76 protein-coding genes and 1 pseudogene (1 of these 77 running past the window's edge) are annotated in these 50,750 nt (G+C 60.3%); 21 read left to right on the plus strand and 56 right to left on the minus strand.

Annotated elements, in window-relative coordinates; translation table 11 throughout:
- From APH28_RS00805 to APH28_RS00960, 32 genes and pseudogenes are all read right to left on the minus strand, one after another.
- The coding region (locus APH28_RS00805) for a thiamine pyrophosphate-binding protein (protein WP_256248246.1) at window positions 1-681 on the minus strand (681 nt) is incomplete at its 3' end.
- 99 nt (window positions 682-780) lie between these two features.
- Window positions 781-1,173: a Rid family detoxifying hydrolase gene (locus APH28_RS00810; RefSeq protein ID WP_060507151.1), complete on the minus strand. Its 393-nt coding sequence runs from the start codon at window positions 1,171-1,173 to the stop codon at window positions 781-783.
- Window positions 1,174-1,189: 16 nt separating this feature from the next.
- Entirely contained in the window at window positions 1,190-1,744 is a 555-nt protein-coding gene (locus APH28_RS00815; protein ID WP_060507152.1) for a pyridoxamine 5'-phosphate oxidase family protein, read from the minus strand.
- A 52-nt stretch (window positions 1,745-1,796) separates the two neighbouring features.
- Window positions 1,797-2,501, minus strand: a complete 705-nt coding sequence (locus APH28_RS00820; protein WP_060507153.1) for an SDR family oxidoreductase — start codon at window positions 2,499-2,501, stop codon at window positions 1,797-1,799.
- Between the two features lie 319 nt (window positions 2,502-2,820).
- Window positions 2,821-3,978 (minus strand): annotated as a pseudogene (locus tag APH28_RS00825) (nitrogen regulation protein NR(II)).
- Between the two features lie 871 nt (window positions 3,979-4,849).
- Window positions 4,850-5,083 (minus strand): hypothetical protein, encoded by a 234-nt coding sequence (locus tag APH28_RS00830; protein ID WP_256248250.1) that lies wholly within the window; start codon window positions 5,081-5,083, stop codon window positions 4,850-4,852.
- Window positions 5,080-5,373 (minus strand): hypothetical protein, encoded by a 294-nt coding sequence (locus APH28_RS00835; RefSeq protein WP_060507155.1) that lies wholly within the window; start codon window positions 5,371-5,373, stop codon window positions 5,080-5,082. The genes APH28_RS00830 and APH28_RS00835 overlap by 4 nt, the downstream gene beginning before the upstream one ends.
- A 75-nt stretch (window positions 5,374-5,448) precedes the next feature.
- Window positions 5,449-5,673, minus strand: a complete 225-nt coding sequence (locus tag APH28_RS00840; protein WP_060507156.1) for a hypothetical protein — start codon at window positions 5,671-5,673, stop codon at window positions 5,449-5,451.
- A 12-nt stretch (window positions 5,674-5,685) separates the two neighbouring features.
- The gene (locus APH28_RS00845; RefSeq protein ID WP_060507157.1) at window positions 5,686-6,183 is read right to left on the minus strand and encodes a DUF2514 domain-containing protein; all 498 of its coding nucleotides are present in this window, start codon (window positions 6,181-6,183) and stop codon (window positions 5,686-5,688) included.
- Entirely contained in the window at window positions 6,180-6,623 is a 444-nt protein-coding gene (locus tag APH28_RS00850; RefSeq protein WP_060507158.1) for a structural protein P5, read from the minus strand. Before APH28_RS00850 ends, APH28_RS00845 begins: the two co-directional genes overlap by 4 nt.
- A 57-nt stretch (window positions 6,624-6,680) precedes the next feature.
- Window positions 6,681-6,959, minus strand: a complete 279-nt coding sequence (locus APH28_RS00855; protein ID WP_060507159.1) for a tail fiber assembly protein — start codon at window positions 6,957-6,959, stop codon at window positions 6,681-6,683.
- Complete coding sequence (locus APH28_RS00860; RefSeq protein ID WP_060507160.1) at window positions 6,956-7,285, minus strand: hypothetical protein; 330 nt, start codon at window positions 7,283-7,285, stop codon at window positions 6,956-6,958. The genes APH28_RS00855 and APH28_RS00860 overlap by 4 nt, the downstream gene beginning before the upstream one ends.
- Window positions 7,282-8,307, minus strand: coding sequence for a pyocin knob domain-containing protein (locus APH28_RS00865; protein ID WP_060507161.1), 1,026 nt, complete (start codon window positions 8,305-8,307; stop codon window positions 7,282-7,284). Before APH28_RS00865 ends, APH28_RS00860 begins: the two co-directional genes overlap by 4 nt.
- Before the next feature lie 12 nt (window positions 8,308-8,319).
- Complete coding sequence (locus APH28_RS00870; protein WP_156340849.1) at window positions 8,320-8,991, minus strand: hypothetical protein; 672 nt, start codon at window positions 8,989-8,991, stop codon at window positions 8,320-8,322.
- A 38-nt stretch (window positions 8,992-9,029) separates the two neighbouring features.
- Window positions 9,030-9,314 carry a hypothetical protein gene (locus APH28_RS00875; RefSeq protein ID WP_060507163.1) on the minus strand — a complete coding sequence of 95 codons (285 nt, stop codon included), beginning with the start codon at window positions 9,312-9,314 and terminating at the stop codon, window positions 9,030-9,032.
- On the minus strand, window positions 9,311-13,033 hold the full coding sequence (locus tag APH28_RS00880) for a phage tail protein (protein WP_060507164.1): 3,723 nt from the start codon (window positions 13,031-13,033) through the stop codon (window positions 9,311-9,313). Before APH28_RS00880 ends, APH28_RS00875 begins: the two co-directional genes overlap by 4 nt.
- 56 nt (window positions 13,034-13,089) lie before the next feature.
- Window positions 13,090-13,710: a tail assembly protein gene (locus tag APH28_RS00885; protein WP_060507165.1), complete on the minus strand. Its 621-nt coding sequence runs from the start codon at window positions 13,708-13,710 to the stop codon at window positions 13,090-13,092.
- Window positions 13,711-13,769: 59 nt separating this feature from the next.
- Window positions 13,770-14,159: a hypothetical protein gene (locus tag APH28_RS00890; protein WP_060507166.1), complete on the minus strand. Its 390-nt coding sequence runs from the start codon at window positions 14,157-14,159 to the stop codon at window positions 13,770-13,772.
- A gap of 29 nt (window positions 14,160-14,188) precedes the next feature.
- Window positions 14,189-14,944, minus strand: coding sequence for a C40 family peptidase (locus APH28_RS00895; RefSeq protein WP_060507167.1), 756 nt, complete (start codon window positions 14,942-14,944; stop codon window positions 14,189-14,191).
- Between the two features lie 2 nt (window positions 14,945-14,946).
- Window positions 14,947-15,696, minus strand: a complete 750-nt coding sequence (locus APH28_RS00900) for a phage minor tail protein L (RefSeq protein ID WP_060507168.1) — start codon at window positions 15,694-15,696, stop codon at window positions 14,947-14,949.
- Window positions 15,697-15,705: 9 nt separating this feature from the next.
- Window positions 15,706-16,044 carry a phage tail protein gene (locus tag APH28_RS00905; protein WP_060507169.1) on the minus strand — a complete coding sequence of 113 codons (339 nt, stop codon included), beginning with the start codon at window positions 16,042-16,044 and terminating at the stop codon, window positions 15,706-15,708.
- Window positions 16,044-19,502, minus strand: coding sequence for a phage tail tape measure protein (locus tag APH28_RS00910; RefSeq protein WP_060507170.1), 3,459 nt, complete (start codon window positions 19,500-19,502; stop codon window positions 16,044-16,046). The genes APH28_RS00905 and APH28_RS00910 overlap by 1 nt, the downstream gene beginning before the upstream one ends.
- A 3-nt stretch (window positions 19,503-19,505) precedes the next feature.
- A complete protein-coding gene (locus tag APH28_RS00915) occupies window positions 19,506-19,772 on the minus strand; it encodes a DUF1799 domain-containing protein (RefSeq protein WP_256248255.1) in 267 nt (88 codons plus the stop codon).
- 47 nt (window positions 19,773-19,819) lie between these two features.
- The gene (locus APH28_RS00920; RefSeq protein ID WP_060507171.1) at window positions 19,820-20,203 is read right to left on the minus strand and encodes a phage tail assembly chaperone; all 384 of its coding nucleotides are present in this window, start codon (window positions 20,201-20,203) and stop codon (window positions 19,820-19,822) included.
- 9 nt (window positions 20,204-20,212) lie between these two features.
- Window positions 20,213-20,872 (minus strand): phage tail protein, encoded by a 660-nt coding sequence (locus tag APH28_RS00925; RefSeq protein WP_060507172.1) that lies wholly within the window; start codon window positions 20,870-20,872, stop codon window positions 20,213-20,215.
- A gap of 39 nt (window positions 20,873-20,911) precedes the next feature.
- Complete coding sequence (locus APH28_RS00930) at window positions 20,912-21,340, minus strand: phage tail terminator-like protein (RefSeq protein ID WP_060507173.1); 429 nt, start codon at window positions 21,338-21,340, stop codon at window positions 20,912-20,914.
- Window positions 21,337-22,011 (minus strand): hypothetical protein, encoded by a 675-nt coding sequence (locus APH28_RS00935; protein WP_060507174.1) that lies wholly within the window; start codon window positions 22,009-22,011, stop codon window positions 21,337-21,339. Before APH28_RS00935 ends, APH28_RS00930 begins: the two co-directional genes overlap by 4 nt.
- A 2-nt stretch (window positions 22,012-22,013) precedes the next feature.
- The gene (locus tag APH28_RS00940) at window positions 22,014-22,406 is read right to left on the minus strand and encodes a hypothetical protein (protein ID WP_060507175.1); all 393 of its coding nucleotides are present in this window, start codon (window positions 22,404-22,406) and stop codon (window positions 22,014-22,016) included.
- A gap of 3 nt (window positions 22,407-22,409) precedes the next feature.
- Window positions 22,410-22,787 (minus strand): hypothetical protein, encoded by a 378-nt coding sequence (locus tag APH28_RS00945; RefSeq protein ID WP_060507176.1) that lies wholly within the window; start codon window positions 22,785-22,787, stop codon window positions 22,410-22,412.
- 3 nt (window positions 22,788-22,790) lie between these two features.
- Window positions 22,791-23,228 carry a hypothetical protein gene (locus APH28_RS00950; protein ID WP_060507177.1) on the minus strand — a complete coding sequence of 146 codons (438 nt, stop codon included), beginning with the start codon at window positions 23,226-23,228 and terminating at the stop codon, window positions 22,791-22,793.
- Between the two features lie 47 nt (window positions 23,229-23,275).
- Complete coding sequence (locus APH28_RS00955; protein WP_060507178.1) at window positions 23,276-24,253, minus strand: major capsid protein; 978 nt, start codon at window positions 24,251-24,253, stop codon at window positions 23,276-23,278.
- Between the two features lie 3 nt (window positions 24,254-24,256).
- Window positions 24,257-25,030 (minus strand): hypothetical protein, encoded by a 774-nt coding sequence (locus APH28_RS00960; protein WP_060507179.1) that lies wholly within the window; start codon window positions 25,028-25,030, stop codon window positions 24,257-24,259.
- 131 nt (window positions 25,031-25,161) lie between these two features.
- On the opposite strand from APH28_RS00960, the gene APH28_RS00965 reads away from it, so the two are divergent.
- Window positions 25,162-25,680, plus strand: a complete 519-nt coding sequence (locus APH28_RS00965; RefSeq protein WP_060507180.1) for a hypothetical protein — start codon at window positions 25,162-25,164, stop codon at window positions 25,678-25,680.
- A 2-nt stretch (window positions 25,681-25,682) separates the two neighbouring features.
- On the opposite strand, the gene APH28_RS00970 is transcribed toward APH28_RS00965, so the two are convergent.
- From APH28_RS00970 to APH28_RS00990, 5 genes are read right to left on the minus strand one after another with little or no spacing between them, the layout of a single operon-like run.
- The gene (locus APH28_RS00970) at window positions 25,683-26,774 is read right to left on the minus strand and encodes a minor capsid protein (RefSeq protein ID WP_082432231.1); all 1,092 of its coding nucleotides are present in this window, start codon (window positions 26,772-26,774) and stop codon (window positions 25,683-25,685) included.
- Complete coding sequence (locus APH28_RS00975) at window positions 26,701-28,152, minus strand: DUF4055 domain-containing protein (RefSeq protein WP_060507182.1); 1,452 nt, start codon at window positions 28,150-28,152, stop codon at window positions 26,701-26,703. Before APH28_RS00975 ends, APH28_RS00970 begins: the two co-directional genes overlap by 74 nt.
- The gene (locus APH28_RS00980) at window positions 28,152-29,480 is read right to left on the minus strand and encodes a terminase (RefSeq protein WP_060507183.1); all 1,329 of its coding nucleotides are present in this window, start codon (window positions 29,478-29,480) and stop codon (window positions 28,152-28,154) included. The genes APH28_RS00975 and APH28_RS00980 overlap by 1 nt, the downstream gene beginning before the upstream one ends.
- Window positions 29,455-29,931 (minus strand): DUF2280 domain-containing protein, encoded by a 477-nt coding sequence (locus APH28_RS00985; protein ID WP_060507184.1) that lies wholly within the window; start codon window positions 29,929-29,931, stop codon window positions 29,455-29,457. Before APH28_RS00985 ends, APH28_RS00980 begins: the two co-directional genes overlap by 26 nt.
- A 31-nt stretch (window positions 29,932-29,962) precedes the next feature.
- Window positions 29,963-30,571, minus strand: a complete 609-nt coding sequence (locus APH28_RS00990) for a putative metallopeptidase (RefSeq protein ID WP_060507185.1) — start codon at window positions 30,569-30,571, stop codon at window positions 29,963-29,965.
- Window positions 30,572-30,679: 108 nt separating this feature from the next.
- Here APH28_RS00990 and APH28_RS00995 point away from each other — a divergent pair, with 108 nt between their 5' ends.
- Window positions 30,680-30,958 carry a hypothetical protein gene (locus tag APH28_RS00995; RefSeq protein WP_060507186.1) on the plus strand — a complete coding sequence of 93 codons (279 nt, stop codon included), beginning with the start codon at window positions 30,680-30,682 and terminating at the stop codon, window positions 30,956-30,958.
- A gap of 3 nt (window positions 30,959-30,961) precedes the next feature.
- Here APH28_RS00995 and APH28_RS01000 read toward each other — a convergent pair whose 3' ends face one another.
- Window positions 30,962-31,279 carry a hypothetical protein gene (locus APH28_RS01000; RefSeq protein ID WP_060507187.1) on the minus strand — a complete coding sequence of 106 codons (318 nt, stop codon included), beginning with the start codon at window positions 31,277-31,279 and terminating at the stop codon, window positions 30,962-30,964.
- Window positions 31,279-31,650 (minus strand): hypothetical protein, encoded by a 372-nt coding sequence (locus APH28_RS01005; RefSeq protein ID WP_060507188.1) that lies wholly within the window; start codon window positions 31,648-31,650, stop codon window positions 31,279-31,281. The genes APH28_RS01000 and APH28_RS01005 overlap by 1 nt, the downstream gene beginning before the upstream one ends.
- 99 nt (window positions 31,651-31,749) lie before the next feature.
- On the opposite strand from APH28_RS01005, the gene APH28_RS01010 reads away from it, so the two are divergent.
- Window positions 31,750-31,929 (plus strand): type II toxin-antitoxin system HicA family toxin, encoded by a 180-nt coding sequence (locus APH28_RS01010; RefSeq protein WP_060507189.1) that lies wholly within the window; start codon window positions 31,750-31,752, stop codon window positions 31,927-31,929.
- A gap of 49 nt (window positions 31,930-31,978) precedes the next feature.
- Entirely contained in the window at window positions 31,979-32,407 is a 429-nt protein-coding gene (locus APH28_RS01015; RefSeq protein WP_060507190.1) for a type II toxin-antitoxin system HicB family antitoxin, read from the plus strand.
- 99 nt (window positions 32,408-32,506) lie between these two features.
- Here the strand turns inward: APH28_RS01015 and APH28_RS01020 are convergent, their stop codons facing one another.
- The 15 genes from APH28_RS01020 to APH28_RS01085 all read right to left on the minus strand — a co-directional run bounded on the left by APH28_RS01020 (window position 32,507) and on the right by APH28_RS01085 (window position 39,311).
- Window positions 32,507-33,016 carry an acyloxyacyl hydrolase gene (locus APH28_RS01020; RefSeq protein ID WP_060507191.1) on the minus strand — a complete coding sequence of 170 codons (510 nt, stop codon included), beginning with the start codon at window positions 33,014-33,016 and terminating at the stop codon, window positions 32,507-32,509.
- A gap of 235 nt (window positions 33,017-33,251) precedes the next feature.
- A complete protein-coding gene (locus APH28_RS01025; RefSeq protein ID WP_060507192.1) occupies window positions 33,252-33,941 on the minus strand; it encodes a hypothetical protein in 690 nt (229 codons plus the stop codon).
- Complete coding sequence (locus APH28_RS29040; RefSeq protein ID WP_256248256.1) at window positions 33,938-34,060, minus strand: hypothetical protein; 123 nt, start codon at window positions 34,058-34,060, stop codon at window positions 33,938-33,940. Before APH28_RS29040 ends, APH28_RS01025 begins: the two co-directional genes overlap by 4 nt.
- Window positions 34,057-34,419, minus strand: coding sequence for an endodeoxyribonuclease RusA (locus APH28_RS01030; protein ID WP_060507193.1), 363 nt, complete (start codon window positions 34,417-34,419; stop codon window positions 34,057-34,059). The genes APH28_RS29040 and APH28_RS01030 overlap by 4 nt, the downstream gene beginning before the upstream one ends.
- Window positions 34,416-34,718, minus strand: a complete 303-nt coding sequence (locus tag APH28_RS01035; protein WP_060507194.1) for a nuclease domain-containing protein — start codon at window positions 34,716-34,718, stop codon at window positions 34,416-34,418. Before APH28_RS01035 ends, APH28_RS01030 begins: the two co-directional genes overlap by 4 nt.
- Window positions 34,718-35,116, minus strand: coding sequence for a recombination protein NinB (locus tag APH28_RS01040; RefSeq protein ID WP_060507195.1), 399 nt, complete (start codon window positions 35,114-35,116; stop codon window positions 34,718-34,720). Before APH28_RS01040 ends, APH28_RS01035 begins: the two co-directional genes overlap by 1 nt.
- Before the next feature lie 169 nt (window positions 35,117-35,285).
- Entirely contained in the window at window positions 35,286-36,011 is a 726-nt protein-coding gene (locus tag APH28_RS01045; protein WP_060507196.1) for a replication protein P, read from the minus strand.
- Window positions 36,008-36,760 carry a helix-turn-helix domain-containing protein gene (locus APH28_RS28965; protein ID WP_218186513.1) on the minus strand — a complete coding sequence of 251 codons (753 nt, stop codon included), beginning with the start codon at window positions 36,758-36,760 and terminating at the stop codon, window positions 36,008-36,010. The genes APH28_RS01045 and APH28_RS28965 overlap by 4 nt, the downstream gene beginning before the upstream one ends.
- Entirely contained in the window at window positions 36,757-37,212 is a 456-nt protein-coding gene (locus APH28_RS01055; protein ID WP_060507197.1) for a hypothetical protein, read from the minus strand. The genes APH28_RS28965 and APH28_RS01055 overlap by 4 nt, the downstream gene beginning before the upstream one ends.
- Window positions 37,209-37,937: a Rha family transcriptional regulator gene (locus tag APH28_RS01060; protein ID WP_082432232.1), complete on the minus strand. Its 729-nt coding sequence runs from the start codon at window positions 37,935-37,937 to the stop codon at window positions 37,209-37,211. The genes APH28_RS01055 and APH28_RS01060 overlap by 4 nt, the downstream gene beginning before the upstream one ends.
- Window positions 37,938-38,139: 202 nt before the next feature.
- Window positions 38,140-38,352, minus strand: a complete 213-nt coding sequence (locus tag APH28_RS01065; RefSeq protein ID WP_060507199.1) for a hypothetical protein — start codon at window positions 38,350-38,352, stop codon at window positions 38,140-38,142.
- 20 nt (window positions 38,353-38,372) lie between these two features.
- A complete protein-coding gene (locus tag APH28_RS01070) occupies window positions 38,373-38,579 on the minus strand; it encodes a hypothetical protein (RefSeq protein ID WP_027907143.1) in 207 nt (68 codons plus the stop codon).
- 64 nt (window positions 38,580-38,643) lie between these two features.
- Window positions 38,644-38,856 (minus strand): hypothetical protein, encoded by a 213-nt coding sequence (locus APH28_RS01075; RefSeq protein WP_060507200.1) that lies wholly within the window; start codon window positions 38,854-38,856, stop codon window positions 38,644-38,646.
- 18 nt (window positions 38,857-38,874) lie between these two features.
- The gene (locus tag APH28_RS01080) at window positions 38,875-39,084 is read right to left on the minus strand and encodes a hypothetical protein (RefSeq protein ID WP_014859732.1); all 210 of its coding nucleotides are present in this window, start codon (window positions 39,082-39,084) and stop codon (window positions 38,875-38,877) included.
- A gap of 29 nt (window positions 39,085-39,113) precedes the next feature.
- Entirely contained in the window at window positions 39,114-39,311 is a 198-nt protein-coding gene (locus APH28_RS01085) for a Cro/CI family transcriptional regulator (protein WP_060507201.1), read from the minus strand.
- A 287-nt stretch (window positions 39,312-39,598) separates the two neighbouring features.
- Here APH28_RS01085 and APH28_RS01090 point away from each other — a divergent pair, with 287 nt between their 5' ends.
- The 14 genes from APH28_RS01090 to APH28_RS01150 all read left to right on the plus strand — a co-directional run bounded on the left by APH28_RS01090 (window position 39,599) and on the right by APH28_RS01150 (window position 48,141).
- Window positions 39,599-40,231 (plus strand): S24 family peptidase, encoded by a 633-nt coding sequence (locus tag APH28_RS01090; protein ID WP_060507357.1) that lies wholly within the window; start codon window positions 39,599-39,601, stop codon window positions 40,229-40,231.
- 42 nt (window positions 40,232-40,273) lie between these two features.
- Complete coding sequence (locus APH28_RS01095) at window positions 40,274-41,275, plus strand: hypothetical protein (RefSeq protein WP_060507202.1); 1,002 nt, start codon at window positions 40,274-40,276, stop codon at window positions 41,273-41,275.
- A gap of 109 nt (window positions 41,276-41,384) precedes the next feature.
- Window positions 41,385-41,810, plus strand: a complete 426-nt coding sequence (locus APH28_RS01100; protein WP_060507203.1) for a hypothetical protein — start codon at window positions 41,385-41,387, stop codon at window positions 41,808-41,810.
- A gap of 472 nt (window positions 41,811-42,282) precedes the next feature.
- Window positions 42,283-42,522: a hypothetical protein gene (locus APH28_RS01105; RefSeq protein ID WP_060507204.1), complete on the plus strand. Its 240-nt coding sequence runs from the start codon at window positions 42,283-42,285 to the stop codon at window positions 42,520-42,522.
- A 111-nt stretch (window positions 42,523-42,633) separates the two neighbouring features.
- Complete coding sequence (locus APH28_RS01110) at window positions 42,634-42,945, plus strand: hypothetical protein (RefSeq protein WP_060507205.1); 312 nt, start codon at window positions 42,634-42,636, stop codon at window positions 42,943-42,945.
- 305 nt (window positions 42,946-43,250) lie between these two features.
- Window positions 43,251-43,670 (plus strand): hypothetical protein, encoded by a 420-nt coding sequence (locus APH28_RS01115; RefSeq protein WP_060507206.1) that lies wholly within the window; start codon window positions 43,251-43,253, stop codon window positions 43,668-43,670.
- Complete coding sequence (locus APH28_RS01120) at window positions 43,667-43,858, plus strand: hypothetical protein (protein WP_060507207.1); 192 nt, start codon at window positions 43,667-43,669, stop codon at window positions 43,856-43,858. Before APH28_RS01115 ends, APH28_RS01120 begins: the two co-directional genes overlap by 4 nt.
- The gene (locus APH28_RS28800) at window positions 43,855-44,028 is read left to right on the plus strand and encodes a hypothetical protein (RefSeq protein ID WP_177334205.1); all 174 of its coding nucleotides are present in this window, start codon (window positions 43,855-43,857) and stop codon (window positions 44,026-44,028) included. The genes APH28_RS01120 and APH28_RS28800 overlap by 4 nt, the downstream gene beginning before the upstream one ends.
- A gap of 286 nt (window positions 44,029-44,314) precedes the next feature.
- Complete coding sequence (locus tag APH28_RS01125) at window positions 44,315-45,436, plus strand: hypothetical protein (protein ID WP_060507208.1); 1,122 nt, start codon at window positions 44,315-44,317, stop codon at window positions 45,434-45,436.
- 7 nt (window positions 45,437-45,443) lie between these two features.
- The gene (locus APH28_RS01130; protein WP_060507209.1) at window positions 45,444-46,220 is read left to right on the plus strand and encodes an ERF family protein; all 777 of its coding nucleotides are present in this window, start codon (window positions 45,444-45,446) and stop codon (window positions 46,218-46,220) included.
- Window positions 46,204-46,821: a lambda exonuclease family protein gene (locus APH28_RS01135; RefSeq protein ID WP_060507210.1), complete on the plus strand. Its 618-nt coding sequence runs from the start codon at window positions 46,204-46,206 to the stop codon at window positions 46,819-46,821. Before APH28_RS01130 ends, APH28_RS01135 begins: the two co-directional genes overlap by 17 nt.
- A 14-nt stretch (window positions 46,822-46,835) precedes the next feature.
- The gene (gene ssb / locus APH28_RS01140; RefSeq protein ID WP_060507211.1) at window positions 46,836-47,324 is read left to right on the plus strand and encodes a single-stranded DNA-binding protein; all 489 of its coding nucleotides are present in this window, start codon (window positions 46,836-46,838) and stop codon (window positions 47,322-47,324) included.
- Between the two features lie 2 nt (window positions 47,325-47,326).
- Window positions 47,327-47,521: a hypothetical protein gene (locus APH28_RS01145; protein WP_060507212.1), complete on the plus strand. Its 195-nt coding sequence runs from the start codon at window positions 47,327-47,329 to the stop codon at window positions 47,519-47,521.
- 41 nt (window positions 47,522-47,562) lie between these two features.
- Window positions 47,563-48,141 (plus strand): hypothetical protein, encoded by a 579-nt coding sequence (locus tag APH28_RS01150; protein ID WP_156340850.1) that lies wholly within the window; start codon window positions 47,563-47,565, stop codon window positions 48,139-48,141.
- A gap of 12 nt (window positions 48,142-48,153) precedes the next feature.
- On the opposite strand, the gene APH28_RS01155 is transcribed toward APH28_RS01150, so the two are convergent.
- Complete coding sequence (locus APH28_RS01155) at window positions 48,154-48,591, minus strand: hypothetical protein (protein WP_060507213.1); 438 nt, start codon at window positions 48,589-48,591, stop codon at window positions 48,154-48,156.
- Window positions 48,592-48,906: 315 nt separating this feature from the next.
- Here APH28_RS01155 and APH28_RS01160 point away from each other — a divergent pair, with 315 nt between their 5' ends.
- Window positions 48,907-49,326 carry a hypothetical protein gene (locus APH28_RS01160; RefSeq protein WP_156340851.1) on the plus strand — a complete coding sequence of 140 codons (420 nt, stop codon included), beginning with the start codon at window positions 48,907-48,909 and terminating at the stop codon, window positions 49,324-49,326.
- A 25-nt stretch (window positions 49,327-49,351) separates the two neighbouring features.
- Here APH28_RS01160 and APH28_RS28970 read toward each other — a convergent pair whose 3' ends face one another.
- Window positions 49,352-49,762 (minus strand): hypothetical protein, encoded by a 411-nt coding sequence (locus APH28_RS28970; protein WP_156340852.1) that lies wholly within the window; start codon window positions 49,760-49,762, stop codon window positions 49,352-49,354.
- Between the two features lie 133 nt (window positions 49,763-49,895).
- Here APH28_RS28970 and APH28_RS01165 point away from each other — a divergent pair, with 133 nt between their 5' ends.
- Both APH28_RS01165 and APH28_RS01170 read left to right on the plus strand, forming a co-directional pair.
- Window positions 49,896-50,195 carry a hypothetical protein gene (locus tag APH28_RS01165; RefSeq protein WP_060507215.1) on the plus strand — a complete coding sequence of 100 codons (300 nt, stop codon included), beginning with the start codon at window positions 49,896-49,898 and terminating at the stop codon, window positions 50,193-50,195.
- A 19-nt stretch (window positions 50,196-50,214) separates the two neighbouring features.
- Window positions 50,215-50,750, plus strand: the 5' portion of a protein-coding gene (locus APH28_RS01170; protein WP_060507216.1) for a hypothetical protein. 229 nt of this gene lie beyond the right edge of the window; the window shows 536 of its 765 coding nt (coding positions 1-536); it begins with the start codon at window positions 50,215-50,217; the stop codon falls past the right edge of the window.

Here is a 50,750-nt window from a genome sequence, read left to right on the forward strand (position 1 = left end):
TGGGATACCGGTCTTGTCGATCAGCTGCTTGAGGACCTTGGCGGTCATCTTGCGGTTGGCGCCGGCGCCGATCACCAGGATAGGGCTGCGGGCCTTCTGCAGCTTCTCAACGGCCGCTTTGATCGCCTTGTGCTCGGCTAACGGTCGACGGTGGAGGCTCTGAGGGATCGGTAACGCATCGGTTTGCTCGGCGGCGATGTCTTCCGGCAGTTCCAGGTGTACGGCGCCCGGCTTCTCTTCTTCAGCCAGGCGGAAGGCTTCGCGCATGCGGGCTGGAATGTTGTCGGCCGAGGCGAACTGGTGGGTGTACTTGGTGATGGGGGCCATCATGCCGCACACGTCGATGATCTGGAACCGACCCTGCTTGGACTTCTTGATCGGCTTCTGGCCGGTGATCATCATCATCGGCATGCCGCCCAAGTAGGCGTACGCACTGGCTGTCACCAGATTGGTTGCGCCAGGGCCAAGGGTTGACAGGCTGACGCCAGTCTTGCCAGTTAGGCGCCCATAGGTGGCTGCCATGAAACCTGCGGATTGCTCGTGACGGGTCAGTACCAACTTGATCCTGGATTTACGCAGGGACTCGAGCAGATCGAGATTTTCCTCGCCGGGAATGCCGAACACGTACTCGACACCTTCACTTTCCAAACATTGCACAACGAGATCAGCTGCCTTGGCCATCTATTTGCCCTGCCACTATCGAGAGTGAGCCACGCGGGCAAAGGATGAGACTTCTGCCCGGTGCTGAATGAGTTTTATGATAAAGAGAAAACGCTTGGGTTATTCGGCCATCCGAGGAAGTACTAAGGTGGCGTCAATGGCAACCAAGGCATTCAACGCAAGCGCCGACACGCCGACCGTGGCGCGTGCCGGGTAAGGCGCTGCAAAGTAACGGCTCATGATTTCGTTCACGACACCAAAGTGCGAGAGCTCCGTGAGGTAGATAGTGAGTTTTCCTACGTCGACAAAACTACCGCCTGCGGCGTGTGCGACGGCCTGGAGGTTCTCGAGTACCTGAATGGTTTGGGCTTCGATCCCTTGCGGCAATTCCATCTTTTCGGGGTGAAGTGCGATTTGCCCGGTCAGGAAAACCAGATCACCCATGCGGACGGCTTGCGAATACGGGCCGATAGCTTTCGGCGCCTGATCACTGTGGATAGCGATTCTGCTCATCAAATTTGATCCTGTCTTAGGGGGCGATCCAACCCGCCTGCCAATGCTCGTCTTGCAAAATGAAGCGGGCCCGCTGGTGGATATCTTGGGAAAGGTCGAGCCACTCGATTTTTCTCAAGTGGACAGCCACCAATGCGAAATTGTCAAAACCCTCCAGGTGCTTTTCATAGGCTGCGGAAGGTGAAGGTATCGCCTCGCCTGGCAGGCGACCATGGCGAAAAAGCGCCTGAGTGCTGCCTCGTGCCTGCTCCCAATGCTGGGCAAGGTGCGAAACATCCGACACAGCTTCAGCCAGGCCTTCGATTCGAAGCTGCAGCTTGCCAGTCGGATCGACGGAGGTCATAGCGACTCTGGGTTCGCCACGTATCTCTGCGAGCTTCGCCGACCGCTTGTCCGCATAAAAGATGATCGTCCTCGTCGACTCATCGGCATGGCGCAAGATAACCGTGCTTACCTTGGGTTGCCCTTCAGTATTGACGGTGGCCAGTTGCATCAAGCGAAATGGATTTGGCGTACTGCCAACCGGTATGGATAAATCCGACCAGACCTTGGCCAATATCAGATCAAGCATGGCGACCGCCTAGATGAGAAAGGGCCGCGTTCCGTGTGCGGCCCGGAGGTACTCAGACGCTGCGGGTAACGCCGCCGTCGACCTTGATGTTCTGGCCGGTAATGTAGGCAGCCCCGTCACTCGCCAGGAAGGCGATGGTGGCGGCAATTTCTTCACTGGTGCCATAGCGTTTGAGCGGCACACCTTCCCGGCGTTGCTCGGTAGCAGGAAGACTGTCGATCCAGCCCGGCAACACGTTATTGATGCGAATGTTGTCAGCAGCGTACTTGTCAGCAAAGATTTTGCTGAACGAAGCCAGGCCAGCACGGAAAACCGCCGATGTCGGGAAGAGTTCGCTTGGCTCGAACACCCATGCAGTAGAAATGTTGATGATTGCACCGCCGTTCTGGCGCTGCATGTACGGCGTCACCAGTCGCGTAGGGCGAATGACGTTGAGCAGGTAAGTCTCCATCCCCTGGTGCCAGTCTTCGTCGCTGATCTCTAGGATCGGTGCCCGCGGGCCATGGCCGGCGCTGTTGACCAACACATCGATACGGCCCCATTTCTGAATGACGGCGTCGACTAGGCGCTGCAGGTCATCGTTTGACTGGTTACTACCGGTTACGCCAATACCGCCGAGCTCTTGCGCCAGAGCCTCCCCTTTGCCAGAGGAAGAAAGAATACCGACCTTGAAGCCGTCAGCAGCCAGTCTGCGTGCAGCTGCCGCTCCCATACCGCTACCACCGGCCGTAACGATTGCTACTTTTTCTACTGACATACATCCTCCTGAGTGAAGTGTGCATAGGTTGTTGTGAAATAAGACTAGCGCAGCTCGGTTTTTCTCAGAGAGACAGCAAGCCTTTTCAATGACAGTAGAAAATCTATCGACCAGCAGTTTCGAGGTGAAGCGTGTTGATGGCTCGTGACCGCAAACTGGCGATCGGCATTGCACTCAGAATGACGATTGAATCTGCACTGGGCGAAGTGATGGTGAACTAAGCCCGCTTCTCGGACTGTAGTAGGGCTGCGGTTGTCCGCTTTGGGTCGTTAGCTGACGTGCTGTGGCATTCTCCATGCTGCCTCAAAACTTATGAACTTCAGTCATTTGGTTTAGGGAGCTGCGTTTGAATAGCCGGAAGGTACAGCTTCATACACGTACCACTGCCAAGACTACTGTGTACTCGAATTGCTCCCCCGCTCTGCTTAGCGAATCCGTAAGCTTGGCTAAGACCAAGACCGGTACCTTTGTCGAAAGGCTTGGTGGTGAAGAAAGGTTCGAAAAGTCTAGGCAGATGCTTTGGGTCAATGCCCACACCCGTGTCTTCGACCTCAAAACATACGAATTTGCCGTTCAGCTCCTCCACCTCATCAGTAAATTCAACCGCTTTCGCTGTTATGCGTATCTGACCATGATCTGCGATAGCGTCACGTGCGTTGAAAACCAGATTAAGAAGTACCATCTGAAATTGTGAGGCATCAACTGTGATCCAGGGCAGATCTGGCTCGCAGTGATCATCAAGTAGGATGCGAGAGGGTAATGCATACGTGAGTAAACCCAACGTGGACGCAAGAAGAACAACTGGATCTTGAGGTGAAGCGTCCAATTTCTGATTGCGGGCAAAACTGAGGAGTCGATGCGTCAGTTCCGTGCCTCGCTGTCCCGCATCTAGAATCAGGCCGAGCATTCGCTTTATTCGAGCCGGGTCTTGGCTGGCCATCGCCAAGTTCGCTGAGTTGATGATGATGGAAAGCACATTGTTGAAGTCATGGGCCAGCCCCCCTGTGAGCTGGCCAAGCGCTTCCAGTTTTTGAGCATGGAAAAGCTGTGCTCGGATTGAGTCGAGCTGCAACGCAGACTCTCGGCGATCAGTTATGTCCCGAGTCACTTTAGCCAGGCCGATGATCTGTCCCTGTTCATCGCGAATAGCATCCAGGGCTGCCAAAGCCCAGAACTGCGTACCGTCCTTTCTTAACCGCCATCCTTCATTCTGCGCAACGCGCTATTGCAGGGCTCTTTTCACCAATTGATCCGGCAACCCTTCAGCTCGGTCCTGCGGGGTAAAGAAAATGGAAAAATGCTGACCAATCACCTCAGTAGCGCGATAGCCTTTGATCCTCTCAGCCCCCGCGTTCCAAGACACGACATGACCGGTGGGGTCGAGCATGTAGATGGCGTAATCCACTACCGATTGCACTAGCTGTTCATAACGGCTTGCCGGCATGGATGGTTTTTGGGTTTCTGTTTTAGGATTCATACAACCTCATGCGGTATCCCGTAAGCCCCTTACAGGGTAGCCAGCTACCTGTGCTGACTCTAGCGGATTACTGACAATCTACACAGATACCGGTTCGATCATCGCTGCAGTATCGCTCAAACGCCCTCTAAACTTGTACAAAATATTTTTCACGTATAGTTTTTAACGGCCTATGATTAGCTTTTGAATTTTAGACTGGGAGAAAACAACACAGATAAAGATTTTTAATGTCAAGGAACTGAAAATCATTATCAGTCGTGACAACGGCTTGGAAAATAGACTTCAGGTGCCTATATGAAAAATAGTTTCTTACCTGTATCAGGTTCTCACAAACCAAGTCTGCGAGAGGCATTAGAGGCGATTAGGGCACACAGCGATGCGAGGTCAGGAATGGCCCCTAGCGAAGAAATAAAGCGATTACGAGAACTTGCCGATCGGTTATATACAGTCGTAATAGAAAGCTACTGTGGTTATCAAAGCCCAGAGCAGCTTAAATTAAATATCCATCAACGCAATGGCGATAGTTAGTGACGCTATTGGCCAGAGCGTAAAATAGATGGGCAAAAGTATAGATATAGCTTTACCTTGAAGTTGACAGATCGATTCGCTGCCCCAACGCTCTAAGTCCGCAATGGGTCGAAAGCAGTCGTTCGAGGGGGCGCGAGTTCGAGTCATCCAGCAGCTGCCGGCAGAGCGTAGGTTTTGCTTAACGATTTTTAATACCGTCGTATAAGCACCCAATCCATGCGGCATCAGGGGCAAATTTGATTTCTAAACAAAGACGAAACGGCACGGCTACAACCCGCATACTGCAAGGGCCGCCGTTTCGGTTTTGGAATTGATTTTCGCCCTCCTTCGGCCTTCTGCCGACTTACATTCCCTCCCCGACTAACACCTCGCCCAGCGCCTCATGCTCGAGCGCCCATAGCCGGGCCGCCTCGGCAAATTCCAGCATCTCGGCCAGCCCCTCGTCGTCCACCTGGTTGCGGCGATGAGCGGAAAAAGCCATCTCGCAAAGAACCGCAGCGCGCCCATCCGGATCGCTCATCAAAGCGCTTTGGTCATTCAATTCAGCCAGCCAGGCCAGAGGTAGCCCGTCCATCATTCTTTTCTACACCACCAGGACTGCGCGTACCGCACGCCGTCAATGTCCTCGACCCCGTTGATGTTCATTCCAAGCTGGGCCATGCCGTTGACCTTGGCGTCGTGCAGCCGAGGGACGATGTCGGGTCCTCGCGTTGGATTGAACACCCAGGCCTGCGTGGCCACCCTGCCAAGCGGCTCGCTGTGGTGGTCGCCGATGTGGATACCGGCGCGCAGGGACTGGTTCTTCCTGAGTTGATCGGAGGGAACGGCCAGGCCATTCACGCGGCGGCGGACGAGAAGGAAATACATGGGGCACCAATACTGTATATCGATACAGTATCGTATAACCCAGATCGCACCTCCGGCAATAACCGGCCGGCGGCATCAGTGAAGAGGTGGGAGTTTCTGGCCGCGGGCTTTGGCCACCACACGCAGCTGGTAATCGCACACCACTTGGAATAGCGACTCGGCTAGCAGGTGCAGTCGCTCGATTTCTTCAGCGGGTTTCCCTTCATCCTGCGCCTGGTGATAAGCCCGCATGGCGTCCAGGGCCTCTTTCAACAGGGGCTCTCCCGCCTCAATCATCCCGATAAAGGTGCGCTTCTCCATTACCCGCTCCGATCAGTTGATCAGCGCATTATAGGACCTCTCGCACAGCTGGCCCGCTATTCGGGCTCGGTCATACGCTTTTGCCAGCTCTCCCGCTCGTGCATCAGCCCGTGCGAACAGGTCGGAGAGCACCATGGCGGCGCGGGTGGCTGCCTGGCCTCGGGCGACAGCGGCGGTATCCGTGCCGGGGCAACTGACGGCGGCGGCGAAATTGGCGGCTTCCCCGCGCACCCGCTGACCAGCAGGATCAGCGCCAGCGACACCAGCATCAGCAATCGTTCTTTCTTCGTGGGCACGGGTTCTTGCCTCCTCTTGCGCCTGGGCGCGTCGTTGTTCTTCTTGGCGGGCGCCGCGCTCACCGATCACCTCGGCCAGGCGGTCGCCACTATCACGTTCGGCTGAAGCCTGGGCGGCCTCTGCCCGTTCCACTGCCCTGCCGTGCTGGTACACGCCCCAGTAGGACGCGAGCAGAACCAGCAGGATCAACGATCTGATTGCCCACGACTTCATGCCAATGCCCTCCGCACACCTTCATCGATGATCGCCGGCGCGTACGGGTTGCCGCCGTTCTCGTGGATGATGATGCTGACCACCATCCCCTTGAGCGTGGCCGGGTCCTTTATGTTGATCGGGTCGGTGGTGCGCACGCCAATTCGCTTGGCTACGGCCGAGGCGTAGGCTTGGGTATCGTTCTCGTTGCTCGGCGCCCAGCGGCTGATGGTCTCCAGCACCGTGTCGATGCCCTTCCCGCCCACACCGGGCATGCCGTCCTTGCCTCGGTAGTTGATCAGCAGCTTGCCCAGGGCACGAATGCCGTTCTCTGGCGTGTCGAAGATGGCGAAGCGGCCACCAGATTCCTTGCCGATCTGGCCCTGCCAGTCGTTGCGAGGGTTGAAATCGATGTTGCCGGGGTTGCGGTTGCGCACGCCCCGGGGCTGGGATTGAGTCATGAGCTTTCTCCAGGCAAAAAAATACCGCCAGGCGGCGGTCGGTGGATTCGGTGTGGATCAGGCCGGCGGAGCGGGCCAGTCGATATCAGTGGGGTAGCCTTGCTGCTCGGGCAGGCGGTTCAGCGCAACGCGGTACCGCTTCCATTCCTTCAGCAGGGCTGTCTCGTCATCGGTTGCCTCGTCAAGGTCCAATGCATCCTGCAGCGGCGCGATTGCAGCATCAGCCTGGGCGCGAAGCCGGGCGACCTCGGCCTGCACCTGAGCCAAATGGACGGCTTCCGTTTGGGCGGCCTTCATCTCGGCGGTGATCACCATACTCCAGTCGATATTACTCATTGCTGCACCTCCGGCTCTGCCTTGAGTTCGACATCATAGGCCGGCAGGTCGACGATGCCGTTGGCTATCACCGTCGCCTGCGAGGGGAAGCGGGTTGCTTCCGGGGCATTGGCGCCGTGGGGCAGTCTGACAGTCAACGATAATTCGCCATCGACGCGCTCGACATCACCCGGGAACCAGTCGGAAAGAATGGCTTCGCGCGGCAACGTGGCGCCCTCCGGCAACGGTGTAAAGTCAAAAGGTGCTCCGTTGATAACGACGACATCGCCATCTACCTCAAGAGTCAGCCGTTCTTCCATACGGACCGGCGAAAAGCTGATGATCATTCGAACCATCTCCCAAAGGCTATGTAATTGAATTGCACGGGGAAAGAGGTCGCATTCCTGTATGCGTAACTGTTCAGGCTCCAACTGGCAGCACTGACAATTGCGTAGGGGCCGTTCTGCAGAGTGGCGCCGACATCAGCCTGCGAGCCCGTCCCGACCGCAGCAAGAGGACAGAACACCACGCGAGGGGTGCTCGAAAACGGCGAAGCGAATGTCCCGGTAACGCCCACCGCGGTTGACAAAGCCTGAGCCGGTAGCTGCACATAGCCCTCACATATCTGCGTGCCGTCAGAGAACTTCGTATAGCGCCCGTTGGTATTCGCCCCCTTCTCGTTGTAGTTCAGGACCCACGATTCCCAGGTCGTTCCGTTCCACCACCGCGACGCGGTAAGACCATTCCTTGCGATCGATTGGAGCGCATACGACGCGCCGCCAACAACAGTGAGTACTGCCCGCCCCTGCGCCCAGGTCGGGGGCAGGTTTGTCAACCCGCTAGCTGGGGTGACATAGCTGCCGGGGGCAAGATAGCTGTTAAGGTTGGTCTCTGTGGCAACCAGGTTTCGGCCCAGCCCGAAGTCGCCGACTTTTAGGACACGGCCTGCTGTATCGTCGTAGTTGCTGGTTGTCAGCACGCCAGAGGCAGCGGTGCCGACGTCGAGGGTGGATAGCCCTGGACGCCACGCCCCCCAACCACTGACGTTGGCGTTGTAAGAGCGCCAGGCAGGTTTGCCGGTGATCACATCGCGGGCTTCCTGCAGGATGAATCCGTTCGGGTGAGTGGTCACTTGGACCAACGGGTAGGTTATTCCCGGGGGGATGTTAGCCGCCGAGCCCGACAGCGCCGCGTACCACCCAGGTGCCACGGCATCGTTGAGATTCGTCACTGTCCGATTGACCGGGCCGGTAATGGCCCAATCATCCATGGACTTGAAGTTTGCGTTGATACGGCTGAATGCCGTGCGCGCATCGTCGCCATCCTGGCCGCTGGGAGGCGTGCCAAGTCTGATTTGATCAAGAGCCATCCGGCCTCCTGCTTATGGGATCAACATTGAACTGACGTCAACAAGAAACATCTGTTGTCGGTAGAAGAAGGCCACCGGGAAGATATTGGAATTTACCGGTGTACTTGAATAGATCGGGTTTTCCATTAACGATAATGAAGAGCCATTCACGCGAACGCACTTGCCGTCGATCACCTGAAAATACTGATTTCCTCCGTTCGGTCCGCCACCTTCAATGACGTCGTAGCCGTACACCCGCGACAGCTGCCCCTGCACCACCGCAAATTGATTACCTGATGCGGTGAAGTTGAAAGGCCCTGTGCCGTTCAAGTCCTGATCGAAAAACTGCAGATAGCGCAGATACTTCCTCCGAGCGTCGAACGTGATATTGCCGGCAGCGTCATAAAGGATCAGGCTGAAGTCGTTAGCGGGCTCAATTGGTCGATCGAAAATCCAATATTCAAAGCTGAACGTTCCAACTTGAGCCGGATACCGGCTAAATGCACGAAACGTCCAGGTAACAGTAGTCCCTGATCGGGAAGTTGACAGCAAAACGGTGTCTACGGTCGACGTCCTGAACGCAATGACTGGCGTCTCGCAGTTTGCTCGACTGATGGTGAAGTCGTAGGTGAGAATCCCCCCTGCCGAGAACGTCACCCGCTGGGAGTGACGAAGGGAGTAGTTGAAATAGTCATCGCTGATCATCACCGATGATCCTTCCGCATTTACAAACTCAGCGAAACTCATAGGCGTATTCCGTAGACCACCTGCGCAGCCGCCCGCTGACCAGCTCCAAGGGCTTCCCACGCCCAGCTAAGCGTGGTCCCACTGATAGTGAGCTTGGGGGCGCGGAACGACTGGGCGCATTCGGTAACAGCTGCAAACGGTGTGCCGCCGGAAAAAGCCGGTACCGCGATAGCGCTCGGCTCCGTACCGGTATTCACCGTCCCCAGCACACGGGTGATCTTGGTCTCTGGACTGATCTCAAGATTTCCAGCCTCGTCCCAGATATACAAACCGATTGTCATGGTTGCCCCAACAAAATTCGGCGTCTGCCGTTGGTGTCGTAGAAAGCGAGCGAATTCTGGGAAATATTCAACCGGCCTTGGCCGGAGACCACCCCGTTGATCTCAACTTGGCTTGTGACGAAGTTGATCCTGATACCGCTCTGCCCTGGAACGTAGTTCGCGCTTTTCAACTCTCCGGTGATGATCAGGTTGATGATGTCGGCCTGGTTGATGATCGCGCTGTTCATGAACACCTGGCCGTTGTTGATCGCGAACACCGATTTCGGCGTGCCGCCTGGCTGGTTCATCACCGCGAACAGATCGGCGAGGAACAAGACCATGCTCTGCATGCCGCTTGGCGTGTTCTCGACGCCAATGCCCATGCCGGCGCTGTAGTAGCGCCCGTTCACGTCCACCCCGACCTTGATGTTGCGGGTGGCATGGACCTCGTTGCCGAGCCCCACGACTGCCGAAGAGGTGTCCTGAACCAGAGCCTTGGTGCCATTCAGATCAGCGGTGAGCGTCCCAACTTGCTGAGCTCGCGCACCGGCCTCGTCTACCACCGCCTGAGATACACTCTGGATCTCGCTCTCTGCCTCCCCGACCCGGGCTGTCAAAGTGTCAGTGGTGCTGGCGAGTGCAGAAACATTATCCGTGAGCGTTTCCACGCTGCGCACGACTCGCGCTAGGTTGTTGTCCACCTGAGCCTTCACTTCAGTCACCTGCTTGGCGATTGCCATGTCAGCCTGGGCGAACGCTGAGTAGATCGAGAACGCACCGGCATAAGCGCCCTGCTCGCCGGCTCGCCAGCTGGTCGCGCCAGCCATCCGTGGTGCAACAGCAGCCTCGACGCCAAGAATCCGGCTCGCCATCGCGGTCAGCTCGCCGTTGATTTCCTCAACGCTGGTTTCAACGCCATCCACACGCACCGCCAACGCAGACACCAGGTCACCCAGGGACGCATAGTCGCCCAGGTATTCCCAATAGGCTGCGTCGGTGACCGGGGTGCCGGCCGGAACATCCACCTTCGCCCGATACAGCTTGCCGTCGTGCTTGACGAGGGTGCCGGAGAGGTATGGCTTGCCTGACGCCCAGTCCTCCGCCCCGGCCAGATCAGCCAGTTGTGCGGACAGCGAATCGATCTGGTTCTGCAGCGCCTGGTCGCCAGCTTTGAACCGCTCGTTCACAGAGCCCAGGCCGTCGCCACTGATCTTTTCGATTTCTTTGAGCAGATCCTGGCCCAATTGGGTCTCGGTGATCTTGCCGGTGATGTAGTCGAGGATCTCTGAAGCATCGGCGCTGGATTGGCCGTACACCCAGTCCGTCCATGGACCCACGTTTCCGGTGCGGTCGACCAGTCGGCCACGGAAGTACCTGACAACGCCAGCTGCCATGCCGCTGTGAAGGTAGCTGAGGGTCGGGTATGCCTGCTGGCCCAAGCCTTCAGGGTTCTCTCCGCTGAACGTGGACGACATCTGCAACTCGGTGTAGGCCGTGTCCTCCGCGCCTGGTGGGAAGCCCCACTCCAGGCGAATGCCAAAGACCTCCGACTTGGTGCGCAGGTAAGCCAGCGCCGGTGGCGTGCCTTCCTTGCCCTTCAGCTCTGTGAGCGTCGAATCACGCCAGATCGAGGTGATGTCGAAGGAGCTGACTGCCCGCACGCGGGCCAGATAGGAGCCAGCGTAAATACCCACCACGTCCACCGAAGTGGTGCCGGGGCGCTGCAGGCGTATCCAGTTGCCGTTGTCCTTGCGCCACTCCACGTCATAGGCCACCGCGCCCTGCACTGCCGGCCAGGCAATGGTCATGGTGCTGACCGCGATCCCCTGGTCTACGGCGTAGGCCGAGGTCAGCGAAACACTGGCCGGCGGTGGCACAACGGTAATAGGGATGACGCTGATCGGGCGCTCGTCCAGCTTGGCGCCCGTGTCGATCGCCGCGAACTTGCTCGGGTTGAACTCCAGGGCGGTGATCTCATACTCGCCTTCCTGGGTTCGCACCGTTTTCAGCACCCGGAAGAGCTGTACCGCCAGGTCATCGTAGTCGATTGCCCACTGCAGCTCAGGCTCTGGCTGCACGCCGTAGGCAACGGTCACCGTGACGGCTCGGCCGCTGACCGACTCCACCGTGCGCGCCTGGGCTGTGCCGTTCGGCAGATTCAGGATCAGGCGGTCACCGGATTTGATCGGCGTGTCACGGTCCAGTGTCACGACGCGGCCTGCGGCAGCCGAGATACGTCCGCCATTGGGCCTGCCGGCCACCAGTTCATCCGCCACGGGGATGACGTAGCCAGGCAAGGGGATACGGCCCTCCATACCGGTCTTGAAGGTGACGGTTCGGTCCTGGCTGTTGCTCAGCAGCGCCCATTTCCCGCGGCGCTGGGCCTCGGATGCTCGGGTGCAGCCGATGGCCGAGATTTCCACCGGGCGGTCTCGGTATCGGCGCTGCAGCGCCAGGTCGGTCACCGGAATCACGTCGGTGTCGTAGTTGTTGGCCGGGTTGTCGTAGCTGACCAGAGCGCGACTGTAGTGGGTGTTCCGCTCAGCGCCGCCATACACGAAGTCGCCGTCAATGACGTTGGCTCGGGTGAAGACGTAGTCGATGTCCTGGGCGCGCGGCATATCCGCCTGCATGAACAGCGAACCGTGCGCCCAATACACCATGCCCCGGTAGATGGCGGCCAAGTCACGTAGCAGCGTCCAGGCCTCGGCCCGGCCCTGCAGGTTCATGTCGCACAGGTAACGCGGCTCCTGCCCGCCGACACCATCCGGCACCAGCTGGTCGCAGTACTGCGCGATGCGGTACATCTCCCACTTGTCGACCATCCACGACTTGATGCGCTTACCCAAGCCAAAACGGTCCTCGACACATAGGCCGTAGGTCACGAACGCCGGGTTGTTAGTCCAGGCGTGCTTGAACGTGCCATCCCACACGCCGGTATAGGTGCGCGTCTCCGGGTCGTAGTTGCTGGGCACCGGCCAACGCTTTGCCTTGCAATCGACGGTCACCGCGGGGATGTTCTGGAACTGCTGGGCGTCGAACTCGATGTAAAGAAGCGCGGTATTCGGGTACCTCAATTTTTCGTCGATGACTTCGGTGTAGCCAGCGATAGTCATTGTGTCGCCGACGGTACCGCTATTGGCGTTTGGGGTAATGCGACGAACTCGCAGCATCCAGCCGGAAGTGGCCGGGGGCAGGTTCACGCGGACGGAGCGCTGGTAGCCATTGGTTGTTTTGCCATCTACGGCGCCACTGTGGGCCTCCACGTAGGCCCCCCCGTCGGTTGCGATGTCGATGGCGTACTCGATGCGGTAACCATTGGTATTCCCACTGCTATCCTGCTTGACCAGGCGAGGCCAGGACATGCGGACGCGCACCGCCGAGAGTTGCGTATTGCTCAGAGACCTTGTGAAAGGGTTATCGCTGCGCAGCTCGACGTTTACTGCGGTTTCGCTCTCCACGGACGGGATGCCCTGAATGTAGTCCTGTTCAACGGTGCCACGACGCCACTCCCACTTCACCCCTGGAAAGTTGATGTTGCCGCTGGCGTCCATGATCGGCGTATTGTCGAGGTAGATGTCCCGGTCAGTTGGCGTGCCATCGAATTCACCTTCTCCAACCGCCAACAGGATCTTCGCGATGTTCGTCGACTGAAGGCTGTCGGGGGCCTCTACCGGCGTCTTCGGCTTGCTCTCGCCCCCTTTAGCTCCGGTGATTCCCGAGTGATCTGATGGGCCCATACTTTCCTCCGGGCAACAAAAAACCGCCCGGAGGCGGCCTGTTTTCTGAATTGGCTTCAGGCCTTATCTTGCGCTTCGATAGATGCGGAGATAATCGCCCCACCCCAGCGGCGTTTACCGATACAGATCGGGACGGGATTGCCGCTTGCGGTAGTGTTCCTGGCACCGCCAAAGGCATAGGACGGCTTGTTTTCAGCCGCAGCGCTTAGTGACAGGCCTTGGGCCTGGGGACTGAGTAGTTGAATCACGCCTCCCACCGCCATCGAGATGCCAACAGCGCCAGCTATACCCCAGGCGCCGCCCGCACCGATGGCACCAAGGCCTGCCGGCGCAAATATCGCTACAGCTGCGATTAGCGCCACCCCAAGGACGGTCTGAAGAATTCCGCCTCGCTTACTACCCCGAACCACCGGAATTAAGCGAACCTCCCGGGCACCTGCGCGCCCGAAGTCCTCTGGCCCTACATTCTTGCGGTTTCGGAAGATCGCAAAACAAAGGCCCATGCCGTCTAGACGTTTAATCTCTTCTTCAAAGCCAGGGAGTGTGGCCTTTAGCGCTTTGAAGACTTCCCAAGTATCTCCGTTTTCGAGTTGGCGGCGATGGGTCCGGCCAAACCTCCTGGCAAGAGATCCGGATAACTTGATTTCAGTCATTGGTAAGTAGTTGATTGCACTCATTAGCGGGTCCCGTAGAAATGCAAAAACCCGCCGAAGCGGGTTTTCTCAAATCGAAGTCATTAAAACGCTGTTGGATAAACCCCAAAGCCGGAGATACGCCTACGAATAGATTCGCCCTTTGCAAGGGTGACCTCCGCCTCGTAGATCCCACTGCCGCCACATATTCCAACGGGCTCGACGGCAATGATGTGCTTCCCGGCACGTACCCCGAATCGCGCAACCTCGGCGGCATAGAAATCCGCTGCCGCTTTGCCGTCGATGTGGAACCTCAACTTGCAACCGGAGCCTTGCAGGCCAGAATCACGGGTCACAACTAGCTGAGACTCGCCCTCAGCCTGGAATGAATAGATCCGATCAGCAGGCACTGGCTTTGCTTTTTCTGCAGAAATCGGTGAAGTTGCACAACCTGCCAGCAAGGCCAGCCCAAACGCACCGAACAGAATTCGCATGTCACCCCTCCCTGAAAACAGGGAATGTATCACTTGGCGCCGCGGTGACGCAGCACCAGCCGCGTTCGGTCGAGCCATGGCCCGCCGAACACGACGATTTCTGAGGGCCGCCCCAGCAGGTGGTGCAGCATGAACGGGCCAGGCCCGAAGACCTCCGCCGCTTCCTCCGGCAGCCGAGCGTCAGCGCCCAGATAGATGCCGGCGTGGTTAGGGTGAGCGGTGCGGCCGACGGCCATGACGATCATGTCGCCGCGCTGTGGCTGGCTGACCTGGTCGAAGCCGGCTGCCTCATAGGCCTGCTCGTAGAGGCTCGGTCCGTCGGCCTGCTCCCACCATCCCTCCTCCCGGCTATAGGCCGGGAAGGCGAGGCCCCATTCCCGCTGGTACCAGTCCGCGCAGACCTGCCAGCAGTCCCAAGCGCCGTGCACGAATGGCCGCCCGAGGAGCAGAGCGTGACCGGTGGGCGTGACGATGCGCAGGTCACCCTCCGGCCACGACAGGATGTACCAAGGCAGCCCGGTGGCCTCGCACATGGCCAGGTCACGGGGGGACGGCCTGCTGGTGGCATCTGGATGCGAGTGCACGATGCCGATCACCTCGCCCTGGTCTTCAGCCGCGGCGTACTGCTCCGGCGAGATGCGAAATTCCTCTGTAGCGTCGGTAGCTGTGTTCTCACACGGGAAGTACCGCTGGGCCCGCCCCACGGAGATGAGCAGCCCGCAGCACTCCCGCGGGTATTCCGCCGCAGCGTGCGCTTGCACGGCGTCCAAGATGTGTTTGCGCATGGTCAGCTCCGTGCGATGAGGGAAACAGCCGGGAAGCCGCCAAAGGGCAGCTGGTTGCCCTGGCCGAAGCGAACGGTACAGCCTGAGTCGAGACAGCCATTGCACTGGTCTTTGGCCGGGTCGTCAGTGGGATTCCCGTCTAAGTCGAAGTAAGGGCCGGTGTAGCCGCAGTTGGGGCCACGGTAGCCCGCAGTCATTGCCCAGTGGCATAGCTGGGTCATCTGCCGGCCGATCGTCTCTCCGCCCACGTCGCCAGGGCTGGCCAGCTCCCAAGAAACCGTGGTGCCGTTCTCGGAAACCTTCTGGTCGATGTACCAGACCTCGATCGCTTCCTCGGTCGGGTCGGCCTCTGGGTTGCCTGCCGGAAAATTCACCGCATCCAGGTACCGCGCCATCGTGTGGCGCATGGTCAGCTTGAACTCGAGTAGGTTATCGAAGGCCAGGCACAGGGCCGTGATCCGGCCGTTGACGTTGCCTACGGTCAGGGTGGGCCGAACCGCCGTGCCATCCGAGTTCGCTTCGATGCCATCGATCTGCATCGGCCAGGCGCCATATTCGTTGCCCTGCCACCAGATCGACTTGGCTGGCAGCTGATCAGCATCGACGCCGGCTGCGGCCAGCTCCTCTGGCGTGTGGGGAATTGCATGCCCGTGGAACCGCAGAATATCGGCGCCGAAATCTGAGCCATCCAGCTCAAACAGCAGAACTTCGTTGCCTGGCTCCAGGCTCTGAATGTCCTTGATTAGTGACATGCGACTTCCTTACGGGTGGAATGCCCGTGCAAAGGTTGCGGAGACCTTGAAACGGCCGCCGCCGACAGGTGTGGGCTTCGGGTCGGCGCAGGTAAACAGCCCCAGATCACCGAGCGGCGTGGACCACAGAAAGGCCTTGGCGCCGCCGTGCCGGTCAAAGAACTCCATGATCTTTCGGACCTGGGCCTTCGTGCCGATGACGGTGATCGGGTAACTTTCTTCCCTGTTGTTGGGGCCATCACCCACCGTTTGCCGGTAACCACCACCGAAGCGCGACTCGCGAACCCGGTAGGTGATCTCCGGGGTTTCGCCGCGCTGGGTGGGCCAGCTGAATTTCTCGATGGCCATCAGCGCCTCCCTTGTGAATTTCGGTAGCTCACTCCGCCTGGGCGCCAAGAATCAGCGACAGCCTTTTCTGCAGCGATCTGCAGCTGCTTTTGCATGTTCTGCTGAAGCAGTGCTTGGTCGAGTTGCATACCCTCATTGCTACGGTCATCCATCACCAGGCTGACCGGTGCCGATAGGCTGATAGCAGTGCCAGCTCCCCCGCCGATGGCTCTGACACCCAGCTGACCGCCAGCCGTGCGAGTCAGCGGCATTACCGCCTCGTCTCCGGCCTCCCCCATCACCCCCAACTTGCCGCCGGCTATGCCGAAGGCTGTCGGGGTGCTCACGATGGAGTTTGTGAAAGCACCGCCATTGGCGAACAACTGCACGCCGTTCGACCATGCCCCACCCAGAGCTTGAGGGAAGTAGGTGCTGCCGTAGCCGGCCTGCGAAGCGCCAAGGTTGGACGACACCGCGCCTGCAGACCCAGCCTCCATACCGTTACCGGTGCCTCCACCGAAGTAGGCGGAGGCCGCAGTGGCACCCCAGCTCACCAAGCTACCCAGTAGGCCAGATGCAGCCTGCTGTGTTGCGATGCGAGCCATATCGGCCAGCACCGACTTGGTGAAGTCGGCAAACGAAAACTTGCCCGTCATGGCGAAGTTCACGACCGCATCCTCCATCGAGCTGAAGGCGTTCGTGAACAGGGATCGCGTCTGCCCGGCTACATCCCTGGCCTGCTCCAGGTAGTTCTGGAAGGCCGACGACGCACCTTTGCGCCAGTCTCCCTGCGCGGCCGTCATCTGGTCGTAGTTGGCGATGGTGGTTTCCTGCAGGTCCTTCTCAGTCTTGCTCAGGGCCTCCAGCTTCTGGTTGTACTCGTCGAGGCTCATACCGCGGGAGCCGTCGCCGTACTGGTTGGCCAGGTCCAGTCGCTGCTGGTTCATCCGGTCGGTGATGCCGTTTTGCCGATCCTGCAGGCCGCGCTGGCGATCACCAAGCCCAAGGCCATCGGCGGAGCGCTGGCCCTGCAACCTCAGCGCCAGGACCTGCTGGTCAAGGGCATCAGTGTAGGTCTGCACTGCCCTGGCCTGCTTGGCCAGCCGGCCCTGCTCGTTGGTCGCCAGCACCGCCAATTCTGTGTCGGCGTCCTTCTGGGCCTTGACCATGGCGGCACGGGCATCGGCGATCTTCTGGTCCAGCTGGATGCGCTGCTGGGCGCTGGTGGTGCTCTTGCCTTTTGCCTCCTCCAGAGCCTTGATCTCGGCCTCGTAGGCGAAAGTGACGTCGCCCTTCTGCTGCTCGATGATCGCCGCGCGCTGGGAAGCGTAGGACTCTTGGGAGATCAGCCCGGCCGTCTGTGCCGCGTCCAGCTCCTTCTGGTGGTTCTTGTACTCAGCCAGGATGGCGCTCAGCGCGTTCTTCTGGTCGTTGAAGCCGGTGAGGTCGACCGACTTGGTAGGCCCGGCAGCATCCTTGAACTGCTTAGCGATGTCGGCCTGTACCCGGGCGATGTTCTCGGGCTTCAAGCGCTCGTCGTTCGGGCTGACCTTGCGGATCGCGTCCAGCGACCGGTTGTACTCCTTCAGGGCGTCTGCCCGCTTCTCGGCGTTGGTTCTGGCCGACTTCTCCAGCGCATCGATTTTGCCGATTGCAACGACAGCTGCCTGTTGCTGCTGGACATCCAGCTCTCGGGCCCTGGCAATCGCCTGCTGCGTATCTCGCTGCTGGATCAACCCCTTCAGCTCAAGGCTGGCGTTGGTGAGCTTCTTCTGGGCGTCGGTGTCGTCAGCGTCGGCATTCACAGCGCTCTGCGCTGCGGCTACCTGGCGCTGCATGTCAACGATCCGGCTCGTGATGTCCTGATCCCGACCAACGTCATTGAGCGCGTCGACCGTGGCAGCCACCTCGCCCTTCAAAGACTTCCACCCGCGCTCCCACAGCGACAGGTTCTCGGTCACCTCTTTGCTGCGGGACTTGATCGTGTCGACGTAAGTGTCGGTGAGGAGCTTTGTGGCCCCGATGGTGTCGCCCTGCTCCTTCAAGGCAACGATCTGCGAGTAGGTCGCAGCGGTGAGGAAGTTATATTGCTCGTTGAGATCCTTGGCTGCAGCCACCGGGTCCTTGCCGATCGTCAAGAACTCGGCCACGGTCTCCTCGACCGCCTTGCCAGTCGCTGAGCGCCATTCCAGGGCCGCCTCGGTGATCTCGATGAAGCTGTCAGAGGCGATCTTCCCGCTACCGGCCAACTGGGTAAGCACCTCCGCCGCGGCGCCAGTGGTGCCGACGGTCGCCGCGACTTGCCGCGCCATTCCCGACATCTGGTCTGCCGTCGTGCCGGCGGCGTTGCCAGTCTTGATCAGCTCCTTTTGGAAGCCGACAGCTTCCTCGCTGCCCGAGTAGTACGCATAGCCGAGCACGGCCATTGCAGCAGCCGCGGCAGTGAACGGGTTCACCAAGCCAAGGACGTACCCTCCGAGCGCCTGAGCTGCAGGACCAATGCCTCCGAACATGTCCTTCAATTGCCCGCCCTGCTGAAGGGCAACCATCATGATCGGCTGGCCGGCCACTATGGAAGTAAAGATATCGGTGAACTGGGCCGGCACGCCACGCAGCGCTGCAGCCGTGGCCTTGGCCGTCATTCCCGTCTTGTTCAGCGCAACATCTGCGCCGCCCAGAGCCGTGCGCGCCTGGTCGATCTTCGTCTGGTACTCGCCGAATGTCTCCGCATCGAGCGCGCTGCTGGTTCGGAAGCTCTTAAGCCTCTGCTCCATCTGGTCCAAGCGGCTCATGGCCGCGACGGTCGGGTCGATCTTGCCCAGCAGCTCCTCGAGCGCCTGGCCTTCTTCCCGATGCGCTCCGGCAGCCTTCTTCGCCGCCTCCGCCTGGCGCTCTTCCGTAGCGATGAGGGCCTGAGCCCGGCTGTTGATGGATGCCTGACGGCTGGCACTGTCCGATAGAACGGCGTTCGCCTGGGCGGTGACCTCGGCGCTCTGCTCGGTCGCCCGGTTGAGCGACTGCACGTACTGGCTGGCCTCGAGCGAGGCCTTGGCCACAGCCTGAATTCTGGCTTGCTGCTCGTCGGCGGATTCGGCGGCGCGCCGGCCAGCCTGGGCGCCGGCATCCGTGGCGCTGGTGAGCGCTTCCTGCACCTTACCCGCCTGCGCGGCCTCGGTCCGAAACGCCCCCATGTTCGCTGCGGCGCTGCTGAACGCCGTGGAGGCGCTGGTAACAGCGCGCCCCACCGTGGCCATCTGCTGCGCCAGCTCGGTCTGCTTGGCGTTGAGCGCCTGCAGCTCCTGAACAATCTGCCGGGTGTCACCCTGCAGGCTGCCCAGGGCAGTCTCCCAGGCGCGCCCGGTCCGTCCGGCCGAATCCTCACTGCGCTTGCCGGCGTCCGTCAACTTATCGAGGTTGTCCTTGGCCTCGACGGCATCACCGGAGTCGATCTGAAGACCGAGAGAGGCAATGGTGGTCATGATCTACTCCATCGATTCGGCCATGACGGCCAAGGCCTCAACCTCCATGACGCGGAGATCGGGAAAAATGTCGGTTAGGTCGCGGCGATTGATGCCGAGCATTGAGGCAGTTGCGGGGATGGCGGTGTAGTCCAGGCCGGACGGGCCGCCCGAAGCCACCCGCCACTGCGTGCCTAGGGCATCGAACAGGCGGAAGGCTGACCATGCGTCTGGCCAGACCTCCACCACCTCCTCCTCGATGTCATCAGGCGTCAGACCCAGCGCCGCCAACTGCTCGACGGAGGGGCCCCGCTCATAGCAGGCCCGGGCCGCCGCTCTCAGTTTCCCAGGCGGGACGGGCTGTAGGCAGCCTGGAAAGCATCGACGACCGCCTTCGGTGCCCCGGTGCAGGTACGCACCAGGTCAACGATGGCCTCGGCACTAAACTCGTCCTCCAGGTCCCAGCCAGTGACGATCTCGCCCAGTTGATCGGCCTGTAGAGCGATTTCGCCGGTGGTGACCTCCTCCCAGCTTGCCCCTTCCTTCTGGGCCCTCGCCGCCCAAGCGTCCCGCGCCTTGTTCCAGCGATCGAACATCGCGGACAGTGCCACCCGGTCCATGTAGCGGAACTGGAACTCCACAGGGGCCGGCTCGGCGCCAATGCGCGGAACCTGCACCACAGCGGCGAACGTGGGGTTCTGCGCAATCTTGATCTTCGCCATGAGGACTCCTTACGCGCCAGCCAGGATACGAACGGGACGGCCCGACAGCGCGATGCTGATGGTGCGCGTCATGAGGCTGTTCCGGTCCATGGTTGGGGTGGTGGTGATGCTCACGTAGCCTGGGTAGAGGATCTGATCGCCGCCTGGCAGCTTGAGGCGCACCACCACGAGCTCCTTGCTGTCACCGTAGTTCTCGACCAGGCCGACGTAGGCCGCGCTCGGCTGATCCTCGACGGTGATAGACAGGGTGATCGGGTTGCGGTTGGTCGGGAACTGGCGGTCATCGTCATCCTCCAGATAGCCCACGGTCAGATACTGCTGCTCACCGCCGGCCGAAGTGAACGCGGTCACTTTTGAGATCTGCGCCCAGGCAGTCACGGGGAGGACCGAGCCTACGCCAGCGCCAGGGGTGTACTTGTCCACGTTGATGGTGTTGAGGCCTTTCAGGGCGAAGGTGTCGGCGGCCACGTCTGCGGCGCTGATAGCGCGGTCAGCAATGAGCGCCCAGCCGGAGCTGACCAGCAGAACATCGCCATTTTCGATGTCGTGCCCGACGGCGGTGGCCACCGGTGGCGCAGCATTGGTCAGGGTGGTGAAGGCGACGGCAGCGCCGAAAACGCTGGCGATTTCCAGCACAGCGCCGTTCGGCAGCGGGAATTTTGCGGCCATGGAGTGTTTCCTCATTGTTGCCCGCCGGGAGGCGGTTGGTTATGCCCCAGCGGGCGGTTGGTCCGCGACACCGCGGTAGGTGAAGCTGGCCGGAACCGTGTAGGTTGCCGACTCGTGAATAGTTGGGCCCTGGTCAACCGGTTCGGTGACCAGGCCCTCGAAGCCGTTGCGACTGAGCGCCGAATCAACCCGGAAGAGTCTCGAAAGCTCATCGACCAGGGTCTCCGCGATGACCAGTGGCTGGCCCGCAGGGCAGACGATGCTCACCTGGTAGACACCGGTGTATTCGTAGGCCTCGCCGCCCAGGTAGCGGCAGGTGGTGGCCGCCGGCAGTTGGAATGCTTGCAAATAGGTTTCGTCGGCCCCAGCCTCGAACCCTTGCTCGAAATTCGCGACCCGGATCGGCCGCGCTGTGGCCCAGGCCATCAACTTGATCTCGATGGCCTGCCGGGCCTTTGCTTGGCTCATACGCTGTTGTTCCTGATGGCTTCGTCGACGATGCGCTGGAAGTTCGCGAGTGTGATCCGGACCATGCCGGCCGGCGCCTGCGTTGAATGTCCGTACTCGAGCGGAATGGCGTACGGCAGGTTGTTCACGATGTACGCGGTCTGGCCGATCGTCAGGGCCTGCACTTGGGTGATGAGCGCGGTAATAGCCTCGCTACCCGACGGGTCTACTCGGTCGAGCTCCTCAGTCGCCGGCGAATCGATGGAGAACTGCCAGTTGCCGCGGAACCGTCCGCCGACGTAGCCCTGGCCTGCTACTAGGCCACTGGTGGCGAAGTTCTGCTCGCGCTCGGTCTTGGTGAGAGGCTTGGCGTAGTTAACGCCCCTGCGCAGCTTGCCGGCCTTGGTGAAGTTGTCCTGGTTCAGGTTGATCAGGGTGTTGCGTACCGCGACCTTGAAGTCGTAGTCATCAGCGGCCTGGCTCGCCTTGGCCCGGTGGGCCACGTTGGCCGCCCACAGCTCCGGGTTACCGATCGGCGACATGCGGATCACGCTGCTGCCGATCTCGATCACGATCTCGCGGAAGGTGGCGTCCAGGGCTTGCTCCGCTTGCTCTGCGAATGCCCGGATAGCCTCGGCGAAGCCGCCCTGCTTTCCGCCGTATCGCTGGGTCATGTGCGAGCCGCGTGGCATGGTTACTTCCTCAGTTGGACTGTCCAGGTGGCTTGGGCAGGATCTTCGGACACATTCAGAACCCGGTAGCCGCTCACCTGGTCGCCGATCTTGGGCGCCGCCAGGACATCCGTTACAGCACCGGTCTGCCCCTCGAAAAGTTCGTTCTGAAGCACCAGCAGCTTCACGTCTTCGGTCTGGATGCGGGTTCCGTCAATCTCCTTGGCCAGGTAGCTGCCGAACACACCACGCCCGGCGTAATGGATGGTCGAGGCCGGGACGGTACCGCCGATCTCAGGGTCATATCCGCCTTTGACCGTGCGGCTGCCAACGACAGGCTTCACCGCATCGGCCAGGCCATCTGGGTCGTCGAACGCTTCCGCCAGCTCAGCCTGGAGTTCTTCACGCATCCCCATGAGTCAGATCCTCTTGAGCATTACGGTGCCGAAGCGCCGTATCCATGGAGCGATGAGGTCGAGGGCGAAGATCTCGCCTGAAGAGCGATCAACAGACCCCGCAACGTAAGTCTTGCTAGTCGAGGTGCCAGCCTGGGCCGACACGGTCTTGCTCTGCACCTCGCGCTGCGTGTCCTTGTACAGCTTGCCCTCGGCCGCAAGCTTCGCGACCTGAGCGCCGGCGGTGATGATTGCGTCCGGCACCGGCTCTGGCACCGTCCGCTTTATCCTGGCCGTGAGCCAGGCATTGGCCATGGCAACGGCGAGGACTGCATCACCGTCACCTGCCCAGCCCTGCCCCAGCTTCTGGTCGACGTCAGCGACGGTGATGAAGTCGGTCATGGCTTATTCCTTCGACGGGATGAGGGCCTGCAGATCGGGCTTATTGAGGGCTGGGTCGAAGGTGATGCCCTGGGCGGTCAGCCACTCCTTGAGTTCCGGCACCTTCATCTTGTGAGGGTCGGTCTCGTCGCCGCCCTCCTCCTCCTCAATCGCCTTGTCTATCTCGGCCTGGCTGCTGACAGGGGCGTAACCGTTCGGAGGGTAGGCTGACGCCTTGTAGCCCTGCTCCAGCCACTGGGCGATAGTCGGGCCATCCAGGCGCAGCCCTTCCTCGATCTCGCTTACGCTGATGCCCTGGCGCTGGTACGCCTCGCCGATGTGCGGAGCATCGCCCTGCACGGACACTGAGGTCGCGCCGTCGATCACGCCAAAAAACTGGTCCAGCCGGCGATAGCAGGTACCCCGCTCGCTGCCTGGGGTGTTGGTGTAGATGACTTTCATGCTGATCTCCTGCGCAGGGCGCCAGGCCGGCGCCCCGCATCATGGGGTCAAGGGGTGGCGGTGCCGCTGATGACCGCGGCGAACGGAACCTGCTTGCGGTCGAAAACGCGCTCCCAGTTCGCAGCGCTGGCGTACTGGGTGGCAGTCGGGCTGAGGTTCTGGCTGTTGCTGCCTTTCCAGCTGAAGCCGGCCGGCTGCAGGATGTAGGTCTTGCGCTCCCACAACACCTCGGCACCGCCGCCGTTGCCGCCATCCGGTTTGCGCTGCATCTCGACCGGCATGTGCGGGCTACCCTCGCCGTAGCCGAATGCGCCCTGGCCGAAGAACAGCGACAAGTACTGGCCTGGGGCGTAGATCAAGCCGTCATCCATGAACACCGGCTTGCCCAGGTAGGTTGCCAGGATGATCTTGCCTTGCGAGTCGCGTAGGTACTCGATCATGTCCTGCTTCACCATCTGGTTCATCACGACCGAGTGCACGCCGATCGCGGCGAACATATCGGCGGCGTCACCGGCGGTGAACGCAGCGTCCTGGAACGCATTGGCACTGATCGATGCGCCAGCGTCCTTCACCATGTCGCCGCCGTTGTTGGCGATGTTGGAGGCGATAACACCTCGAGCCGCGCCCATCAGGTAGCGCTGCCACTGACGGGTCCAGTAGGTGCCGAAGCGATTGCGGATGTGCTGCATCGGCTCGGAGTTGGCCAGTTCAGCGGTCAGGTCGGAGACGCCGTAGCCTTTGTTGAGGTACAGGGTTCGGGCACGCATGCTGCCCTGCTCGGCTTTGCCAACGGCACCGAGGTCGTCGGGGTCATCGTTGGAGATGTTCGGCGCCTCATCGGCGTCGAGATCCTGCCAGTAGCTGATCTCGGAAGTGCCTTGTCCGTTCTTGGCGATATTGTCCAGGGTCGCCGATCGGGTGATGATGCCCGACTCGTAAACGGCGGTTTTTTCTGGGGAGTTCACCGGCTCCAGAGTGCCGTAGTAGTCGGCAACGAAGATGTCCGACAGTTGGGTAGATGCCATGGGTTAGGTTCCTCGGGTGGCTTGGAGTTTTTTGAACGCGTCGGGGTTGTCACGAGCCATCGCAGCACGCTCGGTCTCGGTGTAATCACCCCATTTCTTCGTGGCCTTGCCACCGTTGTCGCCGGTCTGCCCGGCACCCTGAGCCCTTGGCCACAGGTGGGTAGCGGTTTCGCGCAGCGATTCCGCCCATTCGAGAGGAGACAGCGGGGTCTTGCCGTCCTTCCCGTACACGACTTCGCCGGCACGATCAGTGGCAACGGGCTCGCCGTCTTCGCTCAGCTTGAAGGTGCCGCGAGCGCGGAGAATGATGTCCTCGGCAGCCTCCGGCAGCGCGCCGGCCTTGATGGCGGCAGCGCGAATGGAGTCAGCCAGCACCTTATCGCTGTACTTGGCAGCGAAGGCCTCGGCCTTGTCGGCGCGCTCGTTGGCGGCCTTGACCTGCTTGTCCAGGTCGGTACGCAGGCGCTCGGTGCGGCGGCTGATGACCTCGTCCAGCTTGCCCTCGGCGATCAGCTTGGTCTCTTCGTCCTGGCCGGCTTTGGCCAACAGGCCCTTCACCGCTTCGATGTCCAGACCGTCGAACTGGCCTTTCAGCTTGTCCAGTTCGGTTTTGATGGCCCTATTGGAGCCGATCAGCTCGGTGTTTTTGGACTTGAGGCCCGAGACCTCGCCGTCCAGAAATTTCTGAACCTCGCTGCCCAGCGCTGCCTTCAGCGCGGCGGTTTGGGTTTCATCGAGGGTGAGGCCGTGAGCGGCCGGGTCGAAGTCAAAAGGCATGTGGCTATCCCCTGGGGATTGGATGGACCCGCCTTGCGGGCATGAAAAAACCCGCCGAAGCGGGTCGAAGGAAACACGCGCTGATGTAGGATGCGGCGACCAGAAGCTGGGTTAACCTCGATACCGCGCCGATGAAATGTCCTAAACCACTTTCCGACAAACCCAAAAAGGCTTGGACCAAGCTGGATGTAACGGTTCAAGCGGCCATAGTTGCCGGCTTTTTCACCGCTGGAGGGATTGGCATCCAGGCCTATTCGTCCCATACCTCCATTCAGAAGGAGCTGCGCACCAGTTGCGTAAAAAGGCTCGATGAAAGAGAGGACAAATTACGCTCTAGAGCAGAGGCCATGCTGGTTGCCCTCTCGAAGTCTTTCTCCTACCCGTACCATCCTGACCCTTCGCACGAAGAGCTAGCATTGCGTTACGAGAACGCTATCGCTTCCGCTGAGGCACTTGTGGCTCACTCATCGCCAAAGCTCGCGACGAAAACGATGAATCTCATCGGCGATTACATGCAAGCCATGCAGCTTACTGATGATGAAGGCACTCGTGCCCAGCGGAGCGCAGACCTGGCCAGACAGATCGAGGATTGGCACCACGTCTATTTTCAGGAGCTAACGGAATTCGATCTCGAGCGAAAAGATTGCTGATCTCATAGCCCCGCACGATCAAATGCTAACGGCTCCAGCTCCTTGAGCTGGTCCAGCGTCAGCGGCTTGAAGTTCTTGTCCAGCTGCAGCGCAGCGAAGCGCTCGGCCGTCAGCCCGCCATCGCGGAACAGCTTGCCGCGCACCGGGCCCAAAGCGGCGTCCTGAAACGCTGCCGGCTGAGTTTTGAGCCATTGGTAGTAACTGAGGCTGGCGGAGACCTGCCCGCCACCGTCTGCGCCGACGGCCGCCCTGGTGGCTCCCTGGGCGAATTGCGCCGACAACCTGGTGATCGGGGTGATGGTGGTTCGGCAGTGGATGTGGAATGGTGGCACAGGCCCCTTGCCCATCTCGTACTCGCGGCCATCCAGGCTCCTGCACTGCACGCTGGTCTTCCTGTCCAGTGTGGCGACGATCCGATAGCCAGGCACCACCTCGGCATTCGCCCTGAGCGTTTCCATGCGCGCGGTGGTGGCCACATGCTGGACTGCTGTCTGGACGACTGCCCGGGCGCTTCGGTTCGTGACCGCAAGCACGCCGTCTGTGAAGTTCTGCGCCGCGGTGCCGCGAATGGCCTGGGTAATCTCGGCGTTGGTCTGGCCCTGCACGACCCCCATTCGGATGGCGTTGGTTACTCTGTCCGATTCGGTGCGCGTCCACCCGCTCAGGAAAGGCTTGAGCAGCTTTCCGCCATCGACGCCGGACACCTGCAGGGGCTGCGTGTTGATCGCAGCCCTGAGCAGCGAGTCTGTCGGCATGGCCGCATCGATCAGCAGCGCCTTCTCCAGGCTGCGCCCCTCGAATGCAGCCTCGTACTGCGCGATGTCCACCAGGTCGGACTGCATCCGGTCGCTGAAGGCCTTGTAGATCTCCAGCAGCTTGCCCCCTACCCGCCCCAGGAACTCCTCAAGCCGGCTCCGGCCGTAGGTGGTCAGCTCCTTGCGGGTGAGCTGGTCGCGGACATGGCTGTCAGCCCGGCGCAGGCAGGTTTCGAACTTCTTGACCTCGCCCGCCTTCAGCCGCTCAAGCAGTACCGAGTGGCGGCTTGCCTGCTCCAGCAACTTCTCGTCCGCCGTTTGCTCCGGTTTCATCGCCATCGTCTTTGTCCAGGTTGACGCCGCCCGCGCCGTGGTTGTCGCCGATCAGTTCGGCCTCTTCGTCGTAGGGGCGCTCGGGAAGCTTCCCGGTGGTCAGGTACTGCCAGTAGGTCTCGGCGCTGATGGTGCCGGCCATGACGCTCTTCTGCAGCTCGGCCAGCACCTGGGCGTTGACCTCTGGGATCACGAACTCCGGCTTGACAGTGAAGACGACGTCGTCCGGGTCGTAGCCTGTCCACTCCGCCGCATACCGCAGGGCCTGCTCGATCGCGGCCGCAGCAGTGATGACAATGCTGTGCAGCGTGGCGTGCTGGTCGTTCTGTCGGGTCTTGCGGGCCTCGCCCGACTCGGTGCCCGAAACATCCATGACCTTGGCGCCAGCCTCAAGGGCGGCATTCTTCTGGTCTTCCATCGCCGTGCGGACGGCCTGAATGCCGGCGCCCTGAAACTCCAGGTAACCGCACGCCCCCTTGGGCCCCAGGTCCCAGGCAGCCGATGGCCCAGTGACACTGAGCTCCACGCTCTCATCCAGGCCGGACACCCACGGCTGCGGGTGGCTAGTCTGGTGCAGCGCGGTGAAGTAGTCGGCGCTGAGCTGGTACGACTTCAGCGCAGCCCGGGCCATGGTCAGCAACGGGATCTCGTCTACGTCAGGCGAGTTGTCGGTGGAGCCGCAGTAGATCACCGGGATGTAGCCCAGGCCGCGCACCAGGTTGTTGCTGCCGTCGACAGTGCCCAGTGGGCGATCGTCTTCGATCAGCTCACCAGCCTCGTTACGCACGCCAGTGCGGCAGACCGCGCCGTCCATGTAGAACTCGCGGTAGACCGTTTCGCATTCGTGGCTGTAGCGATCCTGCTCCTTACGCCTGAACTCGCGGAAGACGGACAGCACTAGGTCCTGGCGGCCGCCTTGGTCGGCGGCGTCCCAGTTGATGGCGTTGCGCACTGCGTAGGTGGCGAAGTACGGCTGGCCCGCGTCATCGATGTTGACCACCAGCGGCACCCGGCCGTGGGAAATGGCCTGGCGAACGATCCGCAGGAACAGCTGGGTCAGGCCGAAGCCATCGGCCGTGGCGTTGTCCTCCAAGGCCTTCAAGCCCGCTGGAATCTTCACCTCGGGGATCAGCCGCGAGACCAGGCCCATCATTGAACGCAGCGAGTCCCGCACCCAGTGCTCATACTGGGCCCGGGCGGTGTAGTTCTGGTACAGGTAAGCATTGCCAGCGCCGTCCAGCTTCTCGGCCTCGGTCATGCCGCTGGGCTTGGGTAGGTTGCGCGGGCTGCGCTTGATGGCGCCCTCGCCCTCCAGGGCGTCGTCCATCATCCGCCACTCTTCGATGTGAGCGTCGTAGTCTGGGTTGGTGGATTGAACAGGCATTACGCCAAACCTCCGATGCGGCGGGAGCCGGCGGACTGAGTCTTGATCGGGAACCGCTTGGCGATGAAGTAGCCCGCGGCGTCGTTCATGTGGTCGTGCCCCTTCTTGGGGTCCTTGTCCGGCTCACCCTTGTCGGTGTAGGTCTGCCGCTCCAGGCACTGGGTAAGCTGCGGGCATTGGTCAATGTTGACCTTCAAGCGCCGCTCCCCGTAGGTGTTAAGGAACATGGAGTTGACCGCATTGATGCGGTCCTTGACTCCGGGGTTCTGCGAGTCGACCACCACTGTGAAGCCGGCCTTCTTGAGGAGGGACAGATCCGATTCGCTGGCGTTCTTGCTGCTGGTGTTCTGGCCGCTGGCGTCTGGGTACACAGAGACGCTGTGGCCGGAGAACCGAACCTTGATCTTCTCGATCATCTCGGGTGTATCCCGTACCGAGTGGAACTCATCCAGCGCCAGCGGCAGGCCGTCCCGGACCACGTAGACGACCGCCGCCATCTTCATGACGTTGAAGTCCATGCCGATATGCACGGCCTCGCCGGGCTTGATGCGCTCGCTGGTGCGGCACTCGACCCGGTCGAAGGTGTAGTAGACGACCCCGGCATAGTTCTCGAACCCGGCCTCGTATTCCTGGCGGAATGTGCGCGGATCCATCTTACGCCGGGCGGCGTCCAGCTCATCGGCCGGGACGTTGCCGCCCTGCAGCGAGGTGTACTGCCAACTCTTGTGATCAGGCTCACCGCCCGGTTGCCCGTCGCGATAGGTGTCATAGCAATGGTTGAAGCCCTTCGGCGTGCCGATCCGCAGCGCATGCCCGCCCTTTCTTGACTCCCCGGTCTGGGGGATCGTGTATTGGCAGGTCGAGAGCATTGGCCTGAGCACTTCTTCCCAGGCTGCCCACGGGCAGTCCGCCCATTCGTCCACCAGCACGAAGAACAGGCCGGAGCCCCGCAGGTTGTCGTAATTGTCCAGGCCGACCACGCGCATGATGTGGCCGGACTTGAGGGTAATCGAGCATTCGGTCTCATTCGGCCTGGCCGCGCGCCATGCTTCAGGGATGGCCTGCTTCAGCCGGCGCCAGAAGACCCTCTTGGCCTGCTTGAACGTCGGCGCTCCATACCAGATCTCGTCCTCAACGCTAACGCCCCACTCCGCAGCCAACCGGGCCGCGCGGCGCATCTCGGCCTTGCCGAGGAAGGTCTTGCCGAATCTACGCCCGCACACCGCATCACGGAAGCGCGCCTGAGGCTGAAAGCCCCAGACGTAGATGTTCGCCTGCTTCGGCGTCAGCTTCACCGGCGGGTCATAGGTACGGGGTAGTCGGGACACCTTCGTCTGGCTCCAGCTTGTACTCAGCAACGGCGTGTGGCTGATCCGCCTGGGAGCCCAGGGGCTTGTCGGGTTCGAGCTTACGGTTGATGTACATGTCGCCGCATTCCTTGGCGGCCTGCTCGTACAGCTGGGCAGTCAGCGCCAGGTTGCGCATGTTCTCCGCCTTCACGGCCATCCTTCCCAAGCCACGAAGACGGAACGCCCGATTGGCAATGGGGATCTCTGCCGTCTCTTCGCGGAAGCGCTTGCGGGTATCCTCGAACAGGGTTCGCCACTTCGCTGCCAGATTGGCCCCAGCGCGCTTGGTTGGGTCGTGCTGCTCGACCTGCTGACGGCTCACATCGATATCGAATTCTTGCTTGACGGCTTGTGAGACCTGGGTAGGCGTGTCAAAGCACGCCAAAGCCTGAACGATGAAGGCTTTTACATCGCTTGTCAGGGCTGCCATAGGTTGGATTCCGTCTTATGCCTGTCTCACATCAGGCCGACTTGAGCAGGCAGGTTCCGCAGGCCCTCGAAATGTTTATCTTGGCCACCTCAGGCGGCCTGCTTGCAGCGTCGATCAGCTGCTGTACGTCGTTGCTGGCACCGTAGCGCCTCACCACACCGACGAACTCTTCGACGTCGTGACCGCGCAGGTAGAGCTTGGGCAGCCCTTCCTGGGTGAACTTGGGAGCGCCGTGCTCATCGGTCGCCTGGGCAATGTGGTAGAGCTCATGCTCGACCAGGGCGCAGAACTCAGCGTCGGTGCACTGGGCGCAGTAATCGGCGGCCAGGGTAATCAGGTAGGCCGGCACCTCGCCGAACCACTGACGCATCTGTTGCTCTTGCCGGGCCTTCTGCCATCCGCCAGCTCGAAACATGAGCTGCTCGGTCTGGCCAAGTACCACCCGCCCCTGCTTGCCGAATCCGCTCGATGCCCACAGCACACCGATGTTGGCGTCAATCAGGTGGGCGTGCTCGGGGTTATGGATGCTGCCGGTCTCTGCGAGGATCTCACTCTGCACCCAGTCCCACACACCAGTGGCTGGGCGCAGGGTGAGCCATAGCGATTCAACAAGATCAGCAGGTGGTGTAGGCCTACTCATAGCGTGTTCGCTCACTCAGCCTCACGGACATAGCAACTGCATCGAGTTGAGTCGCAAGCAGCAGCCAAGAATGGTTGAATTGGGTCGCACTCAACAAAGGAGACGTGCATGGAATTTTTCAGGGTTTTCGAAATACTGGCGCTCGGCTTTTACTCGGCAGCGGGCGTCGCTCTTTTTATGGGGCTCTACATGCTCAATTACGGCGCTCGATGCTTGGACGCTTGGAGGAAACGCGAGACGCTCCCTACTGACCGTGTACTTTTCCATCTGATTGTTGCCGCATTGATCGGCCTACTAGCCGGCTGCTTCGCTCAAGGGCTAGTAGACATGAAGTCGGCTTGTGATCTCGCCGGACAACAGCTGGGGCCGTGCCTTTTCAGCAGATGATTTCTACGGTGCTACCCGATTCAGGGCCTCATCAGCCTTGTCAGCGGCCTGGGTAGCGGTGGTCGCTGCCTTTGACGCCTTAGTTACGGCACTCTCGGTCTTGCGGGTCAGGTCGTCCAGACGCTTGTCCCGCTCGGCCATAGCTGCATCGTAGGCGCTGCGGATCTCGTCCACCTGGTGGGCTTGGGTATTGGCCATGGCCCAATAGGCCGACTGCCAGCCGAGTACTGCTCCACCTGCAATCAGCAAGGCTGCAATCACCCACACCTCAGCCCGGCGCCACCAACGACGAGCAATGAATTCCAGTGCGCACTTGTCCATCAGGCTGTACCTCCAAGCTGGGAGCGAAGCCGGGAAATCTCGGCGCTCTGGGTGGTCACCTTCTCGGTGAGCTGGCCCACCTGGCTGGTGAGGGCTTCAATTTTCCCCTCCATCCGCCCTACTGCTGCTGCGAGCTCGTTGCGCTCCTTGGCGAACTGGTCGGCACGAGCCTCGGCCAACTTGCGGGCCTCGCGCTCGGAGTCGAGCAGCTCATTCAGCCGGCGGACAGTGCCGATGTCGGCATTGTCCATGGCGCGGTCGGCGGCGTCCTTGGAAAGGAACTTGCGCAGCCACAAGAAGCCGCCCAGCAATACAGTGCCCGTTCCGCCCAGCCAGGTGGCTGTGCCTGGGCCGAGGTCGGTCGGGTCCATCCGTAATCTCCAGGTGCACCCTACGGAAACACCACAAATATGTTGTATTACCACAAATCTGCTGTATGCTAGACCTATCCAAACAACAGAGACGAGGTGATGAAGTTCAGCGAGTTCAGACGATGGTTGAAGGCCCACGGGGTGACCTTCGAAGCGGCGAAAGGAAGCCACTTCAAGATCACAGCCCCAAACGGCAAACAGACTGTCTTCGCGGACCACGGTGCTAAGGAAATGCCCGAACCGACCCGCAAGGCGATCATCAAGCAACTGGGGCTCTAAGAGCCCCCTTAGCCTATGACCGCTGAACGCATCACCCTGAGGAGTGACCATGTACGACTATGCAATCCGCTTTGAAGAGGACGGCACCGCGCCAGGCGTTGCCGTTTTCTGCCGTGATCTGCCACAACTGAACAGCTATGGCGACAACCGCGAGCATGCGATCAGCGAGGCGATCGACGCCATCGAGTCCACGCTGTCGCTCTATGCGGACCAGCGATGGATGATTCCAGAGGCAACCTCGGCCAAGGAGGGAGAGGTGGTCATCCACCTGCCAGCAGTCACCGTGGCGAAAATCGCGCTGTGGAACGAGATGATGGCGCGAGGTATGCGCAAGGCCGATCTGTGTCGACTGCTGGGTGTATCCCAGACCCAGGGAGATCGCTTGGTCGACTTCCTGCACACTTCGAAGATGGAGCAGCTAGAGAGCGCTTTTGCCGCCATGGGCAAACGATTGTCGATATCGGTTGAGGCTGCCTGAGCGCCATCCACCAACGAGGCTATTGAAGGGCCTGTTTAGGCCCTATTCCAGAAACAAAAAAGCCCGCACTTGGCGGGCAAGGGAGCTACGCAGAAAGAGTTAGATCTGGTGGCTGTAGAACAGCGAGAACGACTCGATGCCGTCGTTCGGCTGCTTGATACCAGCGTTGGAGTAATGAATCGCTCGAATACCAACCTTCTGCGTCTCGCCGATCTTCAGGCCAGCGCCGATGCGGTCTTCAAAGTTGAAGGCCGAACCAAAGTCTTGGTCGCCTGCGGATGTACCAGAGAAGACTGCCACGCCGATACCCGCCTCAACGAATGGCTTCACATTTCCGCTGCCGAATTCGTAAACGAAAACTGGCGCAAAGGACAGCGAGTGAGCGCCGCCGGAAGCATCTCCGGCCTCCCAATAGGTATACCCAGCATCCCAATAACCGGTTAGACGGCCCGCGCTGGACTCAAACCAGCTTCTGTCCCAGTTAAAGCCAACGCCTACGCGCGCTGTAATGCCACCTTGACTTGTCGCACCCAGCGCCCCGGAAAGCTCAGCTGCTCCGGCGGACGCAGCGACAAGGGACAGCGCTGCAGCAGCTAGAACGGTTTTCATAATCACGGTCTTCCATGTTTGTTTAGTTAGCAACCTATCAGAATCATAGTGCTATCAAAACGTTCCGTGTTACAAAAAAAAATCCTATCCGACCTCGCTCGGGGGGGTGACAGGACTCTTGAGGCCCTCTTCGGGCAATAAAAAACCCGGCACGATGGCCGGGTTCTTTTCGTCAATCCTCAACACACGCAGGAATGACAGGATGAGCAAATAATGTTGCATCGTTGCACAGGTGTCAAGCGGCATCTGCCATCAAAACGCCTTCCTCCTGAAGTATCTTGCTAGACGCGGCCAATGCCTCGACCACCATCTCGTCCAGCACCTTCTCGATACCCTTCTTCCAGCGCCAGTACGTGGTCCGGTTCAGGCCCTGGCCATCCCAGGTGTTGATGTCGTAGAACTCGGCCGGCAGCACGATCATGTCGGTAGAGCGCTTCACATACTGCTCCCGGCGCGCCTGGCCGGTGTCCTCCGGCATCTCGCCACCCGCCAGGTGCTTGATCACCCCGGCGTTCAGCGACTCCCACTCCGCCCGCTCACGGGCCGAACGACTCGCGATCTCGTTGCCCGATGACGCCTGCACGCCCTTCACCGGTGGGATGGCCCAGGCGGTGACCGCCTTGTACCGGAACAGGTTCGGCGCCTGGGTAGCGATCAGGGGCACCAGCTTGCCAATGGCCTCGACCTTCTTCGCCTTGTGGGTCGAGTACCTGGCCGTCAGGGCATTCCAGTGCCGCGGGATCAACTTGCTGTGCAAGCGAGCGTGCACCCAGCAGTCCACCAGCATCGCCGCGTCTTTGCCGCTGATCTCCCCCTTGAGCTTCGAGGCCTGGACCTTCGGCTCGAAGTCGCCGCCGCCTACGCCGCTCATGGTCTCAGCCGCCAATGCTCGGACCACTGCTGCCAATACGCTTTGGTATTTCATCGTCCCTGCTCCTTCTTCCGGCGGTTTGCGATCAACTGGCCGCGCACTACGCACCAGGTGGAGGTGATGGTCATGGCCAGCAGGATGGCGCTGGCAGTATCCAGAATTGTCCAGTTCATGCTGCCTCTCCCTTCTGTGCCTCGATACGGACGCGCACAGCGCCACCTTTGATCGTTTCCTTGCTCACCCTGATCTGGGTGGCGAACACGTTGTCGTCGATCCCCAGGGCGTCTGCCAGGCCGTCACGGCCGGCCTTGAACATCGCCAGCAGATTGTCGTCGTCGCGCCGGCGGCGATCGGGCGGCACGAACTCGAGCAGCAGCAATGCATCACCCTCAGGTGCTTTGATGCCGGCCTGCTTCGCCAGCAGGTGGCAGGCTGCCCGGTAGGACTTGGCCGCCTTGCTCTTCCTAGTCCAGTGCACCCGGGCGTTCGGGCTGCACACGGTCGGTGGCCACGGTAGTGTCAAGTCCGTCATGCAGCCCCCTTGATGGTCAGAATGCCGGCCCGGATCAGGGCCTCATGAGTCTCAGCGATTGCCCGGGGCATGTCGGACCAGTCCACCTCGCCTTTCCCCCGACCATCCAGCACGTCGTGGCAGGCGCTGCAGGCGTAGACCGCCACGGTGTCGAAGCCCTTCATGCCCATTCCCTTCTGCCCGCATGGCAGGTGGGCCAGCACAGTGGTGTCCGGGTTGAAGTTGCAGATGCCAGGGATGCGGACGGTGCAGTCCTGGCCACGGGCGCTCTCGCGCACCTTCTTGGATACGACGCGCATCAATACTGCCCTCCCCACCGATCCGGCTCAGTCCAGCGCACCCCGTGCTCGGCGCCGAAGGCGTGCATCACTTCGAACAGGTCGCTGAACCACTTCTGCGACTGCTTACGGGTCGAGACGCCCAGGACGACGAAGCCGCCGTCGATACCCGGGACCGCGTCCTGTTTCTGCACCGCAGCGCTGAAAATGTGCTTCCAGTCCTCGTCAGTGAGCTTGCGGCCGTACCACTCCACCTGCTGGGAGACGTCGCGGAGCATGGCCCACATCTTCCGGTTGCAGACGTCTGGGCGCTTCTCGTCCTTGATGACCACCACCTTGGGGTTCGTCAGGTCGATGGCATGCAGTGCACCGTACAGACGGTTCAGGTCCTGACTGCTGCGAATGGCGAACTCAGTCATGGGCCGCCTCCTTCCATGCGAACGGTTAACTCAGCGATGCAGGCCCCTTGATCAACACTTTTCGGATTTATAAAATCTCGTGCACCGGCCTCAAGCCTGCGGAAACCTTGCGGATAAGTGTCATCGCGGGTGAGAGGCCGATCAGTTTTTCTGCTCAAGACTTCACTCTTCACATCCCCTCCCCAGCCGGCTGCCCGGCGCGCTTGATGTTCAACTTGGCCAGCAGGTGTGCACGGCACGCGGCCGCACCGGATGGGATCTGCTGGATCTCCAGCAGGCGGGCCTGCTTCTGGGTGGCGTACTCGTCGGCCAGTTCGGCGGCGCTCTTCTGGCTGTCGTGGCCGATGCCGGTGGCGATCTTGCCGTCCAGTGGCTCGCCCTCTTGGGCCCGGCGCAGCACAATCTCGTAGGCCCGGTCGAAGCGAGCCTGCAGGCCCTTGTCGTTCTGCTGGGCGGCGCGCAGGTCGAACAGGCCGGTGGCCACGGCAGCAATCTTCACGCCCTCGTGGCTGTACACGCCCAGTAGGGCCTCGACCCAGGCGGCGGCCGGTGCCGGCATCCCGAAGTCCTCCGGCGTCGGCTGGCACATGGCGATGAACTCGCCCACGCTCGGCGCGAATGGCTTTTTGAGCTTGCGGCACTTCTCGATGCCGAACTCGATCTGCTCCAGCGTGCGGATACCCTCGGAGGCGAACTCCTTGATCCACTCCTCCTTGGCGGCGGCCAGGGCTTCGGTGGACGGCCACGCCTGGCGCCAGGCCGGGAAGATCCCGCGCAGGCGACGGAACAGGTCGTTCACCACCTCGGCGGTTTCGATGGAGACAACCACCGGCCCGCCGTGCAGCTCTGGCGGACGGTTCTGCATTGCAGCCATCAGTTGGTTTGCTGATTTCATGTGCGCACCATCAGCCCTTCGGCCCAGGAGGAGTCGTTGAAGTCAGGTTCGTTGGTCTGGCGGCGCTGGCCCTGCTGCGCACCTGGCAGAACCTTCTCCGGGAACAGGCCGGTCCAGCCGTTGCTGATGGACTGGTTGATCACGGCGTCGGGTGCGTGGTGGCCGGCCAGGGTCTTGGCTTGGCGGTCACAGGTGGTCTTGGTCAGGCGCTTTCCGATCTCGCGGCGATGCTGGCACCAGTCGGCCCACACGGAGGGAGTGACATTGGCCGGGCAGGCAGTCAGAGGGTCAAACTTCGAAGTCTTGCGCGAAGCGGACGAGGACGCCTTGGCGGCCCCGCGCTCACCCTCATTTGTACTGTTGCTCTTTGTATTACTCTCCTCCGCGTTTTCCGAATAGGAGTCACCGCCTTTTCCGAATAGGGTCGCCGCGTTTTCCGAATAGGTATTCGACTTTCCGAATAGGTTGGAAAGGCGCACGCGGCGCTCGACAACCTGTCGACCATCACGGATCAGCTCGACCCGCAAAAGGCCCTTGGCCGAGAGAGCACTGATGATCTCGGACACGCGGGAACTCGACAGGCCGAAGAACCTGGCGAAGTGACTGTTGCTGGCGTAGCAGCCGCGCACAGGGTCTTGCAGGCTACCGATCTCTACCATCATCACCTTCTCGGTGATCGACAGGGAGTGATCTAGCCAGACCTCGGCAGGGATCCAGACACCCTTGAATTGACGCGGGATGTCGGTCATTGGTCATGCTCCTGCGCCATGCACGCAAGAAGCTCAGCGTCGTCAGCCATCGCCTCATCAACGGCTTGGTCAGCAGCAGCGTACTGAAGCCAGAAATGGCGGCCATCAGTGATCCCTACCGCCCTGGCGAGGTTGTTGTAGGGGAAGTCGCGCATGTAGCGATACCGTTTAGCGTCACTGCGCAATGCGTCATGCAGGGAAGTCAGGCCATCACCAGCATCGTCGAGCGCGGTGATAAGGTCGCGCACCTTCTGAGCCGCAGCTTCGAGAACTGTGTCACGCGTGAGTGCTCCGTCCTCGATCAGTAACACAAGGTCCTTGGCATCCTCCATCAGTTCGCAATACAACGAGTAGTCACCGATTCCGGCAGCGGTGACGCGTCCGCCCGCCAGCTGCATACCTAGGTGAATCGGCTCGACAGCGGCTTCAACAACAAGAGTCACGACTTTCATGGGCGCCCCTTCCCTGCCAATTCAACTAGTTCAGGGAAGCGATCTACGTACCAGTGCGGCTGTGTTTCGCGAGGCGATTGAGGGCTGGTCAGGTTCTTTCCATAGCTCAGCCCCTTGTCAGTGATGGCCCAGAAGGTGACCGTTTCCTGCTTGGAGTTCTTGCGCTGCATGACCTTGAGCACGCCGGCCTGCTGCAGGGCCTTATTGAACGACGCGGGCGACATGCGGATACCGTTGTCCTTGAGCAAGGCGGTTAGGGCCTTGGTCGGCAACGAACTGCCACCGGCTGCGTCAGCCGGTGCATCCACTGCATAGCTGGGGAGGAACTTCGGATCGAGGCCGTTGTTCTCGGCGATCTTGGCCAGCATCTGCATCTGGCAGGACGCGGCAGGCTTCAGGAGACGCGTGAAGCACTCCATGAGGGCGATCTCGCCGACCACTTTGGTGCCGTTGGCCATCACTGCCTGGCGGGCCTCGGATTGCCCTTCCAGTTCACGCCAGCGGCGGATTACCTTCATGCGCAGCGCAGGGCTGTACCCAGTCAGCAAGCAATCGGTGTGCTCGCGGTCCAGTAGATACTGCACTTGCTCGCGGTTCTGGCCGTCCAGGTAGATGTGCTCAAAACTGAGCGCATCTTCTTTCAGGTCAGCGAGCATGGCGGTGATGTCGCGCTTCACGTTGTTGTGGCGCTTGCCGGTCAGATTCGCGATTTCACGCGAAGACATCGTGCGCGCCACAAAACCGTGGGTCTCATTTTGTGGCGCGACCCTTGAGAGGGCCTGTACACTTTGGGTCTGCATATGCATAATCCTTTCACAAGTTATGTTTTGCAGAGAGCCGGGCCGCGAACCCGGCTTTTTTGTCTCTGCGATTTGTGGTCCCTGATGAGGGACCTGTGCCGCCGGTCCCTAATTAGGGATCTGACGGTTACCTCGGCGCCGCGAACGGCACCACGTTGCTGCTCTTGGGCTTTCCCCGCTGACCGAGGAAATGCGCGGCCTTCTTCAGGATCTGCGCGGCAAGCTCATCGGTGCTCACACCGACCTCCTCCGCCCAGGCCTCCAGATCCGCAAAGTCATTCCGGCGGAACCGGGCGATCTCTACGTCGTGCTGCTGTACTGCTTCGTTTGCAGGCGACATTCGTCCTCCCATGACCCTATTCAGGCCCTGGCCTTCTTCTCGTTGATCAGCGGCAGGTGGCCGTGCTCTTTCTTGAACGCCAGCGCGGCCAGGATGATTTCCCGGGCAAGCACGCTGTGTTGCGCCTTGAGCTCCAGGGCGTAACCCTTCAGCTCGTTGAAGTCCTCGTCATCCAAGCGGACCTTGACCTGGTGGTCGTGGCGGTGAGCTTTGTCGTCATAGGCCATCAGGTGTACCCCTGGTTGCTACGTGGTCCATCGGTTTGGATAACAGGGCCTTCATTGCCCGCTTTTAGGTCCCATCGAGGCCCTTTTTGTGTACTACCAGCCCCAACACGGGGGCCTTGTGTCGCATCTGTCTCAATTGCTCCTGGATGGCTAGCGATCGACTCATCTCCAGGTACTCGTCGGTCGATCTCTCCAGGCTCCAGCCGAGGTCGGCAGCCAGCTGTCGAACCTCAGCCTTAACCTCGATTGGCAGCAATTCGAAGGTGGTTTCAGGCATAGGCCCTCCATAGGGGCTTCAGGCCGTCTTATCCTGCTCACCGGCACCGTTCATTTCGCGGAGCAGATCAGCGGCGCCCAGTCGGCGTCCGAGATTGGCCAGTTCGTGCACGTAGGTAGCCAGCTGCATGCCGGCCATACGGGCCTCCATGCGCAGCTTGCGAACCTCTTCAGGTTTCCAGCGCGACTTGATCACTTCGCTGCGTTTGTTGGCGGGGTCCAGGTGCATTCAGGGATTTCCTTGTGATTGAAAAGTGGTTACGCAGCCGACTTACGAGCTGGGATCGGGCGTATCTCGTTCGCCTCGATGTGTCCGTCGTCGTGCAGGGTGATTCGGATGTCCCGTTTTGCTCGGAACATTTGGGAGACGGCGCTTTGCTGAATCCCCAGAGCCTTGGCGAGGTCGCTCTGGGTTCCATGCCTGGCCAGGTATTCCTCAAGGGAAACAGTGTTCATCTGGTCTGCCTCATAGGGGGTTGATCGGATATTAGCACTGCTGTTTTACAATATTCAAGGACAAAGAGTAGCAGTGCTGTTTGCGAAAGAAGCAGCGGTGCTACTAAATCACGCGCATGAAGAAACCGATCAGAACCCCTCTGTCTGCCGAGCAGCTCGCGGATGCGAAGCGGCTGCACGACATCTACAAAAAGCGCGCCAAGGAATCTAGGGAAGATCCGTCCAAGCCTCCACTCACTCAGACCGAGGTCGGTGAGAGATGCGAGTGGAAGTCTCCTCAGAGCACGGTGAGCCAGTACATGACGGGCAAGGTCGCGCTCAATCTTGAGGCCCTGGTCAAGCTGTCGGAGGCTCTCGACTTTGAGCCTGCCGAGGTGAGTCCCACCCTGGCCGCAGGCATCAGGCGCGCGTCTTCAGCGCAACACTTTGATCACGATACCCAGGCGGCCAACTCCCCTCTGCCCGTCTCCGCCGACGTTCCTAAGTCGGAAGATGATCGCTATGCATTCGTCCCTCAATACGACGCGAAGGCAGCAGCTGGCCTGGGTAGCGAGAACCCGCATGTCGAGATTCGCTCAACTCTCGCGTTCAAGCGGGACTGGCTGAAGGTCAAGGGCGCCAAAGCTGATCAGCTGATAGTGATCTACGCCGAGGGACAAAGCATGTGGCCAACGATCAATGATCGGGACGTCCTGCTGGTCGACCGTTCTCGGATAGACCCTGTTGATCGGCAAGTGTTTGTGCTGGCCGGCGCAGATGGCGCGATCGTGAAGCGCCTGGTTCAAGGTCCATTCGGTAAATGGATCTTGCGCAGCGACAACGACGACAAGGATCAGCATCCAGATCGGTTTTTCTTCCGGAGCGAGGACAACGAGCACCGGATCATCGGCCAGGTGATCTGGCGTGGTGGGGATCTTTAGTCGCTCAAGAAGCATCATGAACCAGCCCTATAGGGATATTCTGTGGCAGACGCAATAAAAATCCGGAATGAAGATGACGCATTCAAGGTAATTCAAGAGTTTCTTGATGGCGCTCGCTTCAAGGGTGGCGTAGAGCTCGAGGGCTGGCCTAAGCTCAAGGTCCGCTTGGTCGGTGACAAATTTGAATCCAGCATCACGCCAAGCGTGATGAAGTCCTTCATTGAGCTGCAAAATGTCATATACAAGTCATATGCCATCGCGCAGTACGATACGGACGACACTCGTCGCCTATCCAAGGAAGAAAGGGACGAGCTTGAAATCGAGGTCAAAGTCGAGGAAGGTTCATCGATTTTCGAGGTCGACTTTCAAGAGGTCTTGATCAAATTCGCCGAGAAGGCCGGAGAGACGATGCCGCCAGAAATGATGGTCGTGACGATACTAGGTCTTGGCGTGCTATGGGCAGGCAAGACCTCGTATGCCGCGTACCTCAACTATCGCAAGGACGTCAGGGCGGCAGAAGCCAAGACTGAGGAGCAGCGAGACTCGCTTTCTACGATTGAGGCTCTCTCGAAGCAGGAGACAGCCAGGCTTGAGGTGCTTAACCGGCTACTGGTTGCCCAGCCTCGCCTCGAGATCGTCAGCCGCCAGGTTTATGATGCTCGCACAGAGATGCTAAAAGGGTTCTCGACCGCAGATGAAGCCACTGTAAGCGGAATCACAGTATCTGGCGATATCGCCCAGGAGCTTGTGACCAACGCTCGCAGGAAGGCAGCTGAAAAGCGGCTAGATGGCTTTTATAGGATCGTGCGGGTGGATTCCTCAAATCCCGACGAGTTCAAGGTCAAGATCAGAAAGCATCGATCCACCGAAGAATTTGAAGCAATAGTTGAAGATACCTCGCTGAACGAGGAGAAAAAGGAAGTGCTGCAATACGCCGAGTGGGAACGAACCACAGTGTTTTTGAGCATCAATGCCAAGATACTCGATGGCGCAATAAAGCAGGCGATTGTGGTTGGCGTGGAGCGGCGAAATCCACCGGATTAAAGAATCCACTCTTCTTTACCCGAATGGCCCGCTTCTGCGGGCTTTTTCATGCCTGCGTGATGGCGGATAGCCAGAGTGGTAGGATGGCTATTTCTCAGGATGAGCACAGATGCGTACATTTCTCTCAGCTTCCCTGCTTCTCGCGACCCTTTGGTCAGGCGTGGCTCTCGCGGAACCTACCTACATCGAAAAGATGACTGGCCTGCCTGCCATTTGTAGCCTTGACGCCATGCACGAAGAAACAAAGGTCTGGGCCGCTGCAAAAAAATTTGGGGAAGGCAGCAAGCGCTGGTCGGAAGCATTCCATCGCCGCCTGGAGGTGGTCAGGACCTGCGTAGAAGATGCCAAAGACAAGGGAAAGGTTTTGTACAAGGCTGAGGTTGATCTGCTTCCATCCCTGAAGACGGAGCTGGCTACCATGTACGTGTCGTGGCTCACGTACCTCGACCATATCATTGACGACGACCGCGAGTCCTATGAGCGCCAGTATGAGCTTTCTGCGAATCAGCTGAAGGCCCAAGTCGACTCGATGTAGCCCCAAGAATTCTAATGGCCCGCCTAGCGCGGGCTTTTTTGTGGGCGCAAGAAAATTATTAGCACTGCTGTTGACTCAACAATAACAGCAGTGCTACTTTTACTTTACGCAGTCACTCACCAGGGACTGCCGAGGCCCCCCCACACAGGCCGCCGCTCTTTAACAGCCAGCGCCATGCCCGACTACCCGGCCCAGCCGGTTAGGTCACTCCCGGCTCCATCGGTGGGAGGTCAGTAAACCGATGAACAAAACCGCACTTGCCTCTACCGGCGACCGGCGATCCGACAGGCCCGAAAGCCTGCCCACGCGCAGCCCACTGCGACGGCGGACGAGGTGTTGACCGAACTGAGTGAATGACCTGGTAAGCGGGTGCGGAGAAACACAGAATGATTCACTGATGCCGCTTCGATGAGGCGGCATTGGGAATCGAACATGCAATACTGCTCACATCGAAAACAGGTAGGAGGTAAACGTGAAAGCCAGCGAATTCATGGAGCGCCTGATCGCCAAGGCGGGCGAGTTTGGCCAGTTGAGTATCCAGAGGATTGTCGAAGAGCATCGCGGCGTTGAGGTCGTTCCAGGCTTTTGCTGGAACGAGGCCCGCACCTCAGAAGATGATCCAGAGATCAAAGCCGGCTGGCTCTACTTCGCCATGGGGAGCGGGAAGTACCTCTTCGTCAGCTACGCGGATATCCCCAGCAGCAGGCGATAAGCCTCAGCAGCTTCAACACAGCCCGATTTGCTCGGGCTTTTTTGTGCCTGCGATTTCACTGGCTGGCCTTGGTGACAGGGCCAGGCGGGAAATCAAACAGGGAGCAGAACCGTGAACAAAGAAGAGATCTACGACAAGCAGATCAGCCCGCTGATGCAGCAGATCATTGCCATCTGCAAGGACAAGGGCATCGCAATGCAGGCCAGCTTCGACATCGCTCACGACGGGGAAGGCCCGAACGGCGAGGATTGCTCGTCTCTGACCTGCACAACTCACCTGCCTGACGGTGAAGGCAAGTTCAACGAGCGCTTCGACAAGGCAAATCAAATCATTCGCCAGGGTCACCGCTCGCACAGCGCTCCGGTGATGCACCTCACCACCGTGAACGCCGATGGCTCAAAGACCCTGACCGCGATCATCTGAACAACCAGCGCCACGTCAGCCTGACGTTAACTGCCCGATGCCCTGCTCCCCATCGCAGGCTGCATTGGTGGCCACTCTGAACGCGAGTTGATCGCCGCGAATTGTGAGCGTGGGTAGCGTCTCTCCGCATGGTGAGGCGTCCCGACACCCGGTTTGCCCCGGAGAGTGGCCACCGATGCATCCCGCATCCCCTTCCCTTCACATACGACCGCATTGGCAGGCGCCAGGCCACCCTTCACGGTGGGTTTGGTCACCCGCGCCTGACTCCTGGCCAATGCGGCCGCTCAACCAATCTGGAGGACGCCATGGGCGCACTTCGAGCAGCACAATGGCGGTATGACCATGCTGAGCCGGAAGACGACTCAGCGCATCAGGAAGCGGCGCAGAACTGGATCGAGAGTAAGGCCGAGGAGCTGGTTGGCGGCTGCGACGTTCTGATCCCGCAGCGCTTTGGCGGACCGGTTGGCGTCCGCCAAGAGCAGTTCGTGGCCGAGCTCGCCGAACACCTTCGTGCCTTACAAGAGGCTGAGAAGGACGACCTGAACGCCCTGGCTCTTCTCCTGCTCCAGGCGCAGGCCGGTGGCCCGGTGAAGAGCATGATCCCTGACATCCTTGGCCCAAGCGACCACGTCGGCGGCAAACTCTTCGAGATCGCCGAGTCGATGCTTGAAGGCTATGCCGAGGAAGGCGTTCAGCACGACTCCGATCAGGCCAACGAGCGATGAGCCCGCACGTCCTGCTCGACAACGAACTGGATGCCCTGGCCGACCCATCCACCCCGGTTAGCTGGTCCGTGATGATCCAGAAGCAGCTCACCGAAATGATGGCCGACCAGCGCATCACCATCGAAGAGTTCAACCACTACTGCGCGCGCCTCAACAAGATCGTTGATGGGCGCAAGGAGGTTGCATGACCACGCCAATCTATAAATCGCTTATCGACGAGCAGGTCGAAGAGGCGAAGGCCGCTCAGGTGCGCGGTACCGTCCAGTTCCCGGTTGGGATGCGTGTCGCAGACCTGCCCTACCCGATCAAGGCTGACTGGCTGAAGCGCCGACCAATCACAGCCAGGCCTCGGCCATGACCAGCTACCAGCGTGCCCGCCGCATGGTCATCTGGCGCGGCTCCTTCTCCATGCTCTTCGCCTGCACCTTCTTCATGCTCGCCAGCGCACTGGCCGGCAGCATCACTTCCTGAATCACGTAGCCGAGCACGGCGGCCCTTCGGGATAACCGTACCCCTTCGGGAGCGTAAGCGGCGAGAGCGCGCAACCATCCACCGCAGCCAGGGCCTGGAGCGTACCTCCGTGCCTGGGTGACCTGGCATTTCCCCTTTCAACTGACGGCGCCGGCCTGGCGCGAGGTTTTCCAATGTCCGCAGAACCGAAACTGATCGCGATCGAAGAGATCAGCGAGGCGAACGCCCCGGCCATCTACGTGGCCGGCGGCCTGCAGCAATTCATCGACCTGGTGAAGGGCGAGATCGACGGCGAAGTGCCCGATCTGACCACCCGCAAGGGCCGCGAGCGTATCGCCAGCCTGGCCGCCAAGGTCAGCAAGTCGAAGACCGCTGTCGAGAAGCCGGGTCGCGACTATCTGCGCCGGCTCAAGGAAATGCCGAAGGTGGTCGAAACCGAGCTGCGCGAGTTTGTGATCCAGATGGACACGCTGCGGGACGAGACGCGCCGGCCACTCACCGAATGGGAGGCCGCCGAGGACGCGCGGATTGATCGCCACAACGACCGTCTGAACTGGCTGAAAACACTGGCCGACGACCTAGGTGACCTGAACTCCCTGCAGCTCAAAGGCCTGATAGCCGAAGCCGAAGGCATGCAGCTTGGCGCCCACTGGGAGGAATTCGAGGCGGAAGCGGCCAACACTAAGGACAAGGTGCTTTCCACCCTGCGGTCAGCACTTCAGAAGCGCGAGCAGTTCGAAGCTGAGCAGGCCGAGCTGGCCCGCCTGCGCCGCGAAGCAGAAGAGCGCGCCGAGCAGGACCGCATTCGGGCAGCCCAGGAGGCCGCTGTCGAGGCTGAGCGTCAGCGCGTGGCCCAGCAGCAAGCAGAACGCGATGCGGCAGCCCGCCGTGAGCAGGAACTGCTTGACCAGGCCGCTGCGCAAGAGCGCGAAGCCGAGAATCAGCGACTACAGCTCAAACTGGAGGCCGAGCAAGCCGAGCGCGCCCGGATTCAGGCCGAGTCCGACCGCGTTGCCGCCGAGCAGCGTGCCGAACAAGAGCGCCAGACCGCCGCCCGCCGAGCTGAAGAAGCCGCCGAGCAGGCGCGCCAGGAAGAACGCCGACGGGCCGATGCAGCTGCCGCCGAGATTGTGCGCCAGCAGGAAGCTCGAGAGCGCGACGTCGCACACCGCCGCAGCATCAACCGCGCCGCCCTGGACGCCTTCGTCGCCGGCGGCATGACCGAGGAATGCGCCAAGCAGGCAATCACCCTGATCGCCGAGCGCAAGATCCCAAACATCACCATCCAGTACTGAGGTCACCATGAGCCAAGTAGCCAGGGTCGATACCCAATCCCAGCCACCGGCCATCGCTGCCGAGTCGCTAACCATCCTGCAGATCATTCAGAAGGTGGCCATGTCCCCAACCGCTGACATCGACAAGATGGAGCGCCTGATGGTGATGCACCAGAACATCCAGGCGCTGCAGGCCAAGCAGCAGTACGACGAGGCGCTGGCCGCGATGCAGGAAGAGCTGCCTGTTATCGGCGAACGAGGCGGCATCAAGGACAAGAACGGCCGCATCCAGAGCACCTACGCACTCTGGGAAGACATCAACGAGATGATCAAGCCGGTTCTGGCCCGTCACGGCTTCGCCCTCTCCTTCCGCACGCCGCGCAACGAACGCGGCATCGAGGTTGAAGGCGTCCTGAGCCATCGGGCGGGGCATCGCGAGACCACTTCTCTGCTCCTACCGGCAGACACCAGCGGCAGCAAAAACGGCGTCCAGGCTGTCGCCTCGAGCGTGAGCTATGGCAAACGCTACACCGCCGGCGCCCTGCTCAACTTCACCACCACAGGCGAGGACGACGACGGCAACGGCGCCGTAGTGACGCCGCGGGTCACCTCAGTACAGGCCGCCCAGCTGGCCATGCTGCTGGAGCGATGCAGCGAAAAGGCCAAGAAGGCATTCGCCAACATTCACGGCACGCCGTCGGCGGTAGAGAAAGCCGCGTTCGACCAGGTGCTGGGCATGCTCAGCAAATCCGTCAAGCAGCACGAGTCTGCGCCTCAGGAGGCCCAAGATGCAGATCATCACTGATGTAGAACAGGGCGCGCCGGAATGGCTCGCCCTTCGCCTAGGCATCATCACCTGCTCCGAACTTGACTGCCTGCTGGTCGCCGGCAAGGGTGAAGCTGGCTTCGGAGTGGCCGCATTCACCTACATGGACCAGCTGATCGGCGAGCGCATCACCGAGGAAGCTGCCGAGATCCCATTCCAGACCAAGGCCACGATTCGCGGCCACGAACTAGAGGGCGTCGCCCGTGGCCTGTACGAGGACCGCGAAAGCATAAAAACCCGTTCAGTGGGGATCATCCTCAATCACGGCATCGGTTATTCGCCTGACGCGCTGGTGGGCGACCAGGGCCTGACCGAGATCAAGACCAAGCTCCCAAAGTTTCAGGTCAGCGTCATCCTGAACGGTGAAGTGCCCAAGGAGCACGTCGCCCAGTGCCAGGGCGGCCTGTGGGTATCCGAGCGCGAGTGGCTGGACTTCATCAGCTATTGGCCTGGCATGCCCCTCTTCGTCAAGCGCGTGTACCGAGACGAAGTGATGATCCGAAAACTCACCGAACGGGTGAAAACCTTCTACGAAATCCTCGACGAGCGCATGAACAAGGTGCTCGGTGCGGCCGCATAACCCAAGGAATCACGATGCCTACTCTTACCGATATCGGCCGCATTGGCCGCGACGCTGAACTGCGCTACACCCCAAGCGGCGACCCAGTCTGCAATCTGGCGATCGCCTGTGAATATGGCCGCAAGGGCAATGATGGCAAGCGACCTACCCAGTGGGTAGACGCGACGCTGTGGGGCAAGCAGGCCGAGGCCATGGCCCAGTACTTGGTCAAAGGCCAACAGGTTCACTTCACCATCGACGACGCGCACGTCGAGGTTTTCACCAAGTCCGACCAGACGCAGGGGGTGAAGCTCACCGGCCGGGTGATCATCATCAAGTTCGCCGGAAGCCCGCCGCAGCAATCACAGAACAACCAGCAGTCTGAGCAGCCACGCCAGCAACAGCGATCCCAGCAGCGGCAGGCCGCCCAGCAGCAGAACCAGCAGGGCGGCAATGGCCCGGACTACGAAAGCTTCGACGACGACATCCCGTTCGCCCCGCTCCACCTCCTGATGGGTGCATAGCCATGAGCGACTGCGGCGAGCATCCCAGCGTCTACTACCTTGGCCGGGAATGCCGCCGCAACGGTGGCGGAAAGATGGCCAACCCATTCGCCTATCACACGTTTCACGGGGCCTGGTTCTTGGCCGGCTGGAACGACATGGACCTTGAGATTGAGCAGAAAAATCCGAAGCGCGCTGCAAAGAACAAGGCGGCGTGAGCATTTCAACCTACCGCCCAGCGGATTGAAGGAGGTGCCGTATGGCGATGTCTCAGCAGGCCCGCGACGAGAAACGCCGCGCCAAGGCCGAGCGCCTGCAGGAAGAAGACCTGCGCTTGAAGGTTCGACCAGGGACTAAACAGGCCCTGGTTCAACTGATGGAGTGGGCCGGGATCGAGGAACAGGGCGAGGCGATGACGCTGATGATTCATCACATCGAAGCGCTTGGGCATCACGCGCTGTTCAGGATCGCGCGCCACGAAATCGATGCTCATCGAAACGTGGCGCGGAACGAACCGCTGCGGCTATCAGCCAGGAAGCGAACGGGTCAGCACCTGCGGGCGATCTGCGGCTGGGCCGACGCTACATGCAGCCAGATGATCGAAGCGCTGATTCACGGCATCCATGCCCTGGGCCAGCTGCACGCGGCGAAGTTTCTCACCCCGCCGCGTCACGAGATCAGCATCTCACCGCGCCTGGCCCTGGCCTTCGACAGGAAGAGCATGCTGATGATTCAGCAGGATCCGGGTGACGAAATCATCCAGCCTTTAGATAAAGCCAGTGGCTACATTGTGATACCAGCCGATCTCGCTCTTCCTTATGAGCAACTGCTGGAGTGATACAGAACGAAACTAATGGCCAGCTGGGACTGGGTGCTCTAGCACTTCTTTCACAACGCCCATGAGAATTTTTAGGCCCATCTGGCCATCGAAATCGCCGCCAGTGATCTCGTATTCGTCTGCCAAATCGCCGTTTCGATCCACGTTAAAACGTGATATTTCCGTTTCTTTCCCTGCAAGACTTGGGATCGTAACCACAACCTCAATTCGTCCCCTACCTTGAACTACTAGAGGACTGATAAGTAACGAGAAAGGCTTACCCAGCACCGACCCCGCGAAGCCGCGTTGCTCAGGCAGCTGGTCAATGGACAGCAATTGGCCGTATTTGTGGTCCGCGAGACGCTTCCAATGATCCAACCTGTCAAGGAAGTTAGTTCTCGCATGAGTTATATCTCTGGCAGTCTGGCCAAGGTAGACGCTGAAATCGCCGGGGTCTTGATGAAAGTCCATTTGAAATCTCTCATTTAACTGTCTCGCTCGGCTGGGCCAGAAGTAAATACTCCATCCCGAACCTTATTGCCACCATGCCCATTGCAGGGTAATGGCCAGCCCATGGCTGCTCCTCACGGCTTATGCCTCAGGTAGAAAGCCAACGCAACGACATCGACCACAAGCACGGCCGCGATGACGAGGAGCATCGAATAGTGATCGCTCGGAAGCATTGCCATGTCCCCAATAATCAGGCCCTCAGATAGTAGCAATTCCTATCTCTTCTTCAATCTGCCGCATCCGGCCACGGAGGGCGGCGCATGCATGGAGAAAGCCATGAACCACTTTCCACCGCGTCCAACTGCCACCAGGAAAATGATCCTTGAATGCTGCAAGCCCATCGCCGAGAAGCTTGAGGCCGACGCCGAGCCCCTCGCGCAGCACTACAGCCGCCACATGGATGGCTTCGATCTCTGCATAGAGCTGGCGAAGTGGGCCGACTGGGATATGCAGCGCGACGACATCGACACCCTCGACGAACTTGGCCACCTGGTGGACGAGGCAGAGCGCGAGGCAGTGAAGACCTGGTTCGAAGAGCACAACCCCCAGCCGCCGTTCGCCATCGGCGACAGCATCAAGCAGGGCTTAATCACTGGCATTGGCTCCTACTCGCTCGCCTGCTTCGAAGTGAAGGCTGAGGGCCAGCCGGATACCTCTCGGTTGATCGTCAAGTTCGAAGACGCGAAAGCTGCATGACCCTACGGCGGTGCGCGTGATCGCCTCAGACAGGACGTCTTCGATCGGGGGCAAGACACCTGCCATCAAACGGGCTATATCGAGGCGAGGTAGCGACATTGCTTTGGAACAAAACAAACGCTTCGACTGCGACGCCGGGCAGCCCGCGACATGCGTCCATCTTCCGTCTGCCTGCAATGCGTTCTTCAGGGCCGAAATCTTTAACATCGGCGGTCGAGAGGCTTTTGGCTAGGAAAACCACCAGGTTGGAGACATCAGTGTCTTCTCCACGCTCTGCCGGGTTGTCGAGCAGGAGCTCAATGATACGGGCTCGGTAAGCCCACCACCGCACCTCGCTACTCCTCTTTCTTGACTGACGTGCCTCCTCGAGCAGTAAGTCGAGTTTCTGTCGCTCTGCCTGGCTTAGCGGTCGCCATTTCAGCTCGTTGATGAACACCGCGCCTCCCAAAGCACGACTTAGACGTCTCGCTTAAGTGTGGCACAGATCACCGTACACGGCGCTGCCCGCCAGCGCCTTCCCCTCTCAAACGATTAACGCCTCCCCGGCGAGGGCGGCGCCTGGAGTACCTATGCGTATTGATCTTAAAAACAATTTCACCATTGATTCAGTGAAGGAGCTCATCGCCTCGCAGGATGACACCTGCAATGCACAGCTCCGCATAAGCAAGGACGGGTTCGCCTTCCTTTCGACCGACCAGATCGGGGGTCAAGGAATCGAAGACCTGCACTGCCGATTCGAAACCTGGGCAGCCGAAGGAGGATGGATGGGTATCGAAGCCTCGCGAGACGAACGCTGGGTGAGACGGATACACAAAGCGCTAGAAGCAAATTGGCCCAATAGGTCCTCCGCATACGTTGCATCTTACTGATCTGCTTGGAGCAGGCACCATGCCCAATCGCATCGTCTGCCAGTTCAGTTGTGGCGCCGCTTCGGCGGTGGCCACTAAGCTGGCACTGGCCGATTACGGCAGCACGCACGACGTGCAGATCATCAACGCTTTCCTTGCCAACGAGGAAGCCGACAACCGCCGGTTCGCCCGGGACTGCGAAGCCTGGTTCGGACAGCCGATCACCGTTTTGAGAGATGAGAAGTACGGCGCCGACGCCCACGAGGTGTTCCGCCGCGAGCGCTACATGAAAGGCCGTACCGGTGCTCCCTGCACGAAGATCCTCAAGAGGCGTTTGCTCGACACTTGGAAGAAGCCTGGCGACGTGATGGTGTTCGGCTACACCGCCGAGGAGGCCGATCGGCTGGAGGATTTCAGAGAGCGAAATCCAGATCGCCCAGTGGTCGCCCCGCTGATAGACAGCGGCCTGGGTAAGGACGACTGCAAGGCCATCCTGCTGCGCGCCGGTATCGAGCTGCCCCTGATGTATCGGATGGGCTACGACAACGCCAACTGCATCGGCTGCGTCAAGGGCGG

The organism is Pseudomonas sp. NBRC 111124, assembly GCF_001320245.1.
In the GTDB taxonomy this organism is placed as follows: domain Bacteria; phylum Pseudomonadota; class Gammaproteobacteria; order Pseudomonadales; family Pseudomonadaceae; genus Aquipseudomonas.

Bases quoted from the DNA above. Each gene is read 5' to 3' on its own strand.
- APH28_RS00845 (WP_060507157.1), bottom strand. From the start codon at position 6,183: ATGAAGTCGTGGGCAATCAGATCGTTGATCCTGCTGGTTCTGCTCGCG.
- APH28_RS00935 (WP_060507174.1), bottom strand. From the start codon at position 22,011: ATGCCACGCGGCTCGCACATGACCCAGCGATACGGCGGAAAGCAGGGC.
- APH28_RS00905 (WP_060507169.1), bottom strand. From the start codon at position 16,044: ATGGCCATCGAGAAATTCAGCTGGCCCACCCAGCGCGGCGAAACCCCG.
- APH28_RS00820 (WP_060507153.1), bottom strand. From the start codon at position 2,501: ATGTCAGTAGAAAAAGTAGCAATCGTTACGGCCGGTGGTAGCGGTATG.
- APH28_RS00895 (WP_060507167.1), bottom strand. From the start codon at position 14,944: ATGCGCAAACACATCTTGGACGCCGTGCAAGCGCACGCTGCGGCGGAA.
- APH28_RS01165 (WP_060507215.1), top strand. From the start codon at position 49,896: ATGCGTATTGATCTTAAAAACAATTTCACCATTGATTCAGTGAAGGAG.
- APH28_RS00955 (WP_060507178.1), bottom strand. From the start codon at position 24,253: ATGGCATCTACCCAACTGTCGGACATCTTCGTTGCCGACTACTACGGC.
- APH28_RS01030 (WP_060507193.1), bottom strand. From the start codon at position 34,419: ATGACGGACTTGACACTACCGTGGCCACCGACCGTGTGCAGCCCGAAC.
- APH28_RS00890 (WP_060507166.1), bottom strand. From the start codon at position 14,159: ATGCGAATTCTGTTCGGTGCGTTTGGGCTGGCCTTGCTGGCAGGTTGT.
- APH28_RS01025 (WP_060507192.1), bottom strand. From the start codon at position 33,941: ATGAAATACCAAAGCGTATTGGCAGCAGTGGTCCGAGCATTGGCGGCT.
- APH28_RS00965 (WP_060507180.1), top strand. From the start codon at position 25,162: ATGAAATGTCCTAAACCACTTTCCGACAAACCCAAAAAGGCTTGGACC.
- APH28_RS00810 (WP_060507151.1), bottom strand. From the start codon at position 1,173: ATGAGCAGAATCGCTATCCACAGTGATCAGGCGCCGAAAGCTATCGGC.
- APH28_RS00975 (WP_060507182.1), bottom strand. From the start codon at position 28,152: ATGCCTGTTCAATCCACCAACCCAGACTACGACGCTCACATCGAAGAG.
- APH28_RS01060 (WP_082432232.1), bottom strand. From the start codon at position 37,937: ATGTCTTCGCGTGAAATCGCGAATCTGACCGGCAAGCGCCACAACAAC.
- APH28_RS01115 (WP_060507206.1), top strand. From the start codon at position 43,251: ATGGGCGCACTTCGAGCAGCACAATGGCGGTATGACCATGCTGAGCCG.
- APH28_RS00930 (WP_060507173.1), bottom strand. From the start codon at position 21,340: ATGAGCCAAGCAAAGGCCCGGCAGGCCATCGAGATCAAGTTGATGGCC.
- APH28_RS01065 (WP_060507199.1), bottom strand. From the start codon at position 38,352: ATGTCGCCTGCAAACGAAGCAGTACAGCAGCACGACGTAGAGATCGCC.
- APH28_RS01005 (WP_060507188.1), bottom strand. From the start codon at position 31,650: ATGGACCCGACCGACCTCGGCCCAGGCACAGCCACCTGGCTGGGCGGA.
- APH28_RS01130 (WP_060507209.1), top strand. From the start codon at position 45,444: ATGAGCCAAGTAGCCAGGGTCGATACCCAATCCCAGCCACCGGCCATC.
- APH28_RS00835 (WP_060507155.1), bottom strand. From the start codon at position 5,373: ATGTATTTCCTTCTCGTCCGCCGCCGCGTGAATGGCCTGGCCGTTCCC.
- APH28_RS01040 (WP_060507195.1), bottom strand. From the start codon at position 35,116: ATGACTGAGTTCGCCATTCGCAGCAGTCAGGACCTGAACCGTCTGTAC.
- APH28_RS00875 (WP_060507163.1), bottom strand. From the start codon at position 9,314: ATGACAATCGGTTTGTATATCTGGGACGAGGCTGGAAATCTTGAGATC.
- APH28_RS01010 (WP_060507189.1), top strand. From the start codon at position 31,750: ATGAAGTTCAGCGAGTTCAGACGATGGTTGAAGGCCCACGGGGTGACC.
- APH28_RS00880 (WP_060507164.1), bottom strand. From the start codon at position 13,033: ATGGGCCCATCAGATCACTCGGGAATCACCGGAGCTAAAGGGGGCGAG.
- APH28_RS00970 (WP_082432231.1), bottom strand. From the start codon at position 26,774: ATGGCGATGAAACCGGAGCAAACGGCGGACGAGAAGTTGCTGGAGCAG.
- APH28_RS00900 (WP_060507168.1), bottom strand. From the start codon at position 15,696: ATGTCACTAATCAAGGACATTCAGAGCCTGGAGCCAGGCAACGAAGTT.
- APH28_RS01085 (WP_060507201.1), bottom strand. From the start codon at position 39,311: ATGAACACTGTTTCCCTTGAGGAATACCTGGCCAGGCATGGAACCCAG.
- APH28_RS00960 (WP_060507179.1), bottom strand. From the start codon at position 25,030: ATGCCTTTTGACTTCGACCCGGCCGCTCACGGCCTCACCCTCGATGAA.
- APH28_RS01125 (WP_060507208.1), top strand. From the start codon at position 44,315: ATGTCCGCAGAACCGAAACTGATCGCGATCGAAGAGATCAGCGAGGCG.
- APH28_RS00870 (WP_156340849.1), bottom strand. From the start codon at position 8,991: ATGATCAGCGATGACTATTTCAACTACTCCCTTCGTCACTCCCAGCGG.
- APH28_RS00945 (WP_060507176.1), bottom strand. From the start codon at position 22,787: ATGACCGACTTCATCACCGTCGCTGACGTCGACCAGAAGCTGGGGCAG.
- APH28_RS28965 (WP_218186513.1), bottom strand. From the start codon at position 36,760: ATGACCGACATCCCGCGTCAATTCAAGGGTGTCTGGATCCCTGCCGAG.
- APH28_RS00865 (WP_060507161.1), bottom strand. From the start codon at position 8,307: ATGGCTCTTGATCAAATCAGACTTGGCACGCCTCCCAGCGGCCAGGAT.
- APH28_RS01015 (WP_060507190.1), top strand. From the start codon at position 31,979: ATGTACGACTATGCAATCCGCTTTGAAGAGGACGGCACCGCGCCAGGC.
- APH28_RS00940 (WP_060507175.1), bottom strand. From the start codon at position 22,406: ATGGGGATGCGTGAAGAACTCCAGGCTGAGCTGGCGGAAGCGTTCGAC.
- APH28_RS01075 (WP_060507200.1), bottom strand. From the start codon at position 38,856: ATGCCTGAAACCACCTTCGAATTGCTGCCAATCGAGGTTAAGGCTGAG.
- APH28_RS01135 (WP_060507210.1), top strand. From the start codon at position 46,204: ATGCAGATCATCACTGATGTAGAACAGGGCGCGCCGGAATGGCTCGCC.
- APH28_RS01155 (WP_060507213.1), bottom strand. From the start codon at position 48,591: ATGGACTTTCATCAAGACCCCGGCGATTTCAGCGTCTACCTTGGCCAG.
- APH28_RS01100 (WP_060507203.1), top strand. From the start codon at position 41,385: ATGCGTACATTTCTCTCAGCTTCCCTGCTTCTCGCGACCCTTTGGTCA.
- APH28_RS01000 (WP_060507187.1), bottom strand. From the start codon at position 31,279: ATGGACAAGTGCGCACTGGAATTCATTGCTCGTCGTTGGTGGCGCCGG.
- APH28_RS00860 (WP_060507160.1), bottom strand. From the start codon at position 7,285: ATGATCATCAGCTTTTCGCCGGTCCGTATGGAAGAACGGCTGACTCTT.
- APH28_RS01045 (WP_060507196.1), bottom strand. From the start codon at position 36,011: ATGAAATCAGCAAACCAACTGATGGCTGCAATGCAGAACCGTCCGCCA.
- APH28_RS00910 (WP_060507170.1), bottom strand. From the start codon at position 19,502: ATGACCACCATTGCCTCTCTCGGTCTTCAGATCGACTCCGGTGATGCC.
- APH28_RS00855 (WP_060507159.1), bottom strand. From the start codon at position 6,959: ATGAGTAATATCGACTGGAGTATGGTGATCACCGCCGAGATGAAGGCC.
- APH28_RS00850 (WP_060507158.1), bottom strand. From the start codon at position 6,623: ATGACTCAATCCCAGCCCCGGGGCGTGCGCAACCGCAACCCCGGCAAC.
- APH28_RS00830 (WP_256248250.1), bottom strand. From the start codon at position 5,083: ATGATGGACGGGCTACCTCTGGCCTGGCTGGCTGAATTGAATGACCAA.
- APH28_RS00885 (WP_060507165.1), bottom strand. From the start codon at position 13,710: ATGAGTGCAATCAACTACTTACCAATGACTGAAATCAAGTTATCCGGA.
- APH28_RS01150 (WP_156340850.1), top strand. From the start codon at position 47,563: ATGGCGATGTCTCAGCAGGCCCGCGACGAGAAACGCCGCGCCAAGGCC.
- APH28_RS00840 (WP_060507156.1), bottom strand. From the start codon at position 5,673: ATGGAGAAGCGCACCTTTATCGGGATGATTGAGGCGGGAGAGCCCCTG.
- APH28_RS00925 (WP_060507172.1), bottom strand. From the start codon at position 20,872: ATGGCCGCAAAATTCCCGCTGCCGAACGGCGCTGTGCTGGAAATCGCC.
- APH28_RS01055 (WP_060507197.1), bottom strand. From the start codon at position 37,212: ATGAAAGTCGTGACTCTTGTTGTTGAAGCCGCTGTCGAGCCGATTCAC.
- APH28_RS00995 (WP_060507186.1), top strand. From the start codon at position 30,680: ATGGAATTTTTCAGGGTTTTCGAAATACTGGCGCTCGGCTTTTACTCG.
- APH28_RS28800 (WP_177334205.1), top strand. From the start codon at position 43,855: ATGACCACGCCAATCTATAAATCGCTTATCGACGAGCAGGTCGAAGAG.
- APH28_RS01160 (WP_156340851.1), top strand. From the start codon at position 48,907: ATGAACCACTTTCCACCGCGTCCAACTGCCACCAGGAAAATGATCCTT.
- APH28_RS29040 (WP_256248256.1), bottom strand. From the start codon at position 34,060: ATGAACTGGACAATTCTGGATACTGCCAGCGCCATCCTGCTGGCCATG.
- APH28_RS00815 (WP_060507152.1), bottom strand. From the start codon at position 1,744: ATGCTTGATCTGATATTGGCCAAGGTCTGGTCGGATTTATCCATACCG.
- APH28_RS00950 (WP_060507177.1), bottom strand. From the start codon at position 23,228: ATGAAAGTCATCTACACCAACACCCCAGGCAGCGAGCGGGGTACCTGC.
- APH28_RS01035 (WP_060507194.1), bottom strand. From the start codon at position 34,718: ATGCGCGTCGTATCCAAGAAGGTGCGCGAGAGCGCCCGTGGCCAGGAC.
- APH28_RS00990 (WP_060507185.1), bottom strand. From the start codon at position 30,571: ATGAGTAGGCCTACACCACCTGCTGATCTTGTTGAATCGCTATGGCTC.
- APH28_RS01120 (WP_060507207.1), top strand. From the start codon at position 43,667: ATGAGCCCGCACGTCCTGCTCGACAACGAACTGGATGCCCTGGCCGAC.
- APH28_RS00920 (WP_060507171.1), bottom strand. From the start codon at position 20,203: ATGGCGAAGATCAAGATTGCGCAGAACCCCACGTTCGCCGCTGTGGTG.
- APH28_RS00985 (WP_060507184.1), bottom strand. From the start codon at position 29,931: ATGGCAGCCCTGACAAGCGATGTAAAAGCCTTCATCGTTCAGGCTTTG.
- APH28_RS01020 (WP_060507191.1), bottom strand. From the start codon at position 33,016: ATGAAAACCGTTCTAGCTGCTGCAGCGCTGTCCCTTGTCGCTGCGTCC.
- APH28_RS01145 (WP_060507212.1), top strand. From the start codon at position 47,327: ATGAGCGACTGCGGCGAGCATCCCAGCGTCTACTACCTTGGCCGGGAA.
- APH28_RS01070 (WP_027907143.1), bottom strand. From the start codon at position 38,579: ATGGCCTATGACGACAAAGCTCACCGCCACGACCACCAGGTCAAGGTC.
- APH28_RS01080 (WP_014859732.1), bottom strand. From the start codon at position 39,084: ATGCACCTGGACCCCGCCAACAAACGCAGCGAAGTGATCAAGTCGCGC.
- ssb (WP_060507211.1), top strand. From the start codon at position 46,836: ATGCCTACTCTTACCGATATCGGCCGCATTGGCCGCGACGCTGAACTG.